At 40.9% G+C, this 57,671-nt stretch carries 55 protein-coding genes and 1 pseudogene (1 of these 56 running past the window's edge); 8 read left to right on the top strand and 48 right to left on the bottom strand.

Annotated elements, in window-relative coordinates; translation table 11 throughout:
- Positions 1-77 precede the first annotated feature (77 nt).
- On the bottom strand, positions 78-1,448 hold the full coding sequence (gene rlmD / locus K1I97_RS07885; RefSeq protein WP_223332129.1) for a 23S rRNA (uracil(1939)-C(5))-methyltransferase RlmD: 1,371 nt from the start codon (positions 1,446-1,448) through the stop codon (positions 78-80).
- A 37-nt stretch (positions 1,449-1,485) separates the two neighbouring features.
- On the opposite strand from rlmD, the gene recX reads away from it, so the two are divergent.
- Together recX and ntdP are read left to right on the top strand one after the other, a co-directional pair.
- Positions 1,486-2,262, top strand: coding sequence for a recombination regulator RecX (gene recX / locus K1I97_RS07890; protein WP_223332128.1), 777 nt, complete (start codon positions 1,486-1,488; stop codon positions 2,260-2,262).
- Positions 2,263-2,350: 88 nt separating this feature from the next.
- Positions 2,351-2,884, top strand: a complete 534-nt coding sequence (gene ntdP / locus K1I97_RS07895; RefSeq protein ID WP_000775318.1) for a nucleoside tri-diphosphate phosphatase — start codon at positions 2,351-2,353, stop codon at positions 2,882-2,884.
- Between the two features lie 69 nt (positions 2,885-2,953).
- On the opposite strand, the gene K1I97_RS07900 is transcribed toward ntdP, so the two are convergent.
- From K1I97_RS07900 to K1I97_RS08070, 35 genes and pseudogenes are all read right to left on the bottom strand, one after another.
- Complete coding sequence (locus K1I97_RS07900) at positions 2,954-3,721, bottom strand: epoxyqueuosine reductase QueH (RefSeq protein ID WP_000567567.1); 768 nt, start codon at positions 3,719-3,721, stop codon at positions 2,954-2,956.
- Positions 3,722-3,855: 134 nt separating this feature from the next.
- Positions 3,856-5,478, bottom strand: coding sequence for a chaperonin GroEL (gene groL, locus K1I97_RS07905; protein WP_223332127.1), 1,623 nt, complete (start codon positions 5,476-5,478; stop codon positions 3,856-3,858).
- Positions 5,479-5,493: 15 nt separating this feature from the next.
- The gene (gene groES / locus K1I97_RS07910) at positions 5,494-5,778 is read right to left on the bottom strand and encodes a co-chaperone GroES (protein ID WP_223332126.1); all 285 of its coding nucleotides are present in this window, start codon (positions 5,776-5,778) and stop codon (positions 5,494-5,496) included.
- Positions 5,779-5,933: 155 nt separating this feature from the next.
- Complete coding sequence (locus K1I97_RS07915; protein ID WP_000282459.1) at positions 5,934-6,329, bottom strand: single-stranded DNA-binding protein; 396 nt, start codon at positions 6,327-6,329, stop codon at positions 5,934-5,936.
- Positions 6,330-6,406: 77 nt separating this feature from the next.
- Positions 6,407-7,168: an SDR family NAD(P)-dependent oxidoreductase gene (locus K1I97_RS07920; protein ID WP_223332125.1), complete on the bottom strand. Its 762-nt coding sequence runs from the start codon at positions 7,166-7,168 to the stop codon at positions 6,407-6,409.
- A 41-nt stretch (positions 7,169-7,209) separates the two neighbouring features.
- Positions 7,210-7,836 carry a YtpR family tRNA-binding protein gene (gene ytpR, locus K1I97_RS07925; RefSeq protein WP_223332124.1) on the bottom strand — a complete coding sequence of 209 codons (627 nt, stop codon included), beginning with the start codon at positions 7,834-7,836 and terminating at the stop codon, positions 7,210-7,212.
- Between the two features lie 14 nt (positions 7,837-7,850).
- Positions 7,851-8,168, bottom strand: coding sequence for a thioredoxin family protein (locus K1I97_RS07930; protein ID WP_223332123.1), 318 nt, complete (start codon positions 8,166-8,168; stop codon positions 7,851-7,853).
- Positions 8,165-8,464: a DUF4651 domain-containing protein gene (locus K1I97_RS07935; RefSeq protein ID WP_131200930.1), complete on the bottom strand. Its 300-nt coding sequence runs from the start codon at positions 8,462-8,464 to the stop codon at positions 8,165-8,167. Before K1I97_RS07935 ends, K1I97_RS07930 begins: the two co-directional genes overlap by 4 nt.
- A gap of 165 nt (positions 8,465-8,629) precedes the next feature.
- The gene (locus K1I97_RS07940; protein WP_223332122.1) at positions 8,630-10,237 is read right to left on the bottom strand and encodes a CTP synthase; all 1,608 of its coding nucleotides are present in this window, start codon (positions 10,235-10,237) and stop codon (positions 8,630-8,632) included.
- A 328-nt stretch (positions 10,238-10,565) separates the two neighbouring features.
- Complete coding sequence (rpoE, locus tag K1I97_RS07945; protein ID WP_000418415.1) at positions 10,566-11,156, bottom strand: DNA-directed RNA polymerase subunit delta; 591 nt, start codon at positions 11,154-11,156, stop codon at positions 10,566-10,568.
- Positions 11,157-11,378: 222 nt separating this feature from the next.
- Complete coding sequence (locus K1I97_RS07950) at positions 11,379-14,039, bottom strand: SNF2-related protein (RefSeq protein WP_223332121.1); 2,661 nt, start codon at positions 14,037-14,039, stop codon at positions 11,379-11,381.
- Between the two features lie 17 nt (positions 14,040-14,056).
- On the bottom strand, positions 14,057-15,307 hold the full coding sequence (locus K1I97_RS07955; protein ID WP_223332120.1) for a ParB N-terminal domain-containing protein: 1,251 nt from the start codon (positions 15,305-15,307) through the stop codon (positions 14,057-14,059).
- 17 nt (positions 15,308-15,324) lie between these two features.
- On the bottom strand, positions 15,325-16,986 hold the full coding sequence (locus tag K1I97_RS07960) for a DNA cytosine methyltransferase (protein ID WP_223332119.1): 1,662 nt from the start codon (positions 16,984-16,986) through the stop codon (positions 15,325-15,327).
- A gap of 154 nt (positions 16,987-17,140) precedes the next feature.
- Complete coding sequence (locus tag K1I97_RS07965) at positions 17,141-17,350, bottom strand: hypothetical protein (RefSeq protein ID WP_263284080.1); 210 nt, start codon at positions 17,348-17,350, stop codon at positions 17,141-17,143.
- Between the two features lie 14 nt (positions 17,351-17,364).
- Positions 17,365-17,883: an MAE_28990/MAE_18760 family HEPN-like nuclease gene (locus tag K1I97_RS07970; RefSeq protein ID WP_223332118.1), complete on the bottom strand. Its 519-nt coding sequence runs from the start codon at positions 17,881-17,883 to the stop codon at positions 17,365-17,367.
- Positions 17,876-18,832: a DUF262 domain-containing protein gene (locus tag K1I97_RS07975; RefSeq protein ID WP_223332132.1), complete on the bottom strand. Its 957-nt coding sequence runs from the start codon at positions 18,830-18,832 to the stop codon at positions 17,876-17,878. Before K1I97_RS07975 ends, K1I97_RS07970 begins: the two co-directional genes overlap by 8 nt.
- Before the next feature lie 234 nt (positions 18,833-19,066).
- Positions 19,067-21,718, bottom strand: a complete 2,652-nt coding sequence (locus tag K1I97_RS07980) for a valine--tRNA ligase (RefSeq protein WP_223332117.1) — start codon at positions 21,716-21,718, stop codon at positions 19,067-19,069.
- 12 nt (positions 21,719-21,730) lie between these two features.
- Positions 21,731-22,132 (bottom strand): hypothetical protein, encoded by a 402-nt coding sequence (locus K1I97_RS07985; protein ID WP_223332116.1) that lies wholly within the window; start codon positions 22,130-22,132, stop codon positions 21,731-21,733.
- Positions 22,133-22,685: 553 nt separating this feature from the next.
- Positions 22,686-23,108, bottom strand: a pseudogene (locus K1I97_RS07990) (GNAT family N-acetyltransferase); the annotation flags it as partial.
- Positions 23,101-23,673 (bottom strand): flavin reductase family protein, encoded by a 573-nt coding sequence (locus tag K1I97_RS07995; protein ID WP_223332115.1) that lies wholly within the window; start codon positions 23,671-23,673, stop codon positions 23,101-23,103. The pseudogene K1I97_RS07990 and the gene K1I97_RS07995, both read right to left, overlap by 8 nt.
- Before the next feature lie 259 nt (positions 23,674-23,932).
- The gene (locus K1I97_RS08000; protein ID WP_000038697.1) at positions 23,933-24,328 is read right to left on the bottom strand and encodes a helix-hairpin-helix domain-containing protein; all 396 of its coding nucleotides are present in this window, start codon (positions 24,326-24,328) and stop codon (positions 23,933-23,935) included.
- Between the two features lie 97 nt (positions 24,329-24,425).
- The gene (locus K1I97_RS08005) at positions 24,426-24,680 is read right to left on the bottom strand and encodes a DUF1912 family protein (RefSeq protein ID WP_000119707.1); all 255 of its coding nucleotides are present in this window, start codon (positions 24,678-24,680) and stop codon (positions 24,426-24,428) included.
- A gap of 9 nt (positions 24,681-24,689) precedes the next feature.
- Complete coding sequence (locus K1I97_RS08010) at positions 24,690-26,024, bottom strand: DUF438 domain-containing protein (RefSeq protein WP_223332114.1); 1,335 nt, start codon at positions 26,022-26,024, stop codon at positions 24,690-24,692.
- Positions 26,024-26,257: a DUF1858 domain-containing protein gene (locus K1I97_RS08015; protein WP_000368739.1), complete on the bottom strand. Its 234-nt coding sequence runs from the start codon at positions 26,255-26,257 to the stop codon at positions 26,024-26,026. Before K1I97_RS08015 ends, K1I97_RS08010 begins: the two co-directional genes overlap by 1 nt.
- A 109-nt stretch (positions 26,258-26,366) precedes the next feature.
- Complete coding sequence (locus K1I97_RS08020; protein ID WP_223332113.1) at positions 26,367-26,549, bottom strand: hypothetical protein; 183 nt, start codon at positions 26,547-26,549, stop codon at positions 26,367-26,369.
- A 216-nt stretch (positions 26,550-26,765) separates the two neighbouring features.
- The gene (rbfA, locus tag K1I97_RS08025) at positions 26,766-27,116 is read right to left on the bottom strand and encodes a 30S ribosome-binding factor RbfA (RefSeq protein ID WP_084944015.1); all 351 of its coding nucleotides are present in this window, start codon (positions 27,114-27,116) and stop codon (positions 26,766-26,768) included.
- 250 nt (positions 27,117-27,366) lie between these two features.
- Positions 27,367-30,153 (bottom strand): translation initiation factor IF-2, encoded by a 2,787-nt coding sequence (infB, locus tag K1I97_RS08030; RefSeq protein WP_223332112.1) that lies wholly within the window; start codon positions 30,151-30,153, stop codon positions 27,367-27,369.
- Positions 30,154-30,169: 16 nt separating this feature from the next.
- Positions 30,170-30,469, bottom strand: coding sequence for a YlxQ-related RNA-binding protein (locus tag K1I97_RS08035; protein WP_001041396.1), 300 nt, complete (start codon positions 30,467-30,469; stop codon positions 30,170-30,172).
- A complete protein-coding gene (gene rnpM / locus K1I97_RS08040) occupies positions 30,462-30,755 on the bottom strand; it encodes an RNase P modulator RnpM (protein ID WP_000857564.1) in 294 nt (97 codons plus the stop codon). Before rnpM ends, K1I97_RS08035 begins: the two co-directional genes overlap by 8 nt.
- 21 nt (positions 30,756-30,776) lie before the next feature.
- Positions 30,777-31,913, bottom strand: coding sequence for a transcription termination factor NusA (nusA, locus tag K1I97_RS08045; RefSeq protein WP_223332111.1), 1,137 nt, complete (start codon positions 31,911-31,913; stop codon positions 30,777-30,779).
- A gap of 42 nt (positions 31,914-31,955) precedes the next feature.
- Entirely contained in the window at positions 31,956-32,435 is a 480-nt protein-coding gene (gene rimP / locus K1I97_RS08050; protein WP_223332131.1) for a ribosome maturation factor RimP, read from the bottom strand.
- Between the two features lie 126 nt (positions 32,436-32,561).
- The gene (gene trmB, locus K1I97_RS08055; RefSeq protein WP_001266088.1) at positions 32,562-33,197 is read right to left on the bottom strand and encodes a tRNA (guanosine(46)-N7)-methyltransferase TrmB; all 636 of its coding nucleotides are present in this window, start codon (positions 33,195-33,197) and stop codon (positions 32,562-32,564) included.
- Positions 33,194-33,988, bottom strand: a complete 795-nt coding sequence (ccrZ, locus tag K1I97_RS08060; protein WP_223332110.1) for a cell cycle regulator CcrZ — start codon at positions 33,986-33,988, stop codon at positions 33,194-33,196. The genes trmB and ccrZ overlap by 4 nt, the downstream gene beginning before the upstream one ends.
- 47 nt (positions 33,989-34,035) lie before the next feature.
- Complete coding sequence (locus K1I97_RS08065) at positions 34,036-35,085, bottom strand: ABC transporter permease (RefSeq protein ID WP_223332109.1); 1,050 nt, start codon at positions 35,083-35,085, stop codon at positions 34,036-34,038.
- Positions 35,082-35,813 carry an ABC transporter ATP-binding protein gene (locus tag K1I97_RS08070; protein WP_223332108.1) on the bottom strand — a complete coding sequence of 244 codons (732 nt, stop codon included), beginning with the start codon at positions 35,811-35,813 and terminating at the stop codon, positions 35,082-35,084. The genes K1I97_RS08065 and K1I97_RS08070 overlap by 4 nt, the downstream gene beginning before the upstream one ends.
- A gap of 67 nt (positions 35,814-35,880) precedes the next feature.
- Between K1I97_RS08070 and K1I97_RS08075 the strand changes: the two genes are divergently transcribed.
- The 3 genes from K1I97_RS08075 (at position 35,881) to K1I97_RS08085 (ending at position 37,309) form a co-directional block, all read left to right on the top strand.
- On the top strand, positions 35,881-36,291 hold the full coding sequence (locus K1I97_RS08075; RefSeq protein WP_223332107.1) for an HIT family protein: 411 nt from the start codon (positions 35,881-35,883) through the stop codon (positions 36,289-36,291).
- Positions 36,292-36,300: 9 nt separating this feature from the next.
- Positions 36,301-36,588 carry a hypothetical protein gene (locus K1I97_RS08080; RefSeq protein ID WP_223332106.1) on the top strand — a complete coding sequence of 96 codons (288 nt, stop codon included), beginning with the start codon at positions 36,301-36,303 and terminating at the stop codon, positions 36,586-36,588.
- A 67-nt stretch (positions 36,589-36,655) separates the two neighbouring features.
- Positions 36,656-37,309 (top strand): hypothetical protein, encoded by a 654-nt coding sequence (locus K1I97_RS08085; RefSeq protein WP_223332105.1) that lies wholly within the window; start codon positions 36,656-36,658, stop codon positions 37,307-37,309.
- A 79-nt stretch (positions 37,310-37,388) separates the two neighbouring features.
- Here K1I97_RS08085 and dnaJ read toward each other — a convergent pair whose 3' ends face one another.
- The 10 genes from dnaJ to K1I97_RS08135 all read right to left on the bottom strand — a co-directional run bounded on the left by dnaJ (position 37,389) and on the right by K1I97_RS08135 (position 52,393).
- Positions 37,389-38,525 (bottom strand): molecular chaperone DnaJ, encoded by a 1,137-nt coding sequence (gene dnaJ, locus K1I97_RS08090; RefSeq protein ID WP_223332104.1) that lies wholly within the window; start codon positions 38,523-38,525, stop codon positions 37,389-37,391.
- A gap of 159 nt (positions 38,526-38,684) precedes the next feature.
- Complete coding sequence (locus K1I97_RS08095) at positions 38,685-39,317, bottom strand: DJ-1/PfpI family protein (RefSeq protein ID WP_223332103.1); 633 nt, start codon at positions 39,315-39,317, stop codon at positions 38,685-38,687.
- Between the two features lie 379 nt (positions 39,318-39,696).
- On the bottom strand, positions 39,697-41,520 hold the full coding sequence (gene dnaK, locus K1I97_RS08100; RefSeq protein ID WP_070800381.1) for a molecular chaperone DnaK: 1,824 nt from the start codon (positions 41,518-41,520) through the stop codon (positions 39,697-39,699).
- A gap of 252 nt (positions 41,521-41,772) precedes the next feature.
- Positions 41,773-42,288 (bottom strand): nucleotide exchange factor GrpE, encoded by a 516-nt coding sequence (grpE, locus tag K1I97_RS08105; RefSeq protein WP_223332102.1) that lies wholly within the window; start codon positions 42,286-42,288, stop codon positions 41,773-41,775.
- 38 nt (positions 42,289-42,326) lie between these two features.
- Positions 42,327-43,361: a heat-inducible transcriptional repressor HrcA gene (gene hrcA, locus K1I97_RS08110; RefSeq protein ID WP_223332101.1), complete on the bottom strand. Its 1,035-nt coding sequence runs from the start codon at positions 43,359-43,361 to the stop codon at positions 42,327-42,329.
- A gap of 191 nt (positions 43,362-43,552) precedes the next feature.
- Positions 43,553-44,899, bottom strand: a complete 1,347-nt coding sequence (gene glnA / locus K1I97_RS08115; protein ID WP_001122884.1) for a type I glutamate--ammonia ligase — start codon at positions 44,897-44,899, stop codon at positions 43,553-43,555.
- Between the two features lie 22 nt (positions 44,900-44,921).
- Entirely contained in the window at positions 44,922-45,293 is a 372-nt protein-coding gene (glnR, locus tag K1I97_RS08120; RefSeq protein WP_223332100.1) for a transcriptional repressor GlnR, read from the bottom strand.
- 76 nt (positions 45,294-45,369) lie between these two features.
- Positions 45,370-45,897 carry an FUSC family protein gene (locus tag K1I97_RS08125; RefSeq protein WP_223332099.1) on the bottom strand — a complete coding sequence of 176 codons (528 nt, stop codon included), beginning with the start codon at positions 45,895-45,897 and terminating at the stop codon, positions 45,370-45,372.
- Between the two features lie 323 nt (positions 45,898-46,220).
- Positions 46,221-47,420 carry a phosphoglycerate kinase gene (locus K1I97_RS08130; RefSeq protein ID WP_001096770.1) on the bottom strand — a complete coding sequence of 400 codons (1,200 nt, stop codon included), beginning with the start codon at positions 47,418-47,420 and terminating at the stop codon, positions 46,221-46,223.
- A gap of 248 nt (positions 47,421-47,668) precedes the next feature.
- Positions 47,669-52,393 (bottom strand): endo-beta-N-acetylglucosaminidase, encoded by a 4,725-nt coding sequence (locus K1I97_RS08135; protein ID WP_223332098.1) that lies wholly within the window; start codon positions 52,391-52,393, stop codon positions 47,669-47,671.
- Between the two features lie 316 nt (positions 52,394-52,709).
- Here K1I97_RS08135 and K1I97_RS08140 point away from each other — a divergent pair, with 316 nt between their 5' ends.
- Positions 52,710-54,341, top strand: a complete 1,632-nt coding sequence (locus K1I97_RS08140; RefSeq protein ID WP_223332097.1) for a Na/Pi cotransporter family protein — start codon at positions 52,710-52,712, stop codon at positions 54,339-54,341.
- Between the two features lie 97 nt (positions 54,342-54,438).
- On the opposite strand, the gene K1I97_RS08145 is transcribed toward K1I97_RS08140, so the two are convergent.
- The gene (locus K1I97_RS08145) at positions 54,439-54,735 is read right to left on the bottom strand and encodes a bacteriocin immunity protein (protein ID WP_223332096.1); all 297 of its coding nucleotides are present in this window, start codon (positions 54,733-54,735) and stop codon (positions 54,439-54,441) included.
- 21 nt (positions 54,736-54,756) lie between these two features.
- Complete coding sequence (gene pepA / locus K1I97_RS08150) at positions 54,757-55,821, bottom strand: glutamyl aminopeptidase (protein WP_223332095.1); 1,065 nt, start codon at positions 55,819-55,821, stop codon at positions 54,757-54,759.
- A 233-nt stretch (positions 55,822-56,054) separates the two neighbouring features.
- Between pepA and K1I97_RS08155 the strand changes: the two genes are divergently transcribed.
- Positions 56,055-57,014 carry an ABC transporter permease gene (locus tag K1I97_RS08155; RefSeq protein WP_223332094.1) on the top strand — a complete coding sequence of 320 codons (960 nt, stop codon included), beginning with the start codon at positions 56,055-56,057 and terminating at the stop codon, positions 57,012-57,014.
- Positions 57,004-57,671, top strand: partial view of an iron chelate uptake ABC transporter family permease subunit gene (locus K1I97_RS08160; RefSeq protein ID WP_223332093.1) — the 5' portion only. Its footprint extends 289 nt past the window's final position; the window shows 668 of its 957 coding nt (coding positions 1-668); the start codon lies at positions 57,004-57,006; its stop codon lies beyond the right edge, outside the window. The genes K1I97_RS08155 and K1I97_RS08160 overlap by 11 nt, the downstream gene beginning before the upstream one ends.

Below are 57,671 nucleotides of genomic sequence, written 5' to 3' on the forward strand. Positions count from 1 at the left end.
AACCCCTTGACCAACGGACCTGAGCTTTTCAACTCTTTCTATTATATCTACTTTTTCAACTTTGTCAAGGACTTTTTTCAGTGAAGTTGATTTTTTCTTTTTTTCACTAACTTAACCACTGCTTCTGTCCGTGCAGTGTGGGGAAACATATCGACCGACTGGATATACTGGAGATCATAGACTTTCACTAGTTTAACTAAATCTCGCGCCAAGGTCGAAACATTGCAGGATACATAGACCATTTTTTCTGGAACATAAGCCAGAATGGTTTCCAACAGCTTATCATCTAAGCCTGTACGAGGAGGGTCGACTATCAATGCATCTGCTCGGTAGCCTTCTTTATACCAGCGTGGAATGATTTCTTCAGCTGTCCCCGCTTCGTAATGGGTATTGTCAAAACCCATTCTTTGAGCATTTTGCTTGGCATCTTCAATGGCTTCTGGAATAATATCCATCCCTCTGAGACTCTTGACCTTCTTTGCGAAGGCGAATCCAATCGTCCCAACACCGCAATAGGCATCAATCAGATGATCTTCTTTGCTAACATCTAGAGCTTTAACTGCTTCACTATAGAGAATCTCTGTCTGCTCTGGATTGAGCTGATAGAAGGCACGGGGCGAGAGAGAAAACTCATAGTCGAGCACTCCTTCTTGAATACTCTCTTGGCCCCAGATAATTTCCGTCTTTTCACCATAGATTTCACTTGTTTTTGCTGTATTAGTATTGACTGCAACCGTGACGACTTCTGGAAAGTCTTTAACTAAGTCTTTTACCAGCTGGGTTAAATTAAGCTGACGATTCGTAACAATGATTATCTGAACTTGCCCCGTTTTTCTTGCTCTTCGTACCATGATCGTGCGAACACCGAGCGTTTTTCTCTCATCTGTAATTGGAATTTGGTGGTAAGTAAGAAGTTCAGCTAGGCGATTCGCAATTGTCTGGGTTTCCTTATCTTGCACCAAACAGTCTTTCAACTCTACGAGATAATGAGAGTTTTGCGCATACAAACCTGCCTTGACCTGATTTTTAAATTTCCGAGTCTGGAATTGAAGCTTAGCACGGTAGTACTTTGGTTCCTGCATTCCGATAGTTGGACGGATTTCATAGTTTTCATATCCTGCAGGAGCAAATTTTTTCAGGGCTTGATGGAGCAAATCCGTTTTGAACTCTAGCTGTTTATCGTAATGGAGGTGCATGATCTGGCAACCGCCACATTCATTATAAATCGTACAAGCCGGTACGACTCGAAATTTAGACTTCTTATTAACCTTTAGTAATTTTGCTTCAACAAAGTTGCGTTTAATAGAAGTAATTTGACAATAGATGTCTTCTCCTTTGAGGGCGCCTGGCACAAAAACGAGGGTTTTCTGATAGAAACCGATTCCCTCACCATTGATACCCATCCGCTTGATTTTTAAAGGTATTTTTTGTTTGACTTTCAGATTCATACCCCTATCTTATCACATTTTAGGGTATAATAGAACTATGAAAATCACAAAACTGGAAAAGAAAAAACGTCTCTACTTGATGGAGTTAGATGGACAGCAAACCTCTTATATCACGGAGGATACCATTGTCCGTTTTATGTTGTCTAAAGATAAGGTGGTTAGCACTGAAGAATTGACCGAGATTCAGGGCTTTGCTCAGTTTTCTTATGGTAAGAATCTCGCCCTCTACCATCTATCATTTAAAGCTCGAACCGAAAAGGAAGTTCGTGAGTATCTGAAAAAGTATGATCTTGATGAAAAAATCACTAGTCAAGTTATCGCTAATCTTAAAGAAGATAACTGGATTAATGATCGTCAGTATGCCTACTCTATCATCAATGCCAATCAACTTTCTGGAGATAAGGGGCCTTATATGCTGGCTCAGAAACTTACTCAAAAAGGAGTTGCTAAATCAACTATTGAAGATGTTCTAAAGGATTTTGATCTTACAGAGGTCGCTCAACGTGTTGCGGAAAAACTACTTAAAAAATACACGGGAAAGCTTCCCGCTCGTGCCTTGCAGGATAAGATTATTCAAAACTTGACGAACAAAGGCTTCTCCTATTCTGATGCTAAAAGTGCCTTTGATAACTTGGATAGTCAAGTTGACCAAGAAACGACTCAGGAACTCATTTTTAAAGAACTAGACAAACAATATACTAAATACGCTCGCAAATATGAAGGTTACGAACTAAAGCAACGATTGACTCAAGTTTTAGCTAGAAAAGGCTATGATTTTTCGGATATAGTAAGCGCTCTCAGAGAATATCTTTAACATTTTCATGTAAAATTCAAAAAAATTAGACCAATTTATGATATAATAGTAGACGATAAACTTATAAATTGTAGAAAGTTGGTTAGTTATGAAACTTCCAAAAGAAGGCGACTTTATTACAATTCAAAGTTATAAGCATGATGGGAGTCTCCACCGTACTTGGCGAGACACCATGGTACTAAAAACAACAGAGAACGCTATTATCGGCGTCAACGACCACACACTTGTTACCGAAAGTGACGGTCGTCGTTGGGTGACTCGAGAACCCGCTATTGTTTACTTTCACAAAAAATATTGGTTTAATATCATTGCCATGATTCGCGATAATGGGATTTCCTACTATTGCAATATGGCCAGCCCCTACTATCTAGATGAGGAAGCCCTGAAATACATTGATTATGATTTGGATGTCAAGGTCTTCACTGATGGTGAAAAGCGTCTCTTGGACGTTGAAGAGTATGAGCGCCATAAACGCAAAATGAAGTATTCTGATGATTTAGACTATATTTTGAAAGAGCATGTTAAAATCCTTGTTGATTGGATCAACAATGGACGCGGTCCTTTCTCAGAGGCCTATGTCAACATTTGGTACAAACGCTACATAGAACTAAAGAATCGGTAAAGTTGTCAAACCAGGGTGAGAGCCCTGGTTTTTTATTTGAAAAACCCAGCCTGGAAGCTGGGTTAATTGCTATATATCTAATTTAGTGACAGTAAACTTGATATGGGAATAATCTTTTTCAACATCCTTATCTAACAAGAAAGCTGTGGCATCCTTCTTAACCTGAACAAGATCTATGTTCTGAGCTTGAGCTGCATAGACGCATCCACAATAACATTGACGATAGATATCATACTCCTCGCACATCTCCACCGAGCGCTTGTAGCCTTGATTTTTCTTGAAATCACTTGGAAGATAGTGGGTGGTATAAATCTTTTGCACATCGATTCCGATACTGTTGATGGTTTGAGAATTCTTATGGGGACTGATGGTCAAAGCTGAACCAAAGTAATCAAATCCCAAATCCATAGCCACTTGTGCTGTTTTATCCAGCCGGTAGTCAAAACAAACCTTGCAACGGTCGCCACCTTCTGGTTCTTCTTCCAGTCCTCTGACTAACTTCCGGTATTCATTGGGTTCGTAGGGAGCTTCTAGATACTGGACCGTATTTCCTGTTCGCTCATTGAAATCACTGACAAATTTCTTGGTGACGTAAGCTCGCTTGTGGTATTCTGCCTTGGGATGGATATTAGAATTGGCAAAATAGATGGTCACATCAGCGTATTTTGTCAGGTATTCTAGGGTGTAGGTACTACAAGGAGCACAGCAAACATGCATGAGAATAGTGGGACGTTGCTCATTTTTCTCCCAAACCTGAACCATTTTCTGCATGACACGGTCATAATTAATCTTCTGATTGGGATTCATCTTGCTCAGAATTTCTTCTACATCAATCATGTTCTTCTCCTTTTTCTAGTCTTATTTTATCATATAAGTTAGGAGAGCTCAAATCAATTTAGAAAAGAAAAACTTAAAAGGAAGGAATGTGCTTCCCTCCTTTTGATGATTTTTAATTGTTTAGTATAAAAAGCTTACATCATCCCACCCATCATGCTTGGATCCATGGCTGGAGCTGGGGCAATTGGTTCTGGTTTATTAGCTACGACTGCTTCTGTTGTCAAAATCAAGCTGGCTACAGATGCTGCATTTTGAAGGGCTGAACGGCTCACTTTAACTGGGTCTATAATTCCTTCTTCAATCATATTAACCCACTCGCCAGTTGCTGCGTTGAAACCTGTGCCAAGCTCAGCATTCTTCAAGCGATCGATAACGATAGACCCTTCGAATCCTGCATTGTGAGCGATTTGACGAACAGGTTCTTCCAAGGCGCGGAGAACAATATTACGTCCTGTTGCTTCATCTCCTGTCAATTCCAAATCAGCTACGGCTGGGATGACATTTGCAAGAGCTGTTCCACCACCAGCAACGATTCCTTCTTCCACGGCTGCACGAGTAGCGTTGAGGGCATCTTCAATGCGGAGTTTCATTTCTTTCAACTCAGTTTCAGTTGCAGCTCCGACCTTGATGACTGCGACACCACCTGACAATTTTGCCAAGCGTTCTTGCAATTTTTCACGGTCAAATTCAGAAGTTGTAGTTTCGATTTGAGACTTGATAACCGCAACACGGTGAGAAATAGCTTCAGGATTTCCAGCACCTTCTACGATAACAGTGCTATCTTTGTCCACAGTTACTCTCGCTGCTTGACCAAGCGCTTCAATTGTCGCATCTTTCAACTCAAGACCAAGATCTTCTGTGATGACTGTTCCGCCTGTCAAGATGGCGATGTCTTCAAGCATTGCTTTGCGACGGTCACCAAAGCCAGGTGCCTTGACAGCTACTACGTTGAAGGTTCCACGAATCTTGTTCAATACAAGAGTCGGAAGAGCTTCACCATCTACATCATCCGCAATAATCAAGAGTGGACGGTTGCTTTGGAGAATGCTTTCTAGGAGTGGCAAGATTTCTTGAATATTGGAAATCTTCTTATCAGTAATCAAAATGTATGGATTTTCAAGGTCGGCCACCATTTTTTCGCTATCTGTCACCATGTACTGTGAAAGGTAACCACGGTCAAACTGCATTCCTTCCACGACTTCGAGCTCTGTTTCCATACCACGTGACTCTTCGATGGTGATGACTCCATCTTTGCCAACTTTTTCCATAGCTTCAGAAATGTACTCGCCGACTTTCTCAGAACGAGAAGACACGGCAGCAACCTGAGCGATGGCTTCTTTGTTGGCAACAGGGATGGCATTGTTTTTTAAGGCTTCTACTGCAGCGACAACCGCTGCTTCAATCCCACGACGAATGCCGATTGGGTTGGCACCTGCAGTAACGTTTTTGATTCCTTCGCGGACGATTGCTTGGGTCAATACGGTTGCAGTAGTTGTTCCGTCACCTGCGATATCATTTGTTTTTGAAGCTACTTCTGATACCAATTTGGCACCCATATTTTCAAAATGGTCTTCTAGTTCAATTTCTTTAGCAATAGTAACACCGTCATTGGTAATCAATGGTGAGCCAAATGATTTTTCAAGAACGACATTACGACCTTTTGGTCCCAATGTTACTTTAACAGTGTCTGCAAGGATATCGACACCACGAACCATAGCTGAACGAGCATCAGATGAAAATTTAATTTCTTTTGACATACTTATTTCCTCCTATTATTCTTCCACGATTGCCAAGATGTTAGCTTCGCCAACGATGATGTACTTTTCATCGCCATCTTTGACATCAATACCTGCATGGGCTTCAACTAAGACACGGTCTCCAGGCTTGACGCTTGGAGCAACCAAGTCACCATTCAAGGTACGAATACCTTGTCCAGTAGCTACAACTTGGGCTGTTTTTGTTTTTTCTTGGGCTGAGCCTGCAAGGACAAAGCCTCCAACAGTTTGTTCTTTTTCTTCGATTTTCAAGACAACACGGTCTCCTAATGGTTTCAACATCTATTTTCCTCCATGATAAACTACATATTATTAGCACTCTTTATATTCGAGTGCTAATTTATAGTTCTATTGTATCACTTGGTCAGAAATAGTCAAGAAAAAAGTCTGAATTTCTCAAGATAAAAAGCCTGAGACCAACTCAGACTTTTCAATACTTAAAATGGCAATTCCTCCTCTTCCAAGACCAAATCTGCCAAATCCTGTCCAGCGTTATTTTCACGCATGGCACGTTGGGCGCGGCTTTCCAAAAGTTGGAATCCTGTGGCAAGGACTTCAGTCACATAGTTCATCTGGCCATTTTTCTCAAAGCGACGTGTACGAAGTTCTCCATCCACAGAGATAAGACTACCTTTGGTTGCGTAGCTTGCCAAGGTTTCAGCCAATTTCCCCCAAAGAACAAGATTGACAAAGTCAGCTTCACGTTCCCCGTTTTGGTCTTTGTAACGACGGTTCACAGCGATAGTTGCACGCGCTACTGACTTGTCATTGTTGGTTTTGTGCAATTCTGGTGTAGACGTCAAGCGCCCGATCATGATAACTTTATTATACATATTTTCATCCTCCTACTTATCTATTCGCAGGAAATCAAAAAAAGTTACAGAAATTTGTAACTTTTCGAAGAAATTTTTTATTTTTTATGAACCATGAAACCTGTCGCCTGTTGATTGGCCATAATGGTCATATCTGTAATCTGCACACGACGAGGCTGACTGGTCACATAGACCACTATATCTGCAATATCCTGAGCTTGCAAGGCCTCAATTCCCTGATAGACCGCCTCAGCTCGCTCTTTGTCACCGTGAAAACGAATTGTAGAGAAATCTGTTTCGACAATCCCTGGCTGAATGGTGGTCACCTTGATGTCTGTCGCAATGGTATCAATTCGCAGTCCATCTGAAAAGGTTTTAACTGCAGCCTTGGTCGCTGAGTAAACAGCTGCACCTGCATAGGCATAAATTCCTGCGGTCGATCCCATGTTGATAATATGACCCTGATTGGCTTTTACCATTGCTGGCAAGAAACAGCGAGTAACTGCCATCAAACCCTTGACGTTGGTATCCAACATGGTCAGCATATCCAATTCTTCATAGTCCTGATAGGGAGCCAAGCCTAGAGCCAGTCCGGCATTATTGACCAAGATATCAATCTGCCCTATCGTTTCCAAAATATCGGAGCAGACAGTCTTTACCATAGCCATATCCGTGACATCCAGTGCAAAGGTCCAAACTGTTTGATTTGGAAAAGTTTCTGCAAACTCTGACTTGAGAACCTCTAGTCTGTCTGTCCGTCGCCCTGTTAGAACGACATTCTCCCCCTGCTCCAGATAAGCACGCGCAATCGCTTCACCGATTCCTGAGGTCGCTCCTGTAATCACTACATTTTTCGCCATCTTATCTCCCTCTATCTGGTCTATCAAATACCGACAATTTCCTAGGCCGTCCAGTGTTTAGCTGGGTCAAATGGAGTTCCAACAACTTGGTCTTCTGATAATTCAATAACCCCACGTTTTTGCGGAGCATTTGGCAAATGCAATTCACGAGGGCTGCACATCATTCCAAAACTCTTTTCGCCACGAAGCTCGCCTGGGAAAATGAGATTGCCTTTTGGCATCATTGCTCCAGGAAGAGCCACAATGGTTTTCAATCCGACACGCGCATTGGGAGCTCCTGCCACGATTTGCACTGTCTTATCACTTGCGACTGCAACTTGGCAGATGTTGAGGTGGTCACTATCTGGGTGAGCTACCATCTCGACAATTTCACCGACAACAAACTTGGGCTCTTTGTCGTTGACAATTTCTTCTGCAAAGCCTTCCGCCTGTAACTCTTGGTTCAAACGAGCGACTTGCTCATCTGTCAAAAAGACTTGACCTCGCTCTGCAATTTCAAACAAACTTGAAACTTCGAAAATATTCCAAGCTACTGTTTCACCATTTTCTTTGAGGAAAACACGGGCAACCTTGCCTTTGCGTTCCACATCCAGTTTGGCATCTCCGCTGTCTTTCACGATAATCATAAGGACATCGCCAACATGCTCTTTGTTATATGTAAAAATCATTCTTTCCTTTTCTCCTATTTCAGTCCTGCTAAAAAGTCGTTAATCTGTTCCTTGCTTTTACGGTCACGGTTGACAAAACGGCCGATTTCCTTGTCCTTTTCTAGCACAACAAGGCTAGGAATGCCGTACACATCCCAGAGTTTGGCTAGATCCATGTACTGGTCACGGTCCACTCGAATAAAGGTGAACTCTGGATTGGCCTCCTCGATCTCTGGCAAGGATGGATAGATATAACGGCAATCGCCACACCAGTCCGCCACAAAAAGAAAGACCTTCTTGCCATCTTTTTCTACTAAAGATGCCAATTCTTCTATACTTGCTGGTTGTATCATAAGACTTCCTCCTCATAGACCAGGTCTTCATTTTCATAGACAAAGGTATAATGACGGCCATCCTCGAAAATGACTCCTCCGACAAGTCGCTCTAGGCTACTTTCGTAGACTTGAACATAGAGAGTCGCAATCTCACCCATATCTGAGAAAAGTTCGCGCACGATAGCAGTCAACTCTTCTTGAGTCTTCATGAGTTTGTGGTTATCTGCTGCTTTTTTAGCCCCTAAAGTAAGGGCACTTAGACCAGCCACAGTCAAGCCAGTCATCCATAATTTCTTAGCTTTCATACCATTCATTGTAACACAAAAAGGGCTCTAGGACAAATGAGGAAGTAGCAGAAAAACAAGTAAAAATCCTCTTCCCTTAGTGAGAAAGGGAACTTCTAATTCTTATTGCCAAACGCCTGAGTTCCTGAATGAATTTAAAAACCTCTGAGATTCTTCTCAAAGGTTCGAATTTTTCTAATTGCTATTTTCAACTGCTGCAGTGACAAAGGCTGTGTAGAGTTCTTCTGGACGGTTTGGACGGCTGGAAAGTTCAGGGTGATACTGACAAGCCACAAAGAATTTATTTTCAGGAATTTCCACAATTTCGACCAAACGATTGTCTGGAGAAACTCCTGAAAAGACAAAGCCTGCTGTCTCAAACTGTTCACGAAAGGCGTTGTTAAACTCATAACGGTGACGGTGACGGCGTTGCACCACTTCTTGATTATGGTAAGCAGCTGCTGCCTTAGAACCACGTTTCAACTTAGACGGGTAAAGTCCCAAACGGAGGGTTCCTCCCATATCTTCAACATCAACCTGGTCACGCATAATATCAATGATAGGGTATTTTGTATCTGGTGCAAGTTCTGCAGAATTGGCACCTTCAAGACCCAAAACGTGACGAGCAAACTCGATACAAGTCAACTGCATTCCCAAGCAGACACCCAACATTGGAACATCATTTTCACGCGCATAACGGATGGCTTGGATTTTCCCTTCCGTACCACGTTGACCGAAACCGCCTGGCACGATGATTCCGTCCGCATCAGACAAGAGCTCTGCTACATTCTCTGCTGTCACATCATTGGCGTTGATCCAATTGATCTTCACTTCTGCGTCGTTGGCATACCCAGAGTGTTTCAAGGCTTCGACCACAGAGATATAGGCATCTTGCAACTCCACATACTTACCAACAAGGGAAATCTTGACTTCTTTTTTCAGGTTCATGACCTTATCCACCATGGCTGACCACTCTGTCATATCCGCTGCTGGTGCGTCTAATTTCAAATGCTCACAAACAATTTGGTCCATGCCTTGCGCCTGCAAATTCAATGGAATTTGGTAAAGATGTTCAACATCCAAAGATTCGATAACAGCTTCTGGTGCCACATCACAGAACTGTGCTAGTTTGTTTTTAATTCCTTGACCAGCTGGTTTTTCTGTACGAATGACCAACATATTTGGCTGGATTCCCAATCCGCGTAATTCTTTTACAGAATGTTGAGTTGGCTTGGTCTTCATTTCACCAGCAGCCTTGAGGTAAGGAAGCAAGGTTGTATGGATGTACATAACATTATCCGCACCCACATCTGCCTTCATCTGACGAAGGGCCTCTAGGAATGGCAAAGATTCGATATCCCCAACGGTTCCACCAACCTCTGTGATAATGACATCAGAGTCGGTCGTTACAGCGGCACGCTTGATTTTTTCCTTCAAAGCATCTGTGATATGAGGAATGACTTGGACAGTTGCGCCAAGGTATTCGCCACGGCGTTCCTTACGAAGAACTTCACTGTAGATTTTACCAGTTGTTACGTTGGAATATTTGTTGAGATTGATATCGATGAAACGTTCATAGTGACCCAAGTCCAAATCTGTCTCAGCCCCATCATCTGTCACAAAGACTTCCCCGTGTTGGTATGGACTCATAGTTCCCGGATCGATATTGATATAAGGATCAAACTTTTGAATGGTTACTTTTAGACCACGATTTTTCAAGAGACGGCCCAGACTTGCTGCGACAATCCCTTTCCCAATAGACGATACCACACCACCAGTTACAAAAATATATTTCGTAGACATAGACTCCTCTTTCTAAAATGCTCAAGGCCTTGTTAACTACGAGGGGAGATAGAAAACAAGACCCTTATGGATAACGACTTCTCAAGAAAAATTCCTGAAAAAACAAAAATAGCTCCCTAGTAACTAGAGAGCCCCGACCTCTAAAAGAGGTGCCCGAACAATATGATACCTTAAAGCAGAACATTTGTCAACCCGAATTGGTAAAACATGAAAAAAGAAGATTGCTTTCAGAAAACCAAAAAAGGACAGCATCCAAACGGATGACCCGCTTAAACACTCTACCCAAGCAAGAAAAAAGGAGATCAGGTAATCTCCTCTGTGAAGTCTTTTACTCTTCTTCACTTGTTTCAGCGTCATCGTCAGAAAACTCGTCGTCTTCTTCGTTAAGATCCACGTCTTCACCCAAGTCATCAGGAGCGATTTCGTTGATTTCTGCATCGTAAGCTTCCACTTCATTTTTCTCATCATCTGGATTTTCATCATCATATGAAAGAGCTGGATCAGCTTCGTATGCATCTTCGTCTTCTGGATCATCTGCATTGTAGTCAATGGCATCTGAATCACCATCCATAAAGGCATTGACACGTTTTTTCTTAGCTTTTGGTGCTACTTCATCATCGTCACTTTCTTCAAGAGCGATGATTTCTTCGTCGATTTCGTCCACACCATACCATGAACGAAGACCCCATTTGTTGTCTCCAAGTGAGATGAAGCTACCGTCAAAGTTCAACTCTGTGTAGAACAAAGGCAAAGCTTCGCGGATATCGCTGTTTGATGTTCCAAGGTAGTTTTGAATTTCGTTTACAAGATCGCTAAAATGCATCTCATGATCGCGACCACGAAGTTCCAAGATAGCACGCGCTACCTCAATCATAGATAGTTCACTTTTTTCTTGCCCAGCAAATACTTCTAATTCCAAAGCGTTTCTCCTCATTTTTACTACTATTGCCAGAGCGAATAGACTCTGACCTCATTTTATCATGTACTCTTTATTGTACGATAATTTTGCGGAATAGTCAAAGGTTAAAATAGATTTATCTATGATTTATTAAGTAAAAATCAATTGATTTTATCACATGGTAAATTTAAGGCATAAGCAATAAAAATATCGATATTTAGTTAAAAGCTAACGGGATTCATTTTAATTAGTGTTTTTTAAAATACGATTTCTCTCCTCGTCAATAATACTAATTGCTTCATCTATCTCATTTTGAGAAAATTCTGGTGATAGAATATTATTATCAATAGCATTGTGCATTATGTTAGCCTTAGTTTCCAGTTTCTTATAAATCTGTTGATCAATATAACCTGGATTACCACTATCATCTGGTTCACATCTGGTCTGTAGATAATAATATCTTGTATATTGGTTATCTTCTAATCCTAATCTATGAATTCTATCTCGGGATTGAAGCATAAAAGTTAGATTAAAATTGTATTCAAAATACAAAGCATCATGAACCTCTTTATGCAAAGATACCGATTCACCAAGCGTTTGAGGGTTAGAAATCATAACCATAGTATTACCAAATCGAAAATCATCAATCAGATTCTGTCTATCAGAAACTTCCGTACCACCATACACTAAATTAGCTTTCACTCCAACTTGGTCTAACCTATTTTGTATCTTTTTCATAGTATCAACAAATATTGCCCAAACTATGACTTTTTTCCCCTCAGATATGAGCTCTTGAATTTTATCAATACCTTTCTCAAATTTAGGAGAAATCATACTTGAAAAATCATACTCATCATATCCTTTGGCTTCTCTGATTCCCGAGTCCGAAACAATTTGCAGTCTATTATTAAATATTTCTTCAGATATTTCAACAGTATCATCTTTATCATTATCGTCTGCAAACCACATATCTTTATATTCAATCCTTTTGTTAATTAATTCAGGATTTGTAGACGCTTGTATCAATCGAATCAATCTGGCTAAACTCGACGATTCATTATAGTATATAGACTGCGCTAATTGTTTCTGTTCTTCGCTAGGTTCAACAACCAAAAAATTATCTGGATCTGGTTTAGGTACTCCTAAGTCATCTTTGTTTAAGCGCCAGAAGAATGGAATTAAAGCTTTATTAATTTCCTCAATTTTTCTAACACTAGGATTTTTTAATTCATCTAAACTCCATCTAAAAAATGAATTGTACTCATTCGCATAAAGTAAATGAAGAAAATTATAGATATCTTGATAAGAATTAGGTATAGGTGTTCCAGTTAAAACAAACTTAAATCTTGAATCCTTAACTAGTTCTAAAGCAGCTTGAGCACGAACTCCGAAAGGATTTTTTATTCTATGAACTTCATCAAAGACAATCATTGTCTTAATTGACAGCAATTCCTGCAACCTGTCTTTGTATTTTGTCAACGATTCATAATTCACTAATACAAGATTTGATGTTTTCCAGTTCAAAGATAAATCGAAATCAAAATTTTTGGAACTTTGACAATCAATTACTTCTAACTGTTTCTTATTTCCAAAAACTTGTTTAAATTCTTCTTTCCAACTGTTGAAAGCATTAATAGGACAAATAACCAATAAATTATCTACGTGCTCACTTTCAACTTTCGAGGAATTCAAAAATGCAAAAACAGCCAAAATCATAGCAGTCTTACCAGAACCTGGCACCGAAAAGTTCGCAGCTTTAGCCATCCTGTATTCGTAGAAGGCTGCCTCAAGTTGCAATTTTTTAAACGGCCGTACAACCTCTGAACTAACGACAGAAACAAACTCTTCAAACTTTTCTTGCTCCCCATGAATTGTATATTGTTCAGGTGATTTTAAATAAATTCCTAACTTACTATATTGTTCAATAGAGTATTGCTTTAACTTTAGGTGTTCTTGTAATTCCTCTGATACTTCAACTATAATATTTTTTCTATCACATCTCTTCCTTGTTTCATTAATAATGTAGTTTATATCCATATAAGAAAATTCTGACTTAATAGTTGAGTTATCATCTTCAAAATATTTATTGGATAAATCTGATCCAGGCTTTAGCTTTCTATCTGAGCTAGTAATTTGTATAGAAGAGTTATCTTGACGTACAATTATATTTCCACTTTTTAAAGAAAAATAGATATTATTATCTGACTGATTTTCTTTAACTTTATTTATTGTGGAATATTGCTGGTATTTTTTTATTTCATCATAAACAATCTTTGTAGCATCAATTGTCAGAATATCTTTCTCTTCATTTTTCCACAATCGGTCAAATCTATTTTTGTTAGCTAATATTCGTGTTTGAACATTCGTACTTGAATCCCAAGAAACATCTACAGAAATACTTTCATAATTGTATTCTAACCCATTTCTAGTTTCGTTAACAGATCCGTTAAAAAAGATAGTTTCTTGGTCCGAATCAATAAGTCCAAACTTATCGTGAAAAATTCCGCGTCCTCTTGGAATAACCGCAAATTTTACCTCTGCATGATTACTTGCAATCATGAATGCTAAATTACCTAACGATTCTTTCGTTTGATCATTTAGAATAGTTTGTATTAACTGAGCAGGTAAATCTACTAAACTATTTTTAAGAGTATATCCTTCTTGAATTTTTTTAAAATCTTCTTCAGAGATATCAGTAGAAATGATAAATTGAGCAAATCCATTATTTCCAAATAATTTATCTAATCCCTTTGAATATAATCCCAGTCCTTCACTAGAAAAATAGGCTGAAACTCTTCTATAAATAGTAGCTTCAGATAGTACCGGTTCATAGAATTCTTTAACTAAATTTTCACTTTGATATGTAGGTTGTATTAGATTTTTAAGTTTTAGAGAAAATACCATTCCTTTTCTCCTTTTCTCTATTTGGATAATTTAAATGCTAAATCTCTAATTTCTTGAAGAATTTCTTTTGCCTCAAAAAATTCTTCTTCATGCAGTTCTTTTAAATCTTCAGAAGATAAATCTTCTAATGTATCTCTGATTTCCTGCAATTTTACCAGAGCTTGTCTTCTATCAGCTGTAGCTTCTCCTTTATTTGATAATCTATTAGTTGTTTGTAATAAACTATTTGCCGATTCTAAAGCAGCTGGATGAGCTTCTATATTTTTTCTTAAATCTTCCACTCTTTCTACAGGATGGTTTTCAAAACAGTCTATAATTTCATCAACATGAGAATCAGTAGCCTCAATATAATGTTTATTAATATCAGGATTGTTTAAAATATTTTTTTTGATATTCCGCATTTTACGAGTAATATCACTATCACCTGCATCCGATTTAGCAATCTGGACAGCAAGTGTAGTTAACACATTTTGTGTAACCGTCTCTTTATTCTCTTTTAACTTATTAATTGTCCCTTCAATCTCCTCAATAGGACCATCTAATTTTAGCTCTCTTGCTAAATAAAACTTATCAATAGGATTTTGACTTGGAGCAATAATGGCTAGGAATTTAATGATTAATTCAGCAAGCCTTATGTCCCTATTAATCCCTTTGGTGTTACCAGCACCACTAGCTTTTTTATATTCTTCAGGAGTCATTAGTTTTTGGACTTTAATCGTGTTGTATACATCAAAAATACGATCAATTGGGTCATAACTTACTCTTTCTTCACGACCAAGCTGTAAATCTAATTCTAACTCTTTAATTTTCTTTTCATCAAGTTTATTTTTGATATCAAATGAAAGTATAACAGCTTCGAAATATTGTTTGATATTTGTATCTCTTTGAATCCTACGAAGGGCTGTAAATCTACGATTTCCATCAATAACTCTTCCATCGGAAAGAATTACACCAGGTTCTTGTTGTCCTTTTTCAAAAATAGAAATTTGAGTGTCCTTTAAAGCTTGCTTTTTAGAATCAAAAATGAATTTTTCAAATATTTCATTATATTTTGACTCTCCAATTTCTGGTGTTAATTTTCCATGATTTGATATGTAATGATGGTAAACTGTATTAATACGACCATTTTGATCATTATAGTATAAATATTCCAATGGGAATTTATATACTGGGTAGTCTTTTGTTTCACCCCCAATAGTCAAACGTTTTGTTAAAGTTGTTTTTTCAATATTTCCATTTTTTATCAATTCATTTAAATCATGATTCATTTTCATTCTCCATTCATTTATTTTCCATAAATTATTATCGGGACTAGGTAAATAGACATTAACTGGCTCAATGGGATCTTTTCCTTAAGTTGTGTGAACTCTGTGCCAGAAACATCAACTTCAATATCGTTATTATCTATATAGTTGTATATTAATTCGCCAATATAATTGATAATATAATACGGATGTGAAACATCATCCAGAAAGAAACCATACTTCTTGTTTTCTATATTTAATTGTTTTATCGAATATTTCCTAAGAATTTCGTTATTTCTCAATTCCTCTATTAAATCAGGTTTTAATTTACGAAGAAGTTTTTTAGCTTCCATTTGATTAGAACGGGAGATAATTATACTTTTGAACCCTTTACCAGTACCAGCATGCGCAATAACACCCCAATTCCCAACTTTTCCATTAATTTTATTAGTTAAGTCAACAGTCATATTTCCTGACTTAATAGGAAATTGTCTAAATAATGCTTTTTCACTTCGCTTTGGAGGATTATTGAAATCTTTAATCTTTTTATTATCCAAATATTTAAATTGACTTAGATCTTTATCAATAATCTGAGCAGGTAATAGTGGTGAGTTTATTAGTTCTAAAATTTTAACAGCTAAAGCAAAAGATAATTGAACGCAAACAGCATTTCCTATTTGTCTCCACTTTGTAGACTCATCACCGAAGAATTGATAGTCTAATGGATACCCCATAATACAAGCTGCTTCTCTGATAGTTGGCAATCTATACTCGCCATCACCTTTTCTATTACAATTTGATTTATATAGAATAGCCTCTCTAGTACTAGCTGACTGTGTAGCCATAATTGTCCGGCTTGGCTTATCCATATTTTCCGGAAATGACATCTTACCCATATAAGGATGTCTTTGCTTCAAATCCCGAGCTTTTTGCCACTGCACTTGATAGACGCCTGTGTCATAAAAATGATCTTTAAAATCATTAATACTTACCTTTTCGAGGGGATAATTAGGATCTACTATAAAATCGCAAGATGAATGAGCTAAAGGATCGGGAAAGTTTTTAAATAATTTATTTAGAGTTACTTTTTCTTGTTTCAATTTATCAGGGAAAGGGAAATTTCCTGTTTTTGTTATTTCTCCACTGACAAAACGTCTCCTTGATTGAGCAGCTCCATAATCGTCCGCGTGTAAAATACCACCATTATATTTTGATTTTATTGCAATAGATTTGGGGTTTAAATCTTGAGACAGAGCCCATTCTGCTAAATCTAAGTCTTCAAATGTGTATTCTTCTTGGACATAGTTTTGTGAATTTGGGACATTCTCCATTAACCATGCTTTTAACTTAGAATTCTTTTGAAATTTCTTTACGGCAATTACTTTATAAAAAGTTTTAATCAGATTAATACCTGAATCTTTATTAGCATTTCCTCCTTGATTAGAAAGAGAAAACAACTGACATGGTGGACTACCAATGATGATATCTGTATCTGGCAACTTATTTATTTCTTCCATATTCTCAAAATCAAGTACACTTTTTACATTATCATTTAGTCCGTGATTAAAATTATGTGTGGTAATTGCAGGTTGCCAGTTATCAATTCCCATTATTACATCGTAACCTGCTCTTCGAAAACCTTCTGAAAAACCACCTGCCCCACAAAAAAAGTCTATTACAGTTAAACGTTTGATTTCCCTCATTCTTTAATTCTTCCTAAATTTAAAATCCTTTATTTTTATATTCATTATACCAAAAAAACACGGCATCCACCGTGTTTGTAAATTATTCTAAAAAATATAAAATTTTTAGTTTAACTTTTAGAATATCGTTCTTTTTTATTATTTAAAATAATATTCATCTATCTTGGCGAAAATACTTTTGCTCATTTACATAATCTGTAAGATCATGACAAAATAGTTCCAGAAGACTAATCATTTTACTACATAAATCTTCAAAGTAAAGTCGATTTTTTTCTTTTTGTAAAGTAATAATTTGATAATTGCCAGGAATATGTTGTCTAATATTTATTTCAGTAAGATCTTTCCTATTTCCATGAGCAATCATATTTCGATAAGTTATTATTGAGTCAATAATAATTGAGTAGGAGTTATATTTTTTTTATCAAAATGAAATATTTCAAGAATTTCTGTAAAATTGTTGTAATTCAAATTTGACTTCGTATCAATCATATTTTCATTGCTGTTGAATTTACTTTGTTGTTTAATTTTGATATGTAAATCCGTAAGTGGTTTAATAACTGTGTTATCTTCTCTTTTCTCAGTGATTTTTTTTCGTAATTCATCTAGCTTCTGTCGAAAAGTTAGCATTTGTAGCTCATCTGTCAATGATTCTAGACTATTATTATCAATTGTTAGCAATACTGTATTACAGCATTCTTTAATTGTAAATTCAAAGGTAGCATAGACTGAAAAGATCAATTTATATAATGCTCCATTATCCTTAAAGATTGGCAATTCTTTTAGAATATTGCCCTCAGGCGAGTCGGATAATACTAAATTTAAAAAATTCTGTTCATTTATAATACTATCAATTGAAATTTCTAAAATTTTGTCAAGAGACTCCCTGATATCATTCATTTAATTTCCCTGTTATTACCTCAACGCGTTTTCTAGAATTTTCCAAGCCTCCAGTTCGGTATTGCTTGTACTCATCACTATTTTTTATCTCATTAATCTTATCAAGAGTAATTGAGAAATCTCTATTACTCTCTTTTGAGAAATATTGCATAAAGCCGTCATAGTTATACTGGACAAATCTTTTAGAAATGGTATTGTTTTTGCTAATACCACTGAAAATCTCACTACCAAAACAATTCTTAAGATACGAAATTAAATTTAAAAAGTTTTCCTTTTCTGTTTCATATTCAAAAGGAATCTTTTGTGATGAAACTTCTTCTAAATAAGCCGTAAGTTCATCATCTAAAAATCCCATTCTTACATCTGGATTATCATTAATAAATTTATTTTTAAACAAGAAAAATCTTAAAACGATTTCAGCTCTCTTCATTTGCTGCTTATCAGATTCTGTCATATAATGCGTTAATTCAACAAAATCTTCAGAGTTAGCAAGTTCATTAATAAAGTTTATGAACTTCTCGTCAATCATACGTATGTTACTGTTTCTTAATTCTTGCTTAGATAGCAATGCACCGCCAGAATTTAATCTCTTAAACATATGGTACTTAATTTCTTTTGGATTTTCTTTTGTTAAGACTTCTACTCGAATAAACGTTCGTTTTAATTGACGTTTTTCTTCTATACTTAACTGTTCGAATTTTTTACCATTCAAATCATCGATAATTTCGCAACCTGATAATTGAAAACCTGGTTCAACTCGTTCAAAGTCTATTTCGCAGTCATCTTCTTCTGGGTCTATAGCTTTTAATTCCGAAGAATCTAACGTAATACCTCTGAAATTTAAATAAGATGAAATTCTTTGTAGTCCATCTACTAGAACATATCTCCCATCCTCTTGCTCATCTACATAGATAGGCGGTATGGGCATATCTAAAAGAAGAGATTCAATAAAGAGAGATTACTGTGTTAATGACCATCTAAACAATCTTTGGAATTCTGGCTTAATAACTAACTCACCATCATTATACATATCATAAAGTTCATTAAACGATATATCAAAATTTCTTCTGACAAGCTTACTTTGTGTCATAAAAATATCTCAACTTTCAACAAAAAATTATCATATTGATTATAGCATAAAAACACAGTTTTTACACTATGTTTTTATGCTATCTTTCTATAATTATTTCACGAGTTTCTTCATCTCATCAATACGTGCGACGGTCGCATCATATTTAGCTTGGTAGTCGGCTTGTTTGTAGCGTTCTTTTTGGACGACTTCTGGTTTAGCATTGGCTACGAAGCGTTCGTTAGAGAGTTTCTTGCCGACCATATCCAGTTCTTTTTGCCATTTAGCTAGTTCCTTATCGAGACGAGCCAGTTCTTCTTCGACATTGAGGAGGTCTGCCAGTGGCAAGTAGATTTCTGCTCCTGTGATGACGCTTGACATAGCAAGTTCAGGTGCAGGGATGGTTGATGCGATTTCCAAGTGTTCTGGATTTGTGAAGCGTTTGATGTAGTTGACATTGCTGTTAAAGAAGGCTTCCAAGTCGCTATCACTTGTCTTGACAAGGATAGTGATAGGCTTGCTTGGAGCTACATTTACTTCCGCACGCGCATTACGAACGGCGCGAATCAAGTCTTTGAGGCTTTCGACACCTGTGTGGGACGCAAGGTCTTCAAAGGCTGGGTTAACAGTTGGGTATTCCGCTGTAACGATAGATCCTTCTGAGATTTGTCCAAAGATTTCCTCTGTCACGAATGGCATGATTGGGTGAAGGAGACGAAGAATCTTGTCCAAAGTATAAAGGAGAACAGAACGTGTGATGACTTTCTCTTCTTCGTTATCGCTATAAAGGACTTCCTTGGTCAACTCAACATACCAGTCCGCAAACTCATCCCAGATGAAGTTGTAGAGGATGTGTCCAGCCACACCAAACTCAAACTTGTCAAAGTTTTCAGTGACTTTTCCGATCGTTTCATTGAGGTTGTGGAGAATCCAGCGATCTGTGACGTTTCCAGCTTCCTTATTGACAACTTTTTCGACATTGGCTGTTGCTTGCTCAAGGGTCAAACCTTCATTGTTCATGAGGATATAGCGAGAGATATTCCAGATCTTGTTAATGAAGTTCCATGAAGCATCCATTTTCTCGTAAGAGAAGCGGACGTCTTGCCCTGGTGCAGAACCATTTGAAAGGAACCAACGCAGGCTATCTGTTCCGTACTTATCAATAACATCCATTGGATCAATCCCGTTACCAAGAGACTTAGACATCTTGCGTCCTTGCTCGTCACGAATAAGACCGTGGATAAGGACGTTTTGGAATGGCTGACGGCCAGTGAATTCTAAGGATTGGAAGATCATACGAGACACCCAGAAGAAGATGATGTCGTAACCTGTTACCAAGGTTGAAGTTGGGAAGTAACGTTTAAAGTCTTCTGCGTCAACATCAGGCCAGCCCATGGTTGAGAATGGCCAAAGGGCCGAACTGAACCAAGTATCCAAGACGTCTTCGTCCTGAGTCCAACCGTCACCTTCTGGAGCTTCTTCACCAACGTACATTTCACCTTCAGCATTGTACCAAGCAGGGATTTGGTGGCCCCACCAGAGCTGACGAGAGATTACCCAGTCATGGACGTTTTCCATCCATTGGAGGAAGGTATCATTGAAACGAGGTGGGTAGAATTCTACCTTATCCTCTGTATCTTGGTTGGCAATGGCATTTTTAGCCAATTGGTCCATCTTGACAAACCACTGCGTAGACAAGCGTGGTTCAACCACAACACCAGTACGCTCTGAGTGACCAACACTGTGGACACGTTTTTCGATTTTAACGAGGGCACCGATTTCTTCTAGCTTAGCAACGACTGCCTTACGAGCTTCAAAACGATCCATACCCGCAAATTCAAAGGCAAGCTCATTCATAGTTCCGTCATCGTTCATGACGTTGACTTGTGGCAAGTTGTGTCGTTGACCAACTAAGAAGTCGTTTGGATCGTGAGCAGGCGTGATTTTCACGACACCAGTACCAAACTCAGGGTCTGCGTGCTCATCTCCAACGATTGGAATCAATTTATTAGCGATAGGAAGGACGACGTTTTTACCAATCAAGTCCTTATAGCGTGGGTCTTCTGGATTGACCGCAACAGCAACGTCCCCAAACATGGTCTCCGGACGAGTTGTCGCAACTTCAAGGGCACGTGAACCGTCTTCTAGCATGTAGTTCATGTGGTAGAAGGCTCCTTCGACATCCTTGTGAATCACCTCGATATCAGAAAGGGCTGTGCGAGCTGCTGGGTCCCAGTTGATAATAAACTCACCACGGTAGATCCAGCCTTTCTTGTAAAGGTCCACGAAAACCTTACGAACCGCTTTTGACAAACCTTCATCAAGGGTGAAACGCTCACGAGAGTAGTCTACAGAGAGACCCATCTTGCCCCATTGTTCCTTGATGGTAGTGGCATATTCGTCTTTCCATTCCCAGACTTTCTCTAAGAATTTTTCACGACCGAGGTCATAGCGGGAAATGCCTTCACCACGCAAGCGCTCTTCAACCTTAGCTTGAGTGGCAATCCCCGCATGGTCCATACCAGGAAGCCAAAGGGTATCAAAGCCTTGCATGCGTTTTTGACGGATGATGATATCCTGCAAAGTCGTATCCCAAGCGTGACCAAGGTGGAGTTTCCCAGTCACGTTTGGTGGTGGAATGACGATAGAATAAGGCTTAGCCTTTTGATCGCCTGAAGGCTTGAAAACATCAGCATCAAGCCATTTTTGGTAACGACCAGCCTCAACCTCGGCTGGATTGTATTTAGGTGAAAGTTCTTTAGACATGTGTGTTCTCCTTTAATTATCAAATGAATATATTCCAGCTATTCCTAAAGCACCCAAAATTAGAAATGATGTTAAAATTGGATCCCAAAAAATCAACCAGAAAACAACAACAAAAATAACATATATCAATGTTCCAAGATATTTCTTTTGTTTTAAAGTATATAATATTATTCCTAATAGTACGAATATCCAAACTAGTCCGACTATCAAATGCTCATAGTATTCTGGTAATTGAACAATCTTGAATGCTTTAGTAACTGTATTTAAGTTCTCATTGGTTGTTATACTTTTTACTGCTTGGCTATTTTTAAATAAAAAAGTATATATACAAGTCCCTATTTCAAATATAATGTTTACAACAAATAACCATACATTCGAAATATATTCTTCAATATAATCCTTAATTTCCTCCATCACTAATACCTCATTTCTTTGAAATAAACATTCCTAATATAAATGCAATAACGGTCCATATTAGGGTCAATTTAGCAGGCTCAACGGTACTATTTTTGTCTAATAGCCAATTATATATTCGATTATACAAATAAAATAACAGTTCTATAATTATATAAACAATATTGAAACACAAATAAAATAAAATCAAAGATAATAAGTTACTGATAGTCATAACTTTGTATGAATTTAAAAAAATCAGAGTGTATATTCCTAAAATTATTAATATTATAGATAAACTAACAATGGATACTTTAAATCTTTTCTTTATTTTTGGAAGTTTTAAAAATGTTGTCAACAATAAAATAGGAGTCAAAATTAAAATAATTATTTCAATCATATTAAATGGCAAATGATTTATAGAATCTTTTAATACATCTAATTTTAACTTTCTAAGTATTATCGATAGTTCAACACTAATTCCCCCAGCTAATGAAATACTAAATAATATGGTGAGAATATTATTTCTCAGAGACTCGAAAAATACTTTAAGTCTATTAATCATCCCCTTATCTTCCCACTCACTCCTCAGCAAGCCATAAGCCAACTCTGCACAGCGATTGCCTTGGGCATCTTTGCGGTCTCGGAGGCGAGCTTCAAGGGTGAAACCAAGTTTCTCAGCGACTCGTTGACTTTGTTTATTGTAATCAAAACATCGAATTTCAACTTTGTGGAGTTTAAGAATGGTAAAAGCAACTTCTATCAAAGCACTGACGGCTTCTGGCACATAGCCTCGGCCCCAATAGTCTGGGTGCAAGGTATAGCCAATCTCAAGAACATCATCTTCATGGCGATGGTTGAAATCAACAGATCCGATGACTTTATCGGTTCCTTTGACGACAATTCCGTAGCCAGCTGGTAGATTTTCCTTTTGATTGCGCTCGGGTAGGATAAGTCGCTCCGTTTCGATTCGTTCAGGTAATGTTGCTCTAGCCATCCTTCTTCCTCGCTTTCTTGATGAAGCTCCCCATAGGATCGACTCGGTCATCCAGATAACGATAAACTCGCTGGTGTCCGTCCCCCATAAAGTAAGTTGGCGAAAAACGGTCATTTTTAAAATGCCCCTTGTCATCCAAGAGCTCAGGATCAGCAAGTCGCTCGAGAATCTTGGCAAAGATATGGCAGATGCCATCTTCCTCGATAATCCTATCTACCTGACAGTCCAATATAACTGGACAGGCCTCTAAAATCGGTGCCTGGGTCTGTTCAGAAATCTCGTAGTCTAGCCTCAAGTGTTCCAACTTTTCTCGATGGCTGATAAAACCAGCCTGCTCCATCTCGAGCATGAGATTTTCATCAGGGATATTCACAGTAAACTTCTGGTAATGTTTGATTTGCTCAGCTGCATTTTCCTCAGCACCGACACCGATGACTAGCCAATCTCCCAAACTATAAGAGGAGCTACAGGTCGTGATATTATGCCCAAACTTCAGGTCCTGATACCCTAAGATGAAGATAGGAAAACCATAGTAGAGCTTACTGGTTTTAAAGGATTGCTTCATGAAAACCTCCTTTGACTAAGACGCAAAAGAAAAGCCCTGCCATATCCATGACAGGGACGAATGTGCTTATCCGCGGTACCACCCAGTTTCGGGCAGATGCCCGCATCTTTGTTTATTTCATTTTCATCCATCAGCAACTAGTTTTGACACATTTGTGGACTTCTCAGCACCGCCACTTTCTGTAAAATGTGGGATTCAAAACACCTCTAATGGCTCTATTGTAGCAAGTTTTTCTCGGAAATGCAAGGGGCAAGAAAGATTACTTGAAGCTGATTCCGTGCTCTTTTAATTTCTTGATGGTAGCTGGGCCGATTCCTTTCAAGGCAAGGAGTTCTTTTTCCGTCCAGTTTTTAAAGTCAGCAGCCGACTTGATACCTTCATCATAGAAAGTCTTAGCACGATCTACTGAGAGACCACCCAAAGTAGCTGCGAAATCCTCTACTGAATTGGCTACTTTTTGAGCTTGTTCCTTGGTCGCTTCTACTGCTTGTTCCACTTTTTTAGAGACAACTTTTCCTGCTTCGCTGGCAGACTTTTCTGCATGTTTCACGACTTTCTTGGTCTCTTCGACAACTTTAGTCACCGTATTTGAAAAGGCACCTGAGCGACGAAGACTATTTCTTAATTGTTTTTTACGTTGGAGTTTCTTTGACATGATAAAATCCTTTCAATAAAAAATCCCTGATCTGACAAGGATTTAATAAAGATATTCTATCAAGATTTCGATAAAAAATCAAGAAAGTATCACTATTTTAATAATTTCGCTCACCAAATAAGCCCTCTGGCAAATCATGGAATCCCTTGCCTGCCTTGAAATTTTCAAACTTACCAAGCAAGAACTGATAAGCATCCAAGCGGCTTTCGTAGCGAATCATGGCATCTTTGGCACGCTCGTCTTGGTCTTCTTCGTAGACCTTTTGACTTTCCTTGTGCGCCATGTCGTTGATCATGATCTGGGTATTGACCCAGGCTTCGAATTCCTTCATAAATTCCTGTTCGTAACTCATTGATTCTCCTTATTCTAATCCACGGAAATAGTCCGTATCAATCTCTCGGTAGGGCTGAATATCCTGAACATACTCCAACACTCCTTGAAATTCTCCGTTTTCATCGTGTACCGCAGCATAGGTGATGTGGACAAACTTACCTCGCGACTCCGACTTGAACCACATTTCATACTTGTCCTTTTTACCCTCACGAAGACCTTTCATAACAGCCTTCACCTTGTCTAAGTACTTGGGCGGATGGCAGAGTTCAACATTGCGCCCGACTTGGGATGGCGTCCGTTTGAAAATCATCTCATCAGCTGGCGCATTGTCATTGTAATACTGGAAAATATCGTCTTTATTGACAAAGGTAATCTCCATAGGGAGGTGATTGAGGATGAGGTTGGCCTGCTCGACGGAGAGATAGCCATTCCCAAAAGCCTGTTGACTATGACGGTCCAGCACCGCTTCCTTTTCCTTAGGGGTAAAGGTAATAGTAAACTGGCCTTCAGGCGTATTGATGACTTGCTGAACTTGACCTTCAGCCGTGTCTAGTTGTACGGGCTCTTCTGCACTTTTTTTCTCAACGAAACTCTGACGTTCTGGCACCCATTTCTCTGACGGACGGATGATGGCATAGCCGTAGGCATCGCTCTCCTCCGCAATCTGAATCCAATCATCCTGAGTGAAGGACTCAAGAAGAATCATGAGAAGGATAGACTCTTCCTTGAAAATCATACTTTCAAACTCTGTCGCAAAAGCTTCGAAATCTTCTTTTACAGTGCTAATCGGCACTTCTGGCAGTGACTTGGCTGTCGTTAGAGCTATCTGAAAGAGTTCCCTAATCTGGTCATCCACTCCCCACATAACTTTTGGGGGTGAATCGTGACCATAGCGCTCCATGATGGGAAAGAAGAGCTCTTCCTTGCGCTGGTAGTGGATGTCAAATTGGCCCAAAAGCCCCATCTGTCGAACCAAGCCCTTGCGCATCTCTGCCAGCATCTCTTCGTCTTCCATAGACTCATAGGTATCTAACAATCTCCGAATGCGAATCAAGGCAGCACGGAGAGCCAGATTTTCATCCTTGAAGACGCGAACTGGGTGACCAGGGTGTTCGGTATCTTCCACTTCGACGCCCTTAACAGCGTTTTTAAAAAGATTGGCATGGACATCACATAGCTCCATGACATCTTCAAAGGTGACACCTGAGTCTGAGTTCATCAGCTCGTGCTCCATGAGAGAAATCTCGATGGCTGAAACACCCGTAAAGGTCGCATCAAAACGCTCCTGAACCGACTCAGGAGAGGCGCCATTGTGCAATTCTAACAAAATATCCCGTAGGATATGAATCCGTTCATCTGCCATTAGTCTAATCCAATCACTTCGTAGCCATTTGCTTCCAGTGTGCGAACAATCTTGTCCATAGGGGTTCCTTCGAGCTTAGAACCCTGTTTGAGCGATACTTTGCGACCGACTGTATTGCGCATCAAGGGATTAGCAAGTGGTTTAAAACCCAGCTCCACTAGGATTTCCAAAACTTCTGGATGCTTGTCCACTACTTCTGCAACGGGAATTGACACATCGATGATATTATCCATGACGACCTCCATTGTATGTTCTAAAATGATTTTCCTGCTTATATTATACCATATGGGAAGAGATTAAAAAACTAGCAGCGGAGTTCCTGCTAGTTTCTTTCATTTCAAGTTATTCCTTATCCTCTGTTTTTGCGAGCCACTGGGCGACATCCATCAGCTTGTCAGCAAGCAGTACTTTCCCGAAACCTACTAGAGCATTGTCATCTTTTTTCATGTTCTTCACAACTTTGACGCTTTGCATCACAAAAATGTAATTCCCGTAAGTCTTGGCTAGAATTTTAATGAATCCCATATTATCTTTCCTTTTCTAACTGTAGTTTCTAGCTGATTGCTATACTAGACTAGCTAATTATTGATAAGAAATCATTTCATCTCACTCTTTCTAATTTCTAGACTATCATACAAGCTGAGCTTTATAAAGCTTTTTAACAATTTTTTACTCTAGAGAGATTCCCCCAGTATTTTTTAGTACGATTCCTCCACCAAAAAAGAGGGTTGCCCCTCCTTCTTAGTTTTTATCCAGATTGCGTAGCATCTCGTCAATCTTATTTCCATATTCAATGGACTCATCTTTGACGAAGATTAAATCTGGGATTTTGTACAATTTCAAATTGCGACCAAGTTCACGTTTGATCGTACCAGTTGCTTTCTCAAGCCCGATTTGAGCTTTTTGATTATCCGAAGCAAGGTTACTCAAAATGGTGTAGTAAACCTTGGCAACAGACAAGTCACCCAGCATCTGAACATCTGTAATGGTCACACCTTGGACACGCGGATCACGGACTTTCTTTTGCAAAATCTCATTGACTTCACGCTTGATTTCCATGCCCACACGATCCGTACGAAAATGATTTGCCATGATATTCCTTTCTCTACTTTGAACCAAAAGCTAGGCCAGCAGACCTAGCTATTTTTAAATTTATTGATTTTCAGTTCAAATTGAAACAAAGTGCAATTTGAACTCATTCGCTTCTTTCGCTGTGGTGAAAGTGATGGAACTGATTTATCAGTCCCATCACAGGGGATTTTTGAGACACTAGGCTCAAAAATAAGCAATGAAACCATCGGTTTGCTTGCGTCCCTCACCACCTAAGAAAGGAGCAAAAATCTTAACGTTTGATTTCTTCCATGACATAAGCCTCAATCACATCATCCATCTTGATATCATTGTAGCCATCAATCATCAATCCACCTTCACGACCGTTTGTAACTTCTTTCACGTCGTCTTTGTAGTGTTTCAAGCTTGCGAGTTCGCCGTCATAGATAACGACACCGTCACGGATAACACGGACTTTAGAGTCACGGGTAACCTTACCGTTGATAACCATGAATCCACCGATGGTTCCCACTTTAGATACCTTGAAGGTTTCACGGATAACTGCTTCACCGATAACTTTTTCTTCAAATTCTGGGTCAAGCATCCCTTTCATAGCTTCTTCCATCTCTTCGATAACCTTGTAGATAATGCTGTGGAGACGGATTTCTACATCGTCAGCTTCGGCTTGTTGACGCGCTTGTGGTGTAGGGCGTACGTTGAAACCAACGATAAAGGCATTTGAAGCTTCCGCAAGAGTCACGTCAGACTCGTTGATAGCACCGACTGCCGAGTGGACAATGGTAACTTTGACACCTTCTACATCGATCTTTTGAAGGGAGGCAGAAAGGGCTTCAACTGACCCTTGTACATCGGCCTTGATGATAACATTAACTGACTTAAGCTCACCAGCTTTAAGCGTATCAAAGAGGTTTTCAAGGCTGACACGTTGGGTTACTTGACGTTGCTTCATAAGAGCACGTTTCGCACGCTCTTCACCTGCTGCACGCGCAGATTTCTCATCCTCGTAAACAGCAAAGTGGTCACCCGCCATTGGCGCTTCGTTCAAACCTGTGATAGAAACTGGTGTTGATGGGCCTGCGACCTTGACACGACGACCAAGGTCATTGGTCATAGCACGGACACGACCGAAGGTATTTCCGACAACGATTGGGTCTTGGACATTCAAGGTACCTTGTTGAACAAGAAGGGTTGCGACCGCACCTTTTCCTTTATCCAAGCGAGCCTCGATAACTGTACCGATCGCACGCACTGTTGGGTCTGCCTTGAGTTCTTGAATTTCAGCCACAAGAAGGACTGTTTCCAAGAGTTCATCAATGTTTTGGTTGAATTTAGCTGAGATTTCAACAAATTCAGAATCTCCACCCCAAGCTGTTGACATGACACCATGCTCTGCCAATTCACCGATAACACGTTCTGGATTGGCACCTGGTTTATCAATCTTGTTGATAGCTACGATGATTGGAACGTTGGCCGCTTTTGAGTGGTTGATTGCTTCAATAGTCTGAGGCATAACCCCGTCGTCGGCTGCAACGACCAAGATGGTAATATCGGTAACAGAAGCACCACGCGCACGCATAGAGGTGAAGGCCGCGTGTCCTGGTGTATCAAGGAAGGTAATCTTCTTGCCATTTTCCACGATTTGGTAGGCACCGATATGCTGAGTGATACCACCTGCTTCACCTGTCGCAACACGAGAGTTACGAAGGGTATCCAAGAGGGTTGTTTTACCATGGTCAACGTGTCCCATGATCGTCACAACTGGTGGACGCTCAACCAATTCATCTTCGTTAAGATAACCATCTTCGACAAAGAAACGTTCGATGTCGGCATTATCCACTTCAACCTTTTGTTTGGCTTCGATACCATAATCCACCATGAGGAGTTCGATGGTTTCCCCATCCAAGGATTGGTTTTGTGTGGCCATAACACCCATCATGAAAAGTTTCTTAACGATTTCAGCTGGTTCACGTTTGATACGTTTTGCGATTTCCGCAACAGTCATACCATCTGTATACTCAAATTCTGTTGGCAATTCATGGAACTTACGCTCTGTAACAGGTTTTGGAGTCTGGTTACGGTTGTTTTGCTTGTTCCCTTTTTTATTTTTCTTGTTGTTATTCCAGTTACTATTTCTTTGATTTCTCACTTGATTCTGACTACTTCGATTCTTTTGTTGTTTTCTAGGACCATCTTCTTCGTGATCATAATCGTCACGTTCTTTGTCTGGTCGAGCTTGTTTTTTACGACGTGTATCCACTGGCGCTTCTTTCGCTACAGGAGCTACTGCTACTGCTGGCTGCGTTTGTTCAGCTAGCTTAGCAGCTTCCTCAAAGATTTCCTCAGGTTCCTTGCGTCTATTAGCTTGAGCCAAGGCTTCTTTGGCAGCTTGCGATTGTTTGAAGCGCTCCTCGCTTGAGCGTGCGTACTCTGCATTTTGCTCTGCTTTTAGAGCCGCTGCACGGGCTTTAAAGTCAACACGTGGTCCAGCTTGTTTTGGCTGGAAGTCTTGTTGCTGACGGCGATCATTGCCACGATTCCCTTGACTTTGTGGTTTTTTCCCTTGGTCGTTGAATCGGCGATTGTCGCGGTTCCCTTGACCAGATTTTCCACCATTACGGCCGTCATTTTTCTGACGGTTGCCGTTTTGTTGTTGGTCACGGTTGTTGCCCTTGTTTTGTTTGCGTCGCTCTGCCTGCTCTTTAGCACGCGCCTCACGCTCCGCCTTGAAGTTTCGACTTTGTGGTCTCGCTGCCACTACTTTTTCTTCCTTAGGAGCTACAGGTGTAGCTGGTTTGCTTTCTTCCTTAACGGCAGCTGGTGCAGCTGATGCAGGCTTTTCTTCTTTCTTTTCTACACTTGCTTTTGTTGCTGCAGGTTTTACTTCTGCCTTAGGAGCAGGTGCAGGTTTAAAGCTAGCTGCAATTTGCTCAGCAGCAGCAGCTTCCACGCTCGATGAGTGGCTTTTTACATCCAAGCCCAACTCTTTTGCACGCGCTACAACTTCTTTACTTTCTTTTCCAAGTTCTTTTGCGATTTCGTACAATCTTTTCTTAGACAAATCATGTCCTCCTCTTCTATTCCATAAGAGACCTCATTTTCTTTGTAAATCCAGCATCTGTCACAGCCAAAACCTTTCTCGATTTTCCGACTGCTATGCTTAATTCCAGTGTTGAAAACACGGTTATAACTTCTACTTGATAATAGTCACTTTTATCTTGAATTTTCTTGGTCAGATTGGGACCAGCATCATGGGCTAGAAAGACTAGCTTGGCTTTCTGGTCTTGGATGGCCTTGACCACCAATTCCTCACCCGATATGATCCGGCCTGCTCGTTGAGCAAGTCCCAAGAGATTACTTATCTTTTGCTTATTCAAGTCCTAACTCTCTTCTTTTCACTTTGTGATCCACATAGGCGATCAACTCGTCATAAAAGCTTTCTTCCACTTCCATGTTAAAGCTGCGGTTAAAGACTCTCTTCTTTTTGGCCTCTAGGGCTTCTGCATTGTCTAGCTTAATATAAGCGCCACGGCCATTGGCCTTGCCTGTCGGATCGATAAAGACTTGCCCTTCTTTGTTCTTGACAATGCGGAGCAAATCACGCTTATCAATCACTTCATTGGATACAACAGACTTGCGCAAAGGGATTTTTCTTGTTTTCATCTTTCCCTCCTCTAGCAGCTTTTATTCTTCGATTAATTCGTCCGCAGCTGCGTAATCCACTTGACCTGCTTCTTCCATAGTTTCAAATTCACTTGCAGACTTGATATCGATACGGTAACCCGTCAAGTGAGCTGCCAAGCGAACGTTTTGTCCACGACGACCAATCGCAAGAGAAAGCTTGTTATCTGGAACAACGACCAAGGCACGTTTGCTGTCATTTTCATCAAAGATAACTTGGTCAACCTCTGCAGGTGCGATAGCATTGTAGATAAACTCAGCTGGATCTGCTACCCACTCGATAACGTCGATGTTTTCTTCGACAGGAATCATACGATCGCTCTTGGCATCGTAACGAGCTGGGTGGAATTTGCTCGTAATCTTCTTGATGTTGGCACCACCACGTCCAACGATTGTCCCGATGGCGTCCACGTTTGGATTGTGGCTACGAACGGCTACTTTCGTACGGTCACCTGCTTCACGAGCTACGCTCATGATTTCAACAGTTCCATCGTAGACTTCTGGAATTTCTTGCTCCATCAAGCGTTTGATCATTTCTGGATGGCTACGACTGACAAAGACGTTGACACCACGAGGGTTGTCTTCAACCTTATAAACATAGACTTCGATACGGTCATGGGAAGCAAAGACTTCTCCAGGGATTTGGTCTTGTTTGGACAATTGGGCTTCGATGCTGCCAAGGTTGACGTAAATAAAACGGTTATCAAATCTTTCTACTGTACCAGACATGATTTCTTGTTCATGTTCCTTGTAAGTATTGTAAGTGATGGCACGTGTTTGCTTGCGCATTTTTTCCATGATGGTTTGTTTAGCAGATTGGGCTGCTACACGACCAAACTCAGCTGGTGCTTCTTCAAACTTGATTTTGTCACCAAGCTCATAGGCTGAATTAATGGCAAGAGCATCTTTCAAGCTAATTTCCAAACGGCTATCAAATACTTCATCAACAACTTCACGGACAGTATAAACTGTAAAGTCTCCTGTTTTTTCATTGAAGTCGATGGCTACGCTATCAGATTGACCATAGCGTCTGCGATAAGCGGAACGAAGTGACTCTACTACTGCGTCGATGATGTCTTCTTTTTTGATTCCCTTGTCTTCTTCCAAAATGCGGAAGGCCTCTAGCATTTCTTTACTCATGTTCTTTTTACTTTTGAATCCTCAAAAGCTATCCTTTCTTTTCTATAGTTTTACTGCTAAACGTGCTTTTGATACTAAACTGTATGGAATTTGGACGGTTTTCTTACGTGTCTTGTCCATATACTCCATAGTCAACTCATCCCCTTCAAAGGATACCAAGGTTCCTTCAAAGACTTTTTGTTTATCAATGGCTTGGTAGAGCCCGACATGAATGTATTTCCCAACTGCTCCAGCGACAGCATCCTTGGTTTTCAAAGGACGTTCCAAGCCTGGACTGGTGATTTCTAGGAAATATTGTTCTGGGAAGGGATCTGGCTTGATGGTATCTAGGACAGGACTGATGATTTCTGTCAGGTCTGCCGTGTCGTTCAAGGTAATTCCTTCAGGTTTATCTATAAAAATACTGAGAATCATGTCACTGCCAATCTTTCCATACTCGATATCCACGAGCTCGAAAGGTGCTTGGATGACAGGTTCTACAACTTCTCTGACTAATTCTACGATTGTTGCGATTGCGTCCACCTCCTCATAAGCAAGAGGCGAAGATATTTCCCCGCCTCTCTTTCTCATATTCTTACTATCAGTATAGCACGTTTGTCAATTTATGTAAAGCATTAGCACTCAAACAGCTGGTTTTCAAGCTATTTCTTAAAATTCTGCTTCAACTCGGTAGATCACTTGACCTTTGCTAGAGAATTTTTGCTCATACTCTGTCATGACATTGCCTTCAAAATCACTGGCATGCAAGTCCAGCCAAACACCATTGAGTTTCATCCCATACTGAGAAAAGCTCACCAGGCTGTACTCAAATAAGCCACGGTTATCCGTCTTGAAATGGATTTCCCCATTCTCAGGCAAGATGCGCTTGAAGGTATCCAAGAAACTCTTGTAAGTCAAACGACGTTTTTCATGGCGCTTTTTAGGCCAAGGATCTGAAAAGTTTAGGTAGAGACGATCAATCTCACCGTCTTCAAAGTAGTCGGTCAAATCTGAACCATCTACCCACAACAACTTGATATTGGGGACTCCAACTTCAAGCACCTTGTCCAAGGCATAACTCAATACCGACTTTTGGATGTCAATCCCGATGTAGTTGATGTCAGGATTTTGCTTGGCCATTCCAGATACGAAGGCCCCTTTGCCACTTCCAACTTCAACATGAATAGGATGATCATTTCCAAACAAGTCTCGCCATTTCCCTTTGGCTTCCAAGGGATTGAGGACAACATACTGGGGATTAGCCTCTAGTAATTCTGTCGCCCCTTTACGATTTCTAACTCTCATCTCTTCTTTCCATACTTATCACGGAAGACACGCAAGGCATAAATCTCCCGGTTTACATTGTCTAAATCTTGATTTACAAAGTATTTGGTAATCTGGCTCAAGTAAGAATACTGACCATACCAATACAATTTATCTAACACTGTCTGATTGTACTTATAACCGTAATAAGTCAGCCAATCATGCCAATGTTGCTCTGGAATATAATGACACAGCATATGCGCCACATCAAACATGCGATCCGTCAGGCGAACCGAATCCCAATCCACTAGATAAACGAGTCCACTCTCTGTCTCAATCCAATTACTATGGCGAAGATCACCGTGCACAATCGTAGCATGGTCTTCCCTAAATCCTGGAACTGTCCTGCGCAAATCATCAATCACCGAGTTTAAGTACTGATGTCGTTTCAAGACTTCGGGTGCTTCCTGCCTCCAAGATTGCAACAAGTCTACTGGCGTCTCCATGGTATATCCCAAACGGCTCAACTGCTTCATCAAGGGACGTGAGCGGTGAAGACGTGTCAAAATATTGATGATCTGCTTGCGGTTCATATCGTGCGGTGTCAAGATTTTACCCGTCAACCATTCCTGGGCACACATATCACGACCATCTGGCAAACGACGAGTCCATAGTAATTGAGGAGCGATTTGTTCTCTGGCTAGGCCAGGTAGGATTGGAGAGGTGTTCATTTTTACAAAGACGCGCTTCCCATCAGGGTAGCTTCCCATATAAGCTTTGCCGCTCTTCCCAGGGATAGGGGTCAGCGTTAGCTCATTATCACCCAAGTCCATTTCTTTCCTCCGTATAAAGTTTCCTTACTATTCTACTAGTTTTTGGTCTATTCGTCAACCAGTCTTTTTAGTTGGTAAGGTAAATAAAACAATTGTAGGAAGAGACCAGCTCCTACAAGAGCCAACAAGGCTATTTTTTCTTGAAAAACCACTGCTCCGACCAGTAATTCCAGCAAAAGAACTGCACTTCCCACACCGACTACAATCTGTTTCAATCCCTTTTCTTTCTCCCCTTTTTCTAGTGGAAAGAGCTGGGTCAAGTATTGGTAATCAAAGGCATGATAGAGAGCGAGTAACTGAAAGAGCAAGAGGTAGTTAAACAGCACTACCACCGCTGTCGCGATCCAAGCTTGCTCGATAAAGATCACAGCTAACAAGGATAGGAAGAGGAGGCGGAGACTGAGGGCAAAGAGGTCTCCATTTCGCAAGTAAGAACGAAGATAGAGATTTTGCCAGATCTTCCCTGGAACCTTTTGAACCGTCTTTAGAATGAAATCCAGATAAGCGCGACGTTTGACACTATTTGAAACGCCCTTGACCTGCGTAAAGAGAGCAAAGAAACGAAGCAAAACTTGCTTGCGCTTGCTTTCTTGGGAGATCACATAGTCCCAGTCGAGACCAGTATCAGTAAAAAATTTACTGGCTTTTTGACGAAAGAGGAGATATTTCCCAGCTCCCAATAAAAGCACATAGATGAGAAAGACTAGCAAACCATAGCCCATGGCTAAAAATAAGGGCGCAAATAAAAGCAAGAAAAGGGTTTGGACCAAGAGCCAAAAGACCAGTGAGCGCATCGTCTGCCCTTTGAGGTAGGACTTAACCTCCTCTTCACTGACTAAGAGAAAGAGTTTGTCCGGTACTTCCATGTAGGTCGCGATTCCTCCCCAAACCAAAAGCAGGGCAGATACAATTCCCAAAAACAAGAGGATAGGCCAATGATTTTCAGGAAAATTTTGCAAGAGTTGACTGTACTGGTAAGCTAAAAAACTGATGAGAACTAGTAAGAACAAGACAAAGTGGTCATTTAGAACATAGCGCAGATAACCTACACATTCCTTACGAAAAGCCTGCTTTCGCTTTAAAAACAAGTCTTTCATAGCCCCTCCTCTTTGGTCAGAGCCAAGTAAATGTCATTCAAACTAGCCTCAGGCATGGCAAAGGCCTCGCGGAGTTGCTCCAAATTTCCCTGAGCCCGCACCTCACCCTTGTGGAGAATGACAAAGGCGTCACACATCTTCTCCGCCGAGTCCAGAACATGGGTACTCATGAGGATAGACTTGCCTTTTTGCTTTTCCACTTCCAAAAGCTGAATCAAGTCAGAAATAGCGAGTGGATCGAGGCCAAGAAAAGGCTCATCGACAATGAAAAGGCTCGGATCCACGACAAAAGCACAGATGATCATGACCTTCTGCTTCATTCCTTTGGAGAAATGAACAGGAAACCAGTCCAATTTTTGATCCAAACGAAACATTTTTAACAAAGATTCTACTCGCTCAAAAGCCATATTTTGCTCAATACCGTAAGCCATAGCCACCGTTTCAATATGCTCTCTGAGGGTCAATTCCTCGTACAAGCTAGGCGTTTCTGGGATGTAGCCAATCTGCTTGCGATAGTTGGTTGCATCTTCTCGCAGGGTAAGACCATTAATCTTGATTTCCCCACTATAAGGTGTCAACAGACCGATAATCTCATTGATTGTCGTTGATTTCCCAGCACCGTTGAGGCCAATCAAACCGACCAACTGCCCACTTTCAACGGTAAAGGACACATCTTTCAAGACAGGAACGTGAATATAGCCTCCTGTCAGGTTTTTAATTTCTAACATATTTTCTCCAAATCTGGTATAATGTAGCTATATTATATCAAAATTCAATACAGTAGAGGTGGATTTTATGTCAGATTGCATTTTTTGTAAGATCATCGCAGGGGAGATTCCTGCTTCAAAAGTATACGAGGATGAGCAGATTCTTGCCTTTCTTGATATCTCTCAAGTAACACCTGGACACACCTTAGTCGTGCCAAAAGAGCACTATCGCAATCTTTTGGAGATGGATGCCCCAAGTGCCAGCCAACTCTTTGCCCAAGTGCCACTGGTAGCTCAAAAAGTTATGAAAGCTACCAAAGCTGCTGGTATGAACATCATCGCCAACTGTGAGGAAGTCGCTGGTCAAACGGTCTTTCATACCCATGTGCACCTCGTACCTCGCTACGGTGCAGAAGATGACCTCAAGATTGACTTTATCGCCCACGAACCTGACTTTGACAAACTTGCCCAAGTCGCTGAAACCATTAAAAACGCTTAAGGAGATGCCATGAAACTATCAAATCTACTGCTATTCGCAGGAGCTGCAGCTGGAAGTTATTTTGTCGTGAAAAATCGCCAAGCCATTCAGGATGAAGTGCTAGATACAACCGACCGTGTCGAAGCTATCAAGGATGATTTGGATATCATTCAAAATAGCCTGCAAATCATCGACCAACAAAAAGCCCTTATCAAGGAATACCAAAAAAACTTGACCTACAAGTTCAAAGTTTTAGAAAAAGATTTCCAAACTAGACTGGCTGTGATAAAAGAAACACAGGAGCTTGAGGATAAGTAAAAAGAGCCAACAACTTTCCTTAAATCCATTTTAGGTTGTCAAGTCCAGATAAAGAAAAGGAATGAAAATGAAACAGTTTTTAAAAGTTCTAGCGAAGGTCATCGCGATCCCTTGTGGTTGCCTCTGCCTGCTTGTAGCCTTGGCATTTCTACTACTTATGAATCTTTTCAAGGCCTCACCGAGTGACATCCAAAAAGGGAATGAATCCTTAAAACAAATCTTTATCTCTCTTGATATGCCTCCTAAGAAAGTAGAATCAAATGGAAGGTATCAATTTGAGGGTGGGGGCTTACATTTTTATGTTACTTTCTCAGATGAGGTCATCAATAGCCACCCCGTCCTAAAAGAAAGTCCAAAACTCACCAAAAACCGACTCGAAGTCTATGTCCTCCAGACAGGAGAGATTTCCTACTATAAAGTAGGGGATAACTTGTTCAACCATGGCTTATTCCAATTTTTAGAGAAGGAGGGCGAGAAGTATTTCCAAGAAAAAGGAAAGAAATTTAACCCTAATTACTCACTTCTCTTTTGGAATAATCAGGAAAGTTTTAAAAAGGGAATCGCATTCTATGAAAAAGCTTTGACCTTAGTAGATATTCAGGATAATTCGGCGATTAAGCGCATTGATACCGTCACCGTGAAATCTGGTAAAGAAGCGGAAATCAAGCAACTCATCTGGGAGATGGATAAGGCTGGCTTGCTCACTCAAAAGTATAAATAGTAGACCAGCTGGAAAATGATTCTCCCAATGATAGATTTTTAAAGACTACACAAAAAAGAGCCAGCCGGCTCTTTTTACTTTATTCTCCTTCAAAGGCATCTTTTATATGATCAAAGAATCCTTTTTTCTTTGGATTGACTTTCAAGTCGCCAGCAGCTGCGAATTCTTTAAGCGCTGCTTTTTGACGGTCGTTCAAACCTGTTGGAGTCACGACATTGACAGTAACGTATTGGTCACCAACGGCACCGCCACGAAGACTCGGTGCTCCCTTGCCACGTAGACGGAATTTCTTGCCAGTCTGTGTTCCTTCTGGGATAACCAATTCAACATCTCCATGCACGGTTGGAATTTCAACAGTATCTCCAAGAGTAGCTTGGACGATATTAAGATTTAACTTGTAGAAAATAGTTGTTCCTTCACGTTCAAACTTATCGCTGGCTTCTACTGCAACCACTACATACAAGTCTCCGTAAGGCCCACCGTTAAAGCCTGCTTCACCTTGGCCTGCTAGGCGAATTTGTTGGCCTGTTTCCACACCAGCAGGGATTTTCACATGTACACTATGAGCTTGTTTTTCATGACCCGTTCCGTGACAAGTTGTACATGGATCTTTGATTTCTTTTCCGCGACCATGACAGACATCACAGGTTACTTGACGGCGCATCATACCAAGCGGAGTCTGCGTATCGACATTAATGACACCAGCGCCATGACAGCGTCCACAAGTGACTGGGCTTGTTCCTGGTTTAGCACCAGATCCATTACATGTACGACAGCTGGCTTCACGATTGTATTTAACTTCTTTTTCCGTTCCAAAGATAGCTTCTTCAAAAGTCAAACTCACACGATACTGGAGGTCGTCTCCTTGACGAGGAGCGTTTGGATTGCGCGAAGCTCCGCCTCCGCCGAAGAAACTTGAGAAGATATCCTCAAAACCACCGAAGCCACTTGCTCCGTCAAAGCCGCCAAAACCGCCAGCACCACCAAAGCCACCGTTGGCACCCGCCGCACCATATTGGTCGTAGGCTGCACGTTTTTGGTCGTCACTCAAAGTCTCATAGGCTTCTTGAACTTCCTTGTACTTTTCCTCAGCACCAGGCTCCTTGTTGATATCTGGGTGATATTTTTTTGAAAGCTTACGATAAGCCTTTTTGATCTCGTCTGCCGAAGCGTTTTTTGACACCCCCAGACGATCATAAAATTCAGTATTGTTCATAATTCAAGATACAAAGGGCGTCAAACGGACACAGTCAAAATAGGAGTTTTGACGACGGACGCTTACGTCCTAGAAAAAACTATCTTTTTGACACAGTCCGTAGCCCGTGTTCAGTTACTCGAACACCCTTATTCCTTTCTATAATTTATAAGTAAATCATTAGAGGGTATTTTCTATACTCTGCTTCACTTCATCAAACTCTTTGTCCGATAGAGTAAAAATCAAGTCCTCTTCTGAATATTCGTTCTGTTCTTTAAAATAGTTGTCAGTATTTTCTGCCAAACCTAGACCAAGAATCACTTTTCTTGCAAATTTTTGATGTGCAAAGCCTATAGCCGTAATGATATTTTTATCTTGCACAACCAGTTTGGGTTGGAAATTCTCACGTGGAAGAAATTCAAAATAGTCAAAGAAGTTTTGCCAAATCCCACCTGTAAATTTCGTATCGTTCAGCAAACCTGCTTTTGCCAATAAAAGGGGCGCTGAAGAAATTGCTGCAATTAAGATATTCTGCTTGCCGAGTCCCCTCAAAAACGAATTTAATTTTTCATCCTGTAGAGCAGGAACTATATTTACCATTCCTGGCAAAATGACACAAGAATAATCTTCTAGACGTATTTGATTCAACGTCTTCGTCGGTTGGCAGGGCAAACCATCTTCAGAGACAATCATCGAATGATTTGAAGCTACATAATCAATCGTGATGTCAAAAGACAGAGCTAAAGTACTCGTTAAAGAGGCTATCTCATAAAGAGAAAAATTAGGATAAATGACACAAAGTACTTTTTTCATAAGCTACACCCTCTATTTTACCGAAAAACAGAGGCTGGGTTGCAACCTCTGGATTTCTTTTTATCATTACGACATTCAAGTTTTAAAAATTAAACTAGTAATGCTTAACTGAGTTTCGGCTAAAAACTTCGGAAAAAAGATAAGCCATCTTTTGTGCATCGCACAAGGCGATGGCTTCCTATTTTTCTTTCGTTTTCTTAACGCCTCAACATCTTACCGAATTGAGCACGCCCTAACCTCTTGGTGAAAAAGAGACGTAGCTGTTTTCGCTTTAGCGAACTACAGATATGGCTACCTTTAGGTGCAAATCTTTCTAGAAACTAAAGTTTCTGCGTCAGATTTCCTATTTTCACTGTGAGGTTTTAACGGGCTTTGCATCTTACTTTTCAGTAAACTCTCCGTCTACGACGTCATCACCTGCGTTTCCTGTTGCTTGTGCGCCTTCTGCTCCTGCTTGAGCTTGTTGGGCTGCTGCGGCTTGTTCGTAGAGTTTAACAGCAAGTCCTTGAGCTTTTTCGTTCAATGCTTCGAGTTTTGCTTTCATTTCGTCCAAGTTGTTGTCTTCTTGCGCTTTCTTAAGGTCATCTAGGGCAGCTTGGGCAGCATCACGTTCTGCATCGAAGCCTTTACCTTCAGTTTCCTTGATTGTCTTTTCAGTCGCAAAGATTGCTTGGTCTACTTCGTTACGAAGGTCTACTTCTTCTTTACGTTTCTTATCTGCTTCAGCGTTTGCTTCTGCATCTTTCATCATACGGTCGATTTCTTCATCAGTCAAACCTGAGTTCGATTGGATGACAATAGTTTGTTCTTTTTGAGTTCCAAGGTCTTTGGCCTTAACAGATACGATACCGTTCTTGTCGATATCAAAGGTTACTTCGATTTGAGGAATTCCACGAGGTGCAGCTGGGATGTCAGTCAATTGGAAGCGTCCAAGAGTCTTGTTATCTGCTGCCATTGGGCGTTCACCTTGAAGAACATGGATATCAACGGCTGGTTGGTTGTCTGCCGCAGTTGAGAAGACTTGTGATTTAGATGTTGGAATAGTAGTGTTGCGGTCGATAAGTTTTGTAAATACTCCACCCATTGTTTCAATACCAAGTGACAATGGTGTTACATCAAGAAGGACAACGTCTTTAACATCACCAGTGATGACACCACCTTGGATAGCAGCACCCATGGCAACTACTTCATCAGGGTTTACTGATTTGTTTGGTTCTTTACCAGTTTCAGCCTTAACAGCTTCTACAACGGCTGGGATACGAGTTGAACCACCAACAAGGATAACTTCGTCAATATCTGACAAGCTCAAACCTGCATCTGAAAGGGCTTGACGAACTGGAACTTTTGTACGTTCTACAAGGTCACGAGTCAAATCGTCGAATTTCGCACGAGTCAAAGTCATTTCCAAGTGAAGAGGTCCAGCCTCACCTGCAGTGATGAATGGCAAGCTGATTTGTGTTGAAGTTACACCAGAAAGGTCTTTCTTAGCTTTTTCAGCCGCATCTTTCAAACGTTGCATTGCCATCTTGTCAGTAGACAAGTCAATACCGTTTTCTTTCTTGAATTCTGCTACCAAGTGGTCGATGATTTTTTGGTCAAAGTCGTCACCACCGAGTTTGTTGTCCCCTGCAGTTGACAATACATCGAAGACACCATCACCCAATTCAAGGATAGATACGTCGAATGTACCTCCACCAAGGTCGAATACCAAGATTTTTTCTTCTTTGTCAGTCTTGTCCAAACCGTAAGCAAGGGCTGCTGCAGTTGGTTCGTTGACGATACGTTCTACTTCAAGACCAGCGATTTTACCAGCGTCTTTTGTTGCTTGACGTTGAGCGTCGTTAAAGTAGGCTGGAACTGTGATAACTGCTTTGGTTACTTTTTCACCAAGGTACTCTTCAGCGTAACCTTTCAAGTATTGAAGGATCATAGCTGAGATTTCTTGTGGAGTGTATTCTTTTCCATTTGCAGAAACTTTTTCAGAAGTTCCCATCTTAGACTTGATAGAGATAACTGTATCTGGGTTTGTGACTGCTTGACGTTTCGCAGCGTCACCAACGATGATTTCACCGTTTTTGAATGATACTACAGATGGAGTTGTGCGGTTTCCTTCTGGGTTTGCGATGATTTTGCTTTCAGTTCCTTCAAGAACTGCAACTGCTGAGTTTGTTGTACCTAAGTCAATACCGATAATTTTAGACATGTGTTTTTCTCCTTGTTGTTTTTTCTTCTTTTTTTGATATTCCCCTTAAGTGGTGGGGACGTGAGCAACTCCCTTCGGGATTTCATCACTTATTTTTGAGCCTATTGTCTCAAAAATCCCCTGTTTCAGTAGCTTGTGCTACTGAAACTTTCACCACGGCGGGCAATATCTTTATTGCAAGCCTCCAGCTTGCTTTTTATCTTTCTTTCATAGTTTATTGTCGTTTCGGACAAAGTTTTTAAGTTCTCTAGCCTAGTTGTACACCACTACCATTGCTGGGCGTAGGATGCGGTCATGGAGTTTGTAGCCTTTTTGGAAGACTTGGGCGATAGTGTCTGCTGGGTGTTCATCGTCTGCTGGGAGAGTTTGGATAGCCATATGATAGTTATGATCAAATTCGCCGTCAGCTGTGATTTCTTCGATCCCTTCTTCTTTCAAAGCATGAATCAAGCTTTCTTGCACCATCTCCAATCCTTTTTTGACGTCGTCTGTCAAACCTTCAACGGCAAGCGCACGCTCTAGGTTGTCCAAAGAAGGGAGAATCGCTTTTGCCAAATCTTGGCTACGATAGCGTTGCAAGTTTTGACGCTCTTCATTGGCACGACGTTGGATATTTTGCATTTCTGCATGAGCACGAAGATATTTATTTTCAAAGTCTTCTGCACGCTCATTTGCTAGTTCTAGTTCTGATTTTTCAGGAGTTGTTTCTTCAGTTGTTTCAACAACTTCCTCTTCTTTTACTTCTTCGTTTTTTATTTCCTCAGACATTTTTCGCCTCCTTTTTAGGAATTTGTGTAATTTCATGTTCAACTCACCTCATAGTGATTACTACTCAAATAGCGGTAGAAATCTGTGAGTTTCATAGTTAGGACTCGATTGACAACATTGAGTTGATTGACCAATTGCTGGTAATCCAGATTGACCGGACCGATAATCGCAAGAATTCCAAATCCTCGATAAGGGATGAGGAATTTACTGCTAATCACTGCTAGGTCTGCCAGACAAGACTCTTGACTATCTGCAACACGGACATTTTGCATCTGTTCTTCATGCAGACCTTCACGAATCTCCAGAGCCACTTTCTGTGGTTGGTCAAAGAACTGATAGGCTGCGAGATTGGCAAAATTCAAAAGATTGACCTTGCCCGCCACCACAATGTTTTCGTTGAACATTTCCTTAAAGATGTGTTCAAAGAGATCGATGACATTGTCCGTTGTTGTAAAGTAACGCTGGATAATCTGCGGAATCTCCGTCCGAATCTTGTAGTGAATATCTAGAACGGTGTGACCGAGGAAACGTTCCTGAATAATGCTCTTCAGTTTCAGCAAATCTTCCTGCAAGAAGTTCCTTGGAATCAAAAACTGACTGGTAACCGTTCGAGACTCGTCTAGGGTGAATACTGCCAATGCTGTATGTTGACCTAAAACAACGATATCAAATGCTGTCAACCGTTGCCTGCTGGGCTCAACATCCAGTGCCACTACCGTACAGCCACTCAAGTCTGTTAGTAGATTAGCAGCCTCTTGCAGAATATCCTCCAGCTTGAAGAATTCCTGATCAAAGGCTTTAACAATCTCATAAACCTCATTTTCAGCCAGTCGGTCAAAATCCAGTGAGTGTTTTACATAGTACTGAAAACCAGCAACACTTGGCATCCGACCACTTGAAGTATGAGCCTTCTCAAGCAACCCTTGCTTTTCTAAAGCCGCCATATCATTACGAATGGTAGCACTGCTAGAGTTAATAGACTCTTGCAAGGCTTTGGATCCGACAGGTTCGTGCGTTTTGGTAAAGATGTCAATAATCAGATTTAAAATATCTTGCTGACGCTCTGTAACCATCTCATCACTCCTCTCTGTCCGATCGATTAGCACTCTATACATCCAAGTGCTAACTCATGATTCTATTATACACCCTTGAGAGAGAATGTCAAGACAAAAACTCAAAAAATTAGCACTCTTTTATCAAGAGTGCTAAAAATCAGTCTGAAGACCTAGAAAAAAGACCGCCCTCAGGCAATCTTTCTTCTGTATTAGTAAAGGTCTAGATAGTTATCAACTTCCCATTGTGACACAAAGGTTGCGTAGCTAGCCCACTCGATACGTTTAGCCTCAAGGAAGCTAGTATAGATGTGGTCACCTAGGGCAGCCTTAACCACTTCGTCCTCAGTCAAAGCTTTCAAGGCATTATGGAGAGTTGATGGAAGGTCAGTGATTCCAGCTTCCTTACGCTCTTCTGCTGTCATGATGTAGATATTTTCTTCGATAGGAGCTGGTGCTTCGATTTTGTTTTCAATACCATGCAAACCAACTTCCAAAAGAACCGCCATAGCGATGTATGGGTTTGCCATTGGGTCCACTGAACGCAACTCAAGACGAGTTCCCATACCACGTGAAGCAGGCACGCGCACAAGTGGTGAACGGTTACGACCAGCCCAAGCAATGTAAACGGGTGCTTCATAACCTGGAACCAAACGTTTGTATGAGTTAACCGTTGGGTTCATGATGGCAGTATAGTTGTAAGCATGCTTGATCAAACCACCAAGGAAATGGTAGGCCGTTTCAGACAACTGCATTCCTTTTGGATCGTTCGGATCAAAGAAGGCATTATTTCCTTCTGCATCAAACAAGGACATATTACAGTGCATACCTGATCCGGCGATACCAAATTTTGGTTTTGCCATAAATGTTGCGTAAAGACCATGTTTACGAGCAATGGTTTTAACAACGAGTTTAAAGATTTGAATCTTGTCACAGGCACGGAGGACTTCATCATACTTGAAGTCAATCTCATGTTGTCCAACCGCAACCTCGTGGTGACTTGCTTCTACTTCAAATCCCATTTTGGTCAAGACATTAACGATTTCACGACGCGTATTGTCTGCAAGGTCAGTAGGTGCCAAATCAAAGTAGCCACCCTTGTCATTTACTTCAAGTGTTGGGTCTCCATTTTCATCGAGCTTAAATAGGAAGAATTCTGGCTCTGGACCAAGGTTGAAGGATTTGAATCCTACTTCTTCCATATGGCGAAGAGCACGTTTCAAATTGCCACGAGGGTCACCTGCAAACGGTTCGCCTTCTGTTGTATAGACATCACAGATCAGACCTGCAACACTTCCATTTTCATCTCCCCAAGGGAAGACTGTCCATGTATCCAAGTCTGGGTATAAGTACATATCTGACTCATTGATACGTACAAAACCTTCAATAGAAGATCCATCAAACATAGCCTTGTTTGACAAGACTTTATCTAACTGTTCATCTGTAGCAGGAATTTCGACGTTTTTCATAGTTCCCAGAATATCTGAAAACATGAGACGGATAAAGGTAACATTTTTTTCCTTGACTTCACGACGAATATCTGCAGCTGTGATTGGCATGGGTTTTCTCCTTAATATATAACTACTTGCGATTGCCTAACCGCGAACCAAAGGGTGACTGCGCTGAAGCAAAGCGTCCCTGCTGGAGGAGTTCATTGTGAAGTGCACGACGCACTTCCGTCTGACTCACGGCTTTCTTGGACTTCGCCTCGCGTTCAGCATATTTTTTCTTAATAGCAGCAATATTATGACCTTCAGAGATATAATCTTTGATTTCAAGCAAACGATCCATGTCATTCAAAGAATACATGCGACGGTTCCCTTCGTTTCGATCAGGCTTTATCAACTCTTGATCTTCATAATAACGAATCTGACGCGCCGAGAGATCGGTCAATTTCATAACACTGCCGATAGGAAAAACAGCCATATTTCGGCGAAATTCTCTTTCCTTCATTTACAATTTCCTTCTTTCTGTCTATTATAGTCTAAAAAAAGATATACGTCAATTGATAATGTCACAAAATATAACATTATTTTCCTTTTTTCTCCCAAAAGAGTTTCAGTTGCTCAATATCATAATTTACAAGGATTGCGACAAAAACTCCCATAAAAGTTTCAGATACACGCGCAAACACGTACAAAAATGTTTCTCCGCTCGGTATTGATAGGGTAATGATCAACATAGCTGCTACACCACCGATAACTCCTGCCTTGTTGTTCATAGCAACATTTGTCATAATGGTTAACATGGTGCAAATTGGAACAACTAGTAAGGTTACCCAAAAAGCTCCATGAAATAAAGTTTTTAAGAGGAAAAAGACAAGGGCGTAAAAACCGCCAATGCTATTTCCTAAGATACGCGAAGTTCCAAAATGGACACTCTTATCAAAGCTCTCTCGTAAACTGAAGACCGCTGTTAGTGCACCGATTTGAAGCCCCTTCCAGCCAAAAAAACCAAAAATCAAGAGAACTAGAAAAACAGCAATGCCAGTTTTAAAGGTTCGCATGCCAAGTTTGAACTGTGATTTATCAAATTTATATTTTTTAAAATAGCCCATAATTTCAACTTTCTACCACTATTTTAACATAAATTCGATAATTTTATGAGCCAAAATCAATAGGAAGCGTTTTTAATTTAGGCTATAAAAAAGAGGAAACAGAGTTCCTCTTTTCATCGTTTCGTTTAAGAAAGCTTATTTTTCTGTAAGTGCAGCCAATCCTGGAAGAACTTTACCTTCAAGGAGTTCCATTGATGCACCACCACCGCGTCACAAATACCTCCACTAACACAAAAAGGTGACATAGCCACCTTTTTGTTAACGTTTCAGTTTTGTTCCTTTTTCTACAAAATCAGGATTTTGTAGAGACTAACGGGCTGAAATTATTTTTCTGTAAGTGCAGCCAAACCTGGCAATACTTTACCTTCAAGAAGCTCCATAGAAGCGCCTCCGCCCGTACTAATCCATGAGAACTTGTCTGCACGGCCAAGGTTGATGGCTGCAGCAGCTGAGTCACCACCACCGATGATTGATTTCACGCCTGGTTGTTTCACAATAGCGTCCATGACACCGATTGTACCAGCTTGGAAGTCAGGGTTTTCAAATACACCCATAGGTCCGTTCCATACAACTGTTTTCGCACCAGTCAAAGCTTCGTCAAATTTAGCGATAGATTTTGGACCGATATCCAAACCAAGGAATCCTGGATCAACTGCTTCACCTTCAGTGTCTTTCACTTCAGTGTAGTCAGCAAATGCGTTTGCTTCTTTTGAGTCAACTGGTAAGATCAATTTGCCGTTTGCTTTTTCAAGAAGAGCTTTCGCAACATCCAATTTGTCTTCTTCTACAAGTGAGTTACCGATTTCGATACCTTGTGCTTTGTAGAATGTGTAAGTCATCCCACCACCGATAAGAACTTTATCAGCTTTTTCAAGCAAGTTTTCGATAACACCGATCTTGTCTGAAACTTTTGAACCACCAAGGATAGCCACGAATGGACGTTCTGGAGCTTCAACTGCTTCTTGGATGTAGGCAATTTCGTTTTCAAGAAGGAAACCAGCAACTGCTTTTTCAACGTTTGCTGAGATACCAACGTTAGATGCGTGTGCACGGTGAGCTGTACCGAATGCATCGTTTACGAAGATACCATCTCCAAGTGATGCCCAGTATTTACCAAGTTCAGGATCGTTTTTAGATTCTTTCTTGCCGTCAACATCTTCGAAACGAGTGTTTTCAACCAAGAGAACTTGTCCATCTTCAAGAGCGTTAACGGCGGCTTCCAATTCAGCACCACGTGTAACACCTGGGATAAATTTAACTTCTTGTCCCAATTTAGCAGCCAAGTCAGCAGCTACAGGAGCAAGTGATTTACCTTCTTTGTCAGCTTCTTCTTTTACACGGCCAAGGTGAGAGAAGAGGATTGCACGTCCACCTTGTTCAAGGATGTACTTGATAGTTGGAAGAGCTGCAGTGATACGGTTGTCATTGGTAATCACGCCATCTTTTACAGGAACGTTGAAGTCAACACGAACGAGAACTTTTTTCCCTTTCAAGTCAACGTCTTTAACAGTCAATTTTGCCATTAGATATGACTCCTTCTTTTTTTATACGTGTTAATTATATCACAAAATCAACAAAAGAGATAGCAAAACCCTAAACTTTTCGAGTTCATTCTTGCAACTGAAACTACTTTTTTTAAAATTAAAACTAGAAAAAACTTACCAAATAACTAATTAATACAAGAAAAACTAGTTAAAACAAGGCTTGACTAATCTACAGTCAAACCTTGTTTTTTAGTTTTTATGAGAAAATTCAAGATTCGTAAATCCGATTAGTCTTCTCTCTTTTTTAAAGCTACAAGTCCATAGGCACTCATCACTCCGAGGAGTCCCATAGCTACTAGACTAGCATCTCTTGAAACTCCAGTATTTGGAAGCTCTTTACTTACTTCTTCAACTTTTGCTGGTGTTTCTGAAAGCGCTTGAACCCTTGTTTGTGAGACTTGCTCATTTTTCGTTCCTACTTCAACAATTTCTGGGATTGATTCCTTGAGAACCTCAGTAGAATGAAGGGTGCGTTTGCCCTGAGCATCAACTTCTATAAAGCGACGAACTTGGCCTTCAACTCCTGCCTGCACAACACGACGTTGACCTTTGAGGAGATCTGAATTTAGTCGTTCTTGACGTTCGAAGGCAAGTGATTTTTCTTCAATTTCAAGAGTTGGTTTCTCGTGAACTAGATCTTTTACACCTTCAGCTGGTTGGTTACTTGAGAGAACTTTTGTACCAACTTCTGTGATTTCTGGGAGAGTTGCCTTGAGAACCTCAGTCGAACGAAGGGTACGTTTGCCTTGGGCATCTACTTCTACAAAGTGACGAACTTGGCCTTCAACTCCTACTTGCACAACACGGCGTTGGCCTTTGAGAAGGTCAGCATTTGGTCGTTCTTGGCGTTCAAAGGCTTTTGTTTCTGTTTCAACAACTAGTTCAGGGAGGGTTTCAACTGTTGGAGTCACTTCATTTGGATCCATACTGCCAACGTGGTGGCTTTCTTCTGCAGGAACTAGCTTCTTATTCAGCTTTTCTTTCATGTCCGCAAATGCTTGAGGAGTTGGGGTTTGAGAAGATAATAAAGCTTCTGCTTGGGTAATCAACTCAGTTTGAGGATCTTTTTCACGAACTTTTGTCAACAAGCCTTCCAATTCTTCTCCGGCAGTCTGATAACGTTGATTTCCATCCAAGTCTGTCCCTGCTTGTTTCAACTCATTCAAGGCTTTGTTGACTTCTTCTTGGCTAGCATTATGGTTTTCTGCTACAGTTTTCGCTGCATTGAGCTTCTCTACTAGTGCTGCTTGTTTGTCCTCACTTGAGAAGGTGTAGGCAAGGGTTGACTGACGACCTTGGGCAGCAGTGATTTCTTGTTTGAGGTACTCATCGTTGACAGCTGCTTTTGGAGAAACCAAGACATCAAACTCAACAGTGTGTCCTTTATAATGCAAAGTCAAGGTTTGGCGACCAGTCTTTTGAGCATCGTAGCCCGTAATTTCAACACCTTGATCTGTGAACGTATGCGTCTCTTCCGTCTCATCATCATAGAGAACGCCAAAGCGACCTTCTGCAAGATCCAGTTGCTCTCCTACTAGATAATCCGTTTTCGGTTTCTGAGTAATGTACAAACCTGCTACTTCTTTTGGTTTTCCTTCATCTTGACCTGTCACTTGTACCTTCAAGTCACCGCTTACTGGAAGTCCAAGATAGCTAACTGTGAGCTTCTGCTCCCCTTTTTGATGAACGTCGTATCCAGATACAGTCACACCTGAGTGAGTAAGGTTGATCAGCTCATCGGCTTGTCCCCCTTCGTATTGAACACGGAGAGTGCCGCCTCTAAGGTCAAGTTTTTCTCCCTCTTTGTAAACTGTCTTCTTAGGTCCTTTTTCAAGGCTAACTGTAGCAATTCTTCTCTCATCCTGCGGAATCGCTACTGCCAAGGTGTTACTAATTTCTTTGCCAGGTAGTTGGGTACGATAGTAGAGGAGATTTGGTTGCTTGTCAAAGGCTAATGGTGCTGTTGCCAAGTCTCCACCATTTTCAGACTTCAAAGTTGCAATTGGTGTTTGTGAATCAGCCTTGTCGTAAACAGTGATGGTTGCACCTGCTGGAACAGCAGAGAAGCCTAGTTGAACTTGATGGTTTCCAAGTGAACGAGCAGCTACCTTAGCCATTGGAATATTTTGGCTTTCTGTATCCAAGGTTTCATACATCTTCCAGTTGTAGATACGAATGGCTTTCCAAGGTGTCCCGTTATCTGAAGTGATAACTTTTAGGCGCCAATCTTGGGCAGTAATTGGTTTGTCAAGAGTGATATCTGTAACGTGCGCTTTGTTGCCACGGACTTCCTTAGCTAACTTCCATTGACCATCCGCATCTTTATAATAAAGATCAAAGTCCTTGGTATTCATCAAACCGTCGTTTACGGATTCTCCACCAGCTCCTGCATGATCCATAACCCATCTAACAACGGTACGTGGCTTGGTCAAGCGAATATCCACACTACCGCTCAACTGAGCTGAAGACCACTTATCTGACAAGCTAGTAATGCTACCGTTCAACATACCTTCGATGCCTTCTCCACCTTCAGTATTTGGGAAAGTGCTACCGATAACCTTTGCACCTGGAACAATATTTTCAGCCAAAGGTCTTGGAAGAGTCGTATCCTGAACTGTCATCCCCCAGTTAAAGGATGCCGTCGCCGCTTCGGAACGGAGGCCATTTTTACCAACTGCAACGACCTTCAATTCTTGAGTCGTACCAGTCGCATTAGCAGAACGGCTAACTTTTGGCAAGTAGATAGTGGAAGCAGATGATCCTGTCAATAAACGCCAGTTATCACCATCTTTTTCATAAACTTCATAGAAATCCGCATCTTGGTTACCCACAAATTGGACCACTGCTTCAGCTTCTTGGGCATTCTTGAGAGATTGCTTCACAACAGAAAGCCCCGTCGGCGCTTGTGGTGCTTGGTGATTGTCTGAAATTGTTAATTGACCTAGGTTGAACTGATAATCTTTTACAGCTCCTTCATGCTCGAAAAAGAGTTTGACTGCATAGATGGTTTTTCCAGCTAGTGAGCTGAGGTCAAATTCTTCATTCGTCCAGTTATCAGAAAGAGTCAGTTCTTTCCATGCGTCTGCATCCTCAAATTTGTAGTCTGGTGTTGTAGAGAAGGCCATATAAACTTTAGAGCCTTTTCCTCCCTTGTGAGCAACACGGAGTTTGGTTTTCTCAGTTACTTCTAGCTTGGTAGAATACAAATTCACATCCTGGTCTGTCTTGCCAGCTACATCACCTGAGAATTTAAGTGAGTTACCACCATTATAAGCATCTGTAAAGTCATATTCTGCACGAAGTTTTTCACCTGTCGAAGTCTGCCACCAGCGCCATGTTGGCAAGACACCTGAAACCGAACGGTAGTTCCACTCAGAATCCTTAGAAACTTTACCGTCTACAAACCATTTTCTACCATGACCAGTATTAAAGGAGGTAGTGAATGTATGTCCCACTGCCGGTGTCCGGTCAGCAACTAAATTGGCAATCCCATACCACTCTTTGTCCGCAGGTTTTTGAGCCGTCGGATCTCCTTGGTAACCTGTAAAGAAGATGTCTTCGTTCTTGTGGTAGTCTTCTCCTGTTTTCCCTAGACTGGTAATCGTATCTGGCGCAAAGAGTCCCAGTGACAAACGCAACTTGCCTTTTTCATCTAAGAGGGCATCCCATTTGACTTTGGTCTTATAAGAACCACCTTGTTGCAATTCCAAGCCTGCAAAAACATCATATTGACTACGCTCTAGCCATTTAGCCATCTCTACAGAATGGTCATTCTTTTCCTTATTCCAGTTGAAGTTGGCAAAGAATTGATCGGCAGGGACTTTGTCACCTTCTTTTTGCATAAACTGGTAGTTGTAATCACCAAGACCATCTTCGTGGTAACGCCCGTATTTATAGGTCATGGCATCGTACCAAGCATACTTGATTGGATGGTTGACTTTGGCTGCGTATTCTTTTGTATAGAGCATGAACTGGCGCATCTTTTCACCAAGAGGTTCTACCAATTCCCCCGTTGTTTCTTGGTTGATGAAATAGCCATCAAATCCATAGTATTTAGCGAGATCGACGAGTTTTCGTGCGATAGGGAAGGTGCCATCCTCATCTTGTTTCAAGGCAGCGGCAAATTTCTCTTGGTCGGCAATGCTATTTGACCAGTTGAAAAAGAGTGTTCCATAAACGGGAACTCCGTTGCGGTGCCCTGCATCAATGACGTCTGGAGTAGGAACTAGGCCTTCCCAGAAGACCATTGAATCCAAGTATTGCCAGTAATCAAAAGCGTAAGCTTTAAATTCTTCGCCACCAACAGAAGCGTGGTCTTTAGCTTTCGAGTTGGTGTTTGCTAGTGCTTGAACCTTGGCTCTTCTGCTTGCTTTTTCATTGACTAACTGACCTCTATGGCGCTTAGCGAGTTCAACTGAGGAACGGTTAATGGGATCATCCTCACGCGCACCCGGTTCCCATTTCAACAAATCCTCCCAAGTATCAAATTTGATTTCTTTTGGTCGGAGACTCTTTTCTTCATTTTTAGGAACGTCTGCTAGAGTCGGTTTGTCTACTTTATTGTCAACTACCTGAGGAGCTTCCTCAGGCTTGACTCCTTCTTTGTCAGTTGGTTGAGCAGGTTTTTCAGCTTTTTCTGTCGGAGCTGGCTTCGCTTCTTCTTTTTCATTGACCAAATCAGCTATTGCTGGAGTGTTTTCTGAAATTGGTTGCTCAGCTACTTTGTTCTCTGTTCCCTCTAATTGTTTTTCGAGGGATGTGGTGTCTGGATTAGTTGATTCACTAGCACTTGTCGCTTGAGCGCTCGAATTAGCAGCTGGATCAGGAACAGCGACCTGTTCGGCAAGAGCTGGACTCGCAAATAGAGCTGAACCAATCATCAAGGAACAAGCCCCGATTGATAACTTACGAATACTGTAACGGCAACGTTTTTCAAAAAATAGATCTTTCATCTTATCCTCCTAATAGAACAAAAAAAGTAACTGTTCCCACAATCAAACATCAGAACAGGATTATCTTCATTCTATCTTATATGAAAGCGTTGTCAATATATTTGATAAAAAAACTATAACTAGGATAAGAAACAGTTTAATTTGGATATAATTTATTTAGGCATCTATATTTGGGGTAGAATCTCCCTTTTGACAAAATTTTAAAAAAAGTTAGTTATTTCTTACTAAAATAACAGAAAAGCACTTGTGAGATTTACTTTTATCCTTTAAAATAGAATAGGAGAAATTCCGTTATTATTTTTCGGAGGAAAAAGAAATGTCCATTAATTGGCAGGAAATTTTATTTCACTTTTTAGGAGGTCTAGGACTGTTTTTATACAGTATCAAGACCATGGGAGACGGTTTGCAACAAGCTGCTGGAGATCGCCTTCGTTTTTACATTGACAAGTACACCAGCAATCCCTTTTTAGGTGTTCTAGTCGGGATCGTCGTGACTGCCCTCATTCAGTCAAGTACAGGGGTTACGGTTATCACGGTTGGACTGGTCAGCGCCAGTCTTCTAACTCTTAGACAGGCTATCGGAATTATCATGGGAGCCAATATTGGAACCACTGTTACTTCCTTTATCATCGGTTTCAAGCTTGGTGAGTATGCTTTACCCCTAATTTTCCTTGGAACCATGTTCCTCTTCTTTACAAAAAATCGAACAGCAAACAATATCGGGCGCATCCTATTTGGTGTCGGTGGAATCTTCTACGCCCTTAACCTCATCAGTGCCGGTATGAGCCCGCTTAAAGATTTACCACAATTCAAGGAATATATGGTAACCTTGGGGCAAAATCCTATTTTAGGAGTGGTAGCTGGTGCGGTGATTACCGTCCTCATTCAAGCCTCTTCTGCAACTATCGGGATTCTACAAGGACTCTATGCAGGTAACTTCCTTGACCTTAAAGGTTCACTACCAGTTCTCTTCGGGGATAATATCGGGACAACCCTAACCGTTATCATCGCGGCAGCTGGAGCCAATGTCTCTGCGAAACGCGTTGCAGCAACCCACGTTACCTTTAACGTTTTAGGGACTATTCTTTGCTTAATCTTATTAGGCCCCTTTACTGCTATGATCGAGTACTTCCAGGCACTCCTTCACCTCTCACCTGAGATGACCATCGCCTTCTCTCACGGTGCCTTTAACGTAAGTAACACCATTGTACAATTTCCATTCATCGGAGCCTTGGCCTACTTTGTAACCAAGCTCATCCCTGGTGAAGACGAGGTTGTCAAGTACGAGCCCCTTTATCTCGACGAACAACTTATCCAACAATCTCCTTCTATCGCTCTAGGAAATGCCAAAAAAGAACTTTTGCACTTGGGGAACTATGCAGCAAAAGCTTTTGACCTTTCTTATAACTATATCATCGGTTTGGATGAAAAGGTAGCTGAAAAAGGGCACAAGACAGAGGAAGCCATCAACACCATTGATGAAAAACTCACTCGTTACCTCATCAGACTTTCAAGCGAATCCTTGAGCCAAAAGGAAAGCGAAGTGTTGACTAACATCCTTGATTCATCTCGTGATTTGGAACGGATTGGAGACCACGCAGAAGGGTTAATCAACCTAACAGACTATCTCCAACGCAAGAATGTTCAGTTCTCTGAGGCCGCTTTGAAAGAGCTAGCTGAGATTTATCACGCTACCACTGAGTTCATCAAAGATGCCCTTGATAGTGTTGAAAACAACGATACTGAGAAAGCTCAAAATCTGATTGAACGCCATAAAGAAATCAACAATATGGAACGCATTCTCAGAAAGACCCACATCAAACGCCTTAACAAGGGTGAGTGTTCAACACAAGCCGGGGTCAACTTTATCGACATTATTTCCCATTACACTCGTGTATCTGACCACGCTATGAATCTAGCTGAAAAGGTCATCGCTGAACAAATCTAAGTACCAAAAAGCTATCCTGAATGGGATGGCTTTTTTCTTCTCCTCATCAAAAATATCTTTTCTACCATATAGAAAAATGCTTTGATTCACAGTGGAATCAAAGCATTTTAAAGAGTTCTCCAAACATGATAGCAGAAACTGCAGTGCCCCTATACTTGGCTTCTTCTCTTTTGATAAAGCGCGCCAAGTTGATCAACTCAGGTGCTGGGTGTTTGGGATTTTTGAATAATTCCCGATTGACCAGTCCTGAGAGTCGGACTGCTAGTAATTGCTCATTTGTAGTAGGTAGTTTTTTAGCAGTCTCCAGGAGAGCAGTAACTAAATCTTCACTCAAACCCTGGCGAGCATGATTGTAGAGGTCTTTTATTAAGCTTTCTAGATTTGCTTCCGCCATCCTGACCACCTTCCCTTATGTTTAATAATTTTTAATCAAATCAACCGTTGAACGGTCCAATTTTTTCACCAAGGCTTGCAAGAAAGCTTGGGCTTCTAGGAAGTCATCCATAGCATAGAGGGTTTGGTGAGAGTGGATATAACGAGCGCAGACACCGATGGTTGTTGATGGGACACCACCATTTTTCAGATGAGCTGCTCCAGCGTCTGTTCCACCTTTTCCACAGTAGTATTGGTACTTGATACCAGCTTCTTCAGCCGTTGTCAAAAGGAAATCCTTCATTCCTGGGAGAAGCAAATGACCTGGATCGTAGAAACGAATCAAGGTTCCATCCCCAATCTTGCCTTGTCCTCCATAAACATCACCAGCAGGTGAGCAATCTACTGCAAGAAAGACTTCTGGATCAAACTTGGTTGTTGACGTGTGGGCACCACGAAGACCAACTTCTTCTTGTACATTGGCACCAAGATAGAGTTCATTGCCAAGTTTTTGACCTGACAAGGCTTCAGCTAACTCGCTCACCATGAGAACACCGTAGCGGTTGTCCCAAGCTTTTGAGATGATATTTTTTTCATTGGCTGTAAGGATTGCGCTACTATCAGGTACGATGGTATCTCCAGGGCGGATGCCAAAGCTTTCTGCTTCAGCTTTATCCGCAAAACCTCCATCAAAAATAATATCTGAAATAGCTGGCATGCTTGGTCCACCTGTTCCACGTGTCAAATGTGGCGGTACAGAACCTGAAATCACAGGGATTTCACGACCGTCACGAGTAAAGAGTTTGAAGCGTTGGCTGCTGACCACCATGGGATTCCAACCACCGATTTCAACGACACGGAAGGTACCATCTGGCTTAATCTCACTAACCATAAAACCAACTTCGTCCATGTGAGAAGCGACCAAAACACGCGGTGCATCGGCAGCTTCTGAATGCTTGATACCAAAAATACCACCCAAGCCATCTGTCACTACTTCATCCACGTGCGGTGTCAGCTTTTCACGAAGATAAGTCCGGACAGGCGCTTCGTGGCCTGAGATCGCAGCAAGTTCTGTTACTTCTTTGATTTTTGAAAATAATGTTGTCATATCAGTTCCTTCTTTCTGTCCTCCATTTTACCACTTTTTATAGGAGAAGGATAGTGGGAAGGTAGATTGGTTTTTACTCAGTTTTCCAATAAAAGAGAGGATCAGATATTATTTCAGGAATTTTTCTTTCTTTTTACATTAAATTGTCAGAAAATTTATTGACAGATTAAAAAAATCGTGTTACATTATCTCCAAGGGTATTTTTATACCAAATCTACATGAAAGGACAGGGTATGAAACTTTCTCATTATTTAACAGGCTTACTTCTACTCCTGGTCTTTCTCTCCATTACCATTGGAACCAGTGATTTTTCTTGGGAAAAATTCTTTTCTTTTGACCAGCAGACCTGGCTTCTCTTTCAAGAGTCACGTCTTCCAAGAACTATCAGCATTCTCCTTGCAGCCTCCAGTATGAGCATGGCAGGACTCCTCATGCAGACCATTACTCAAAATCAGTTTGCTGCTCCGAGTACAGTCGGAACGACAGAAGCTGCCAAACTGGGAATGGTGCTGAGCCTCTTTTTCTTTCCGTCGGCGAGTCTGACCCAAAAGATGCTCTTTGCTTTTGTCTCATCCATCTTATTTACTCTCTTCTTCCTTGCTTTTCTGACTATTTTTTCTGTAAAGGAAAGGTGGATGTTACCCTTGATTGGGATCATCTATAGTGGGATTATCGGTTCCATTACAGAAGTTATCGCCTATCGTTTCAATCTGGTTCAGAGTATGACGGCCTGGACCCAGGGCTCCTTCTCCATGATTCAGACCCATCAGTATGAGTGGCTCTTCTTAGGCCTCATTATCCTGATAGCCGTTTGGAAATTATCCCAAACCTTCACCATCATGAATCTGGGAAAAGAAGCTAGCGAGAGTTTGGGGATTTCCTACTCCCTACTTGAAAAACTAGCCCTCTTTCTGGTGGCACTAACGACAAGTGTCACCATGATTACCGTGGGTGGCTTGCCTTTTCTCGGGGTCATCGTTCCCAATCTTGTCCGCAAGCGCTATGGAGATAATCTGAGCCAAACCAAACTCGTCGTCGCACTGGTCGGCGCCAATCTGGTTCTGGCCTGCGATATCCTATCTCGAGTCTTGATTCGGCCCTATGAGCTGTCTGTCAGTCTCCTGCTAGGAATCATCGGTAGCCTCGTCTTTATCCTACTTCTATGGAGAGGGGGGCGAAAAGATGCAGTTTAAAAGCAAACATACCAAGCTCTTCTGCCTTCTCATTCTTCTGGCCATCGGAGCTTGTCTCCTCTACTTTTGGCCCATCACCCATCTGTCTGCCTTTGCCTGGAAGCTGCGTTCCCAAAAAATCATCGTTTATCTCTTGGTAGCCATCGCGACAGGGATTTCGACCATTAGTTTTCAAACCCTGACGGAAAATCGCTTTCTGACGCCAAGTATTTTGGGAATCGAATCCTTCTATGTCTTGCTACAGACCCTGCTACTGATATTTGAAAGCAAATTTCTACAGCTTGAAAAGTCTCCTGTCTTAGAATTTCTAATCTTGCTTCTGCTTCAATCCCTCTTTTTTCTCGCCTTACAAAGCTACTTGAAGACGCTGATGAAGCAAAATCTGGTCTTCATCCTGCTAATCTGTCTAGCACTCGGAAGTCTCTTTCGAAATATCAGTACCTTCCTCCAAGTTCTGATGGATCCAAATGAATACGATAAACTGCAGAACAGTCTCTTTGCCTCCTTTCAGCATCTCAACACTTCCATCCTAGCCATCGGTTCTCTGATCATCCTCGCCTTGACAATCTTTTTCTTTCGAAAAGCAGTCGTTCTGGATGTCTTGCACCTGCAAAGAGAAACGGCTCAGATACTGGGACTCGATGTTGAAAAAGAACA

This window comes from Streptococcus oralis (assembly GCF_019929345.1).
Lineage (GTDB): Bacteria > Bacillota > Bacilli > Lactobacillales > Streptococcaceae > Streptococcus.

Coding starts and splice junctions, on each gene's coding strand:
- K1I97_RS07950 (WP_223332121.1), bottom strand. CDS start 14,039: ATGGTATTTTCTCTAAAACTTAAAAATCTAATACAACCTACATATCAA.
- nusA (WP_223332111.1), bottom strand. CDS start 31,913: ATGAGTAAAGAAATGCTAGAGGCCTTCCGCATTTTGGAAGAAGACAAG.
- K1I97_RS08000 (WP_000038697.1), bottom strand. CDS start 24,328: ATGTCAAAGAAACTCCAACGTAAAAAACAATTAAGAAATAGTCTTCGT.
- ytpR (WP_223332124.1), bottom strand. CDS start 7,836: ATGATTTTTACATATAACAAAGAGCATGTTGGCGATGTCCTTATGATT.
- recX (WP_223332128.1), top strand. CDS start 1,486: ATGAAAATCACAAAACTGGAAAAGAAAAAACGTCTCTACTTGATGGAG.
- K1I97_RS08095 (WP_223332103.1), bottom strand. CDS start 39,317: ATGAAAAAAGTACTTTGTGTCATTTATCCTAATTTTTCTCTTTATGAG.
- rnpM (WP_000857564.1), bottom strand. CDS start 30,755: ATGAAAACAAGAAAAATCCCTTTGCGCAAGTCTGTTGTATCCAATGAA.
- K1I97_RS08010 (WP_223332114.1), bottom strand. CDS start 26,024: ATGGCAGATGAACGGATTCATATCCTACGGGATATTTTGTTAGAATTG.
- K1I97_RS07960 (WP_223332119.1), bottom strand. CDS start 16,986: ATGAGGGAAATCAAACGTTTAACTGTAATAGACTTTTTTTGTGGGGCA.
- K1I97_RS08130 (WP_001096770.1), bottom strand. CDS start 47,420: ATGGCAAAATTGACTGTTAAAGACGTTGACTTGAAAGGGAAAAAAGTT.
- K1I97_RS08020 (WP_223332113.1), bottom strand. CDS start 26,549: ATGGGATTCATTAAAATTCTAGCCAAGACTTACGGGAATTACATTTTT.
- K1I97_RS07900 (WP_000567567.1), bottom strand. CDS start 3,721: ATGATTGATGTAGAAGAAATTCTGAGCAAGATGAATCCCAATCAGAAG.
- K1I97_RS08155 (WP_223332094.1), top strand. CDS start 56,055: ATGAAACTTTCTCATTATTTAACAGGCTTACTTCTACTCCTGGTCTTT.
- K1I97_RS07915 (WP_000282459.1), bottom strand. CDS start 6,329: ATGTATAATAAAGTTATCATGATCGGGCGCTTGACGTCTACACCAGAA.
- K1I97_RS07965 (WP_263284080.1), bottom strand. CDS start 17,350: ATGATTGCTCATGGAAATAGGAAAGATCTTACTGAAATAAATATTAGA.
- glnA (WP_001122884.1), bottom strand. CDS start 44,899: ATGCCAATCACAGCTGCAGATATTCGTCGTGAAGTCAAGGAAAAAAAT.
- K1I97_RS07980 (WP_223332117.1), bottom strand. CDS start 21,718: ATGTCTAAAGAACTTTCACCTAAATACAATCCAGCCGAGGTTGAGGCT.
- K1I97_RS07970 (WP_223332118.1), bottom strand. CDS start 17,883: ATGAATGATATCAGGGAGTCTCTTGACAAAATTTTAGAAATTTCAATT.
- K1I97_RS07930 (WP_223332123.1), bottom strand. CDS start 8,168: ATGATACAACCAGCAAGTATAGAAGAATTGGCATCTTTAGTAGAAAAA.
- dnaK (WP_070800381.1), bottom strand. CDS start 41,520: ATGTCTAAAATTATCGGTATTGACTTAGGTACAACAAACTCAGCAGTT.
- K1I97_RS07955 (WP_223332120.1), bottom strand. CDS start 15,307: ATGAATCATGATTTAAATGAATTGATAAAAAATGGAAATATTGAAAAA.
- ccrZ (WP_223332110.1), bottom strand. CDS start 33,988: ATGGACTTGGGTGATAATGAGCTAACGCTGACCCCTATCCCTGGGAAG.
- K1I97_RS08145 (WP_223332096.1), bottom strand. CDS start 54,735: ATGGCGGAAGCAAATCTAGAAAGCTTAATAAAAGACCTCTACAATCAT.
- K1I97_RS08015 (WP_000368739.1), bottom strand. CDS start 26,257: ATGGATAATATCATCGATGTGTCAATTCCCGTTGCAGAAGTAGTGGAC.
- groES (WP_223332126.1), bottom strand. CDS start 5,778: ATGTTGAAACCATTAGGAGACCGTGTTGTCTTGAAAATCGAAGAAAAA.
- K1I97_RS08135 (WP_223332098.1), bottom strand. CDS start 52,393: ATGAAAGATCTATTTTTTGAAAAACGTTGCCGTTACAGTATTCGTAAG.
- groL (WP_223332127.1), bottom strand. CDS start 5,478: ATGTCAAAAGAAATTAAATTTTCATCTGATGCTCGTTCAGCTATGGTT.
- K1I97_RS08070 (WP_223332108.1), bottom strand. CDS start 35,813: ATGTTAGAAATTAAAAACCTGACAGGAGGCTATATTCACGTTCCTGTC.
- hrcA (WP_223332101.1), bottom strand. CDS start 43,361: ATGGTTACAGAGCGTCAGCAAGATATTTTAAATCTGATTATTGACATC.
- K1I97_RS08075 (WP_223332107.1), top strand. CDS start 35,881: ATGTCAGATTGCATTTTTTGTAAGATCATCGCAGGGGAGATTCCTGCT.
- K1I97_RS08065 (WP_223332109.1), bottom strand. CDS start 35,085: ATGAAAGACTTGTTTTTAAAGCGAAAGCAGGCTTTTCGTAAGGAATGT.
- K1I97_RS07935 (WP_131200930.1), bottom strand. CDS start 8,464: ATGAATGGTATGAAAGCTAAGAAATTATGGATGACTGGCTTGACTGTG.
- ntdP (WP_000775318.1), top strand. CDS start 2,351: ATGAAACTTCCAAAAGAAGGCGACTTTATTACAATTCAAAGTTATAAG.
- K1I97_RS07920 (WP_223332125.1), bottom strand. CDS start 7,168: ATGGCGAAAAATGTAGTGATTACAGGAGCGACCTCAGGAATCGGTGAA.
- rlmD (WP_223332129.1), bottom strand. CDS start 1,448: ATGAATCTGAAAGTCAAACAAAAAATACCTTTAAAAATCAAGCGGATG.
- K1I97_RS07995 (WP_223332115.1), bottom strand. CDS start 23,673: ATGAAGCAATCCTTTAAAACCAGTAAGCTCTACTATGGTTTTCCTATC.
- K1I97_RS08080 (WP_223332106.1), top strand. CDS start 36,301: ATGAAACTATCAAATCTACTGCTATTCGCAGGAGCTGCAGCTGGAAGT.
- dnaJ (WP_223332104.1), bottom strand. CDS start 38,525: ATGAACAATACTGAATTTTATGATCGTCTGGGGGTGTCAAAAAACGCT.
- rbfA (WP_084944015.1), bottom strand. CDS start 27,116: ATGGCAAATCATTTTCGTACGGATCGTGTGGGCATGGAAATCAAGCGT.
- K1I97_RS07940 (WP_223332122.1), bottom strand. CDS start 10,237: ATGTCTACGAAATATATTTTTGTAACTGGTGGTGTGGTATCGTCTATT.
- grpE (WP_223332102.1), bottom strand. CDS start 42,288: ATGTCTGAGGAAATAAAAAACGAAGAAGTAAAAGAAGAGGAAGTTGTT.
- K1I97_RS08085 (WP_223332105.1), top strand. CDS start 36,656: ATGAAACAGTTTTTAAAAGTTCTAGCGAAGGTCATCGCGATCCCTTGT.
- glnR (WP_223332100.1), bottom strand. CDS start 45,293: ATGAAGGAAAGAGAATTTCGCCGAAATATGGCTGTTTTTCCTATCGGC.
- K1I97_RS07985 (WP_223332116.1), bottom strand. CDS start 22,132: ATGGAGGAAATTAAGGATTATATTGAAGAATATATTTCGAATGTATGG.
- K1I97_RS08125 (WP_223332099.1), bottom strand. CDS start 45,897: ATGGGCTATTTTAAAAAATATAAATTTGATAAATCACAGTTCAAACTT.
- pepA (WP_223332095.1), bottom strand. CDS start 55,821: ATGACAACATTATTTTCAAAAATCAAAGAAGTAACAGAACTTGCTGCG.
- trmB (WP_001266088.1), bottom strand. CDS start 33,197: ATGAGAGTTAGAAATCGTAAAGGGGCGACAGAATTACTAGAGGCTAAT.
- K1I97_RS08140 (WP_223332097.1), top strand. CDS start 52,710: ATGTCCATTAATTGGCAGGAAATTTTATTTCACTTTTTAGGAGGTCTA.
- K1I97_RS08005 (WP_000119707.1), bottom strand. CDS start 24,680: ATGAGTTACGAACAGGAATTTATGAAGGAATTCGAAGCCTGGGTCAAT.